Origin of the sequence: Pseudarthrobacter sp. lyk4-40-TYG-27 (genome assembly GCF_030209295.1) — a bacterium.
GTDB lineage: Bacteria > Actinomycetota > Actinomycetes > Actinomycetales > Micrococcaceae > Arthrobacter.
Genome location: NZ_JARVSH010000016.1, coordinates 1 through 54,679 on the forward strand (window position 1 = coordinate 1; position 54,679 = coordinate 54,679).

48 protein-coding genes are annotated in these 54,679 nt (G+C 61.3%); 29 read left to right on the top strand and 19 right to left on the bottom strand.

Features of this window, described 5'->3' with window-relative positions; translation table 11 throughout:
• Positions 1-110 precede the first annotated feature (110 nt).
• Positions 111-263: a hypothetical protein gene (locus QRM96_RS20015; RefSeq protein ID WP_285320714.1), complete on the bottom strand. Its 153-nt coding sequence runs from the start codon at positions 261-263 to the stop codon at positions 111-113.
• 201 nt (positions 264-464) lie between these two features.
• Positions 465-1,478, bottom strand: a complete 1,014-nt coding sequence (locus QRM96_RS20020; RefSeq protein WP_285320715.1) for a DUF4192 domain-containing protein — start codon at positions 1,476-1,478, stop codon at positions 465-467.
• 682 nt (positions 1,479-2,160) lie between these two features.
• Here QRM96_RS20020 and QRM96_RS20025 point away from each other — a divergent pair.
• From QRM96_RS20025 to QRM96_RS20040, 4 genes are read left to right on the top strand one after another with little or no spacing between them, the layout of a single operon-like run.
• A complete protein-coding gene (locus QRM96_RS20025) occupies positions 2,161-2,592 on the top strand; it encodes a LexA family protein (RefSeq protein ID WP_285320716.1) in 432 nt (143 codons plus the stop codon).
• Positions 2,593-2,601: 9 nt separating this feature from the next.
• A complete protein-coding gene (locus QRM96_RS20030) occupies positions 2,602-3,900 on the top strand; it encodes a Y-family DNA polymerase (protein ID WP_502934910.1) in 1,299 nt (432 codons plus the stop codon).
• A gap of 36 nt (positions 3,901-3,936) precedes the next feature.
• Entirely contained in the window at positions 3,937-4,263 is a 327-nt protein-coding gene (locus tag QRM96_RS20035) for a hypothetical protein (protein ID WP_285320717.1), read from the top strand.
• 34 nt (positions 4,264-4,297) lie between these two features.
• Positions 4,298-4,606, top strand: coding sequence for a DNA ligase-like domain-containing protein (locus QRM96_RS20040; protein ID WP_285320718.1), 309 nt, complete (start codon positions 4,298-4,300; stop codon positions 4,604-4,606).
• A 327-nt stretch (positions 4,607-4,933) separates the two neighbouring features.
• Here the strand turns inward: QRM96_RS20040 and QRM96_RS20045 are convergent, their stop codons facing one another.
• From QRM96_RS20045 to QRM96_RS20065, 6 genes are all read right to left on the bottom strand, one after another.
• Complete coding sequence (locus QRM96_RS20045) at positions 4,934-5,635, bottom strand: hypothetical protein (RefSeq protein ID WP_285320719.1); 702 nt, start codon at positions 5,633-5,635, stop codon at positions 4,934-4,936.
• A gap of 673 nt (positions 5,636-6,308) precedes the next feature.
• Positions 6,309-6,986 carry a hypothetical protein gene (locus QRM96_RS20050; RefSeq protein WP_285320720.1) on the bottom strand — a complete coding sequence of 226 codons (678 nt, stop codon included), beginning with the start codon at positions 6,984-6,986 and terminating at the stop codon, positions 6,309-6,311.
• A gap of 10 nt (positions 6,987-6,996) precedes the next feature.
• Positions 6,997-7,701 (bottom strand): 8-oxoguanine DNA glycosylase OGG fold protein, encoded by a 705-nt coding sequence (locus tag QRM96_RS20055; RefSeq protein WP_285320721.1) that lies wholly within the window; start codon positions 7,699-7,701, stop codon positions 6,997-6,999.
• Between the two features lie 226 nt (positions 7,702-7,927).
• Positions 7,928-9,274, bottom strand: a complete 1,347-nt coding sequence (locus QRM96_RS20060; RefSeq protein WP_285320722.1) for a competence protein CoiA — start codon at positions 9,272-9,274, stop codon at positions 7,928-7,930.
• A 452-nt stretch (positions 9,275-9,726) separates the two neighbouring features.
• Positions 9,727-9,879, bottom strand: coding sequence for a hypothetical protein (locus QRM96_RS21080; protein ID WP_502934911.1), 153 nt, complete (start codon positions 9,877-9,879; stop codon positions 9,727-9,729).
• Complete coding sequence (locus QRM96_RS20065) at positions 9,839-10,279, bottom strand: recombinase family protein (protein WP_502934912.1); 441 nt, start codon at positions 10,277-10,279, stop codon at positions 9,839-9,841. The genes QRM96_RS21080 and QRM96_RS20065 overlap by 41 nt, the downstream gene beginning before the upstream one ends.
• Positions 10,280-11,330: 1,051 nt before the next feature.
• Here QRM96_RS20065 and QRM96_RS20070 point away from each other — a divergent pair.
• Both QRM96_RS20070 and QRM96_RS20075 read left to right on the top strand, forming a co-directional pair.
• Positions 11,331-12,272, top strand: a complete 942-nt coding sequence (locus QRM96_RS20070; RefSeq protein ID WP_285320723.1) for a ParA family protein — start codon at positions 11,331-11,333, stop codon at positions 12,270-12,272.
• 134 nt (positions 12,273-12,406) lie between these two features.
• Positions 12,407-13,021, top strand: a complete 615-nt coding sequence (locus QRM96_RS20075; protein WP_285320724.1) for a hypothetical protein — start codon at positions 12,407-12,409, stop codon at positions 13,019-13,021.
• A gap of 177 nt (positions 13,022-13,198) precedes the next feature.
• Here QRM96_RS20075 and QRM96_RS20080 read toward each other — a convergent pair whose 3' ends face one another.
• Positions 13,199-15,040 (bottom strand): MarR family transcriptional regulator, encoded by a 1,842-nt coding sequence (locus tag QRM96_RS20080; protein WP_502934913.1) that lies wholly within the window; start codon positions 15,038-15,040, stop codon positions 13,199-13,201.
• Between the two features lie 202 nt (positions 15,041-15,242).
• Positions 15,243-15,479, bottom strand: a complete 237-nt coding sequence (locus tag QRM96_RS20085; protein WP_026264817.1) for a hypothetical protein — start codon at positions 15,477-15,479, stop codon at positions 15,243-15,245.
• Positions 15,480-16,083: 604 nt separating this feature from the next.
• Here QRM96_RS20085 and QRM96_RS20090 point away from each other — a divergent pair.
• From QRM96_RS20090 to QRM96_RS20100, 3 genes are read left to right on the top strand one after another with little or no spacing between them, the layout of a single operon-like run.
• Positions 16,084-16,536, top strand: a complete 453-nt coding sequence (locus QRM96_RS20090; RefSeq protein WP_018762619.1) for a hypothetical protein — start codon at positions 16,084-16,086, stop codon at positions 16,534-16,536.
• Positions 16,537-16,983, top strand: a complete 447-nt coding sequence (locus QRM96_RS20095) for a hypothetical protein (RefSeq protein WP_285244213.1) — start codon at positions 16,537-16,539, stop codon at positions 16,981-16,983.
• 3 nt (positions 16,984-16,986) lie between these two features.
• A complete protein-coding gene (locus QRM96_RS20100) occupies positions 16,987-17,898 on the top strand; it encodes a hypothetical protein (RefSeq protein WP_285320726.1) in 912 nt (303 codons plus the stop codon).
• A 5-nt stretch (positions 17,899-17,903) separates the two neighbouring features.
• Here QRM96_RS20100 and QRM96_RS20105 read toward each other — a convergent pair whose 3' ends face one another.
• Positions 17,904-19,046, bottom strand: coding sequence for an alpha/beta fold hydrolase (locus QRM96_RS20105; protein ID WP_285320727.1), 1,143 nt, complete (start codon positions 19,044-19,046; stop codon positions 17,904-17,906).
• Between the two features lie 175 nt (positions 19,047-19,221).
• Here QRM96_RS20105 and QRM96_RS20110 point away from each other — a divergent pair, with 175 nt between their 5' ends.
• Genes QRM96_RS20110 through QRM96_RS20160 form a run of 11 tightly spaced genes read left to right on the top strand, consistent with a single transcriptional unit; the run spans position 19,222 to position 30,557 of the window.
• Positions 19,222-20,301, top strand: coding sequence for a CHAP domain-containing protein (locus QRM96_RS20110; RefSeq protein ID WP_285320728.1), 1,080 nt, complete (start codon positions 19,222-19,224; stop codon positions 20,299-20,301).
• Positions 20,298-20,810 (top strand): hypothetical protein, encoded by a 513-nt coding sequence (locus tag QRM96_RS20115; RefSeq protein ID WP_285320729.1) that lies wholly within the window; start codon positions 20,298-20,300, stop codon positions 20,808-20,810. The genes QRM96_RS20110 and QRM96_RS20115 overlap by 4 nt, the downstream gene beginning before the upstream one ends.
• Positions 20,811-20,854: 44 nt before the next feature.
• Positions 20,855-22,315, top strand: a complete 1,461-nt coding sequence (locus tag QRM96_RS20120) for a chromosome partitioning protein ParA (protein ID WP_285320730.1) — start codon at positions 20,855-20,857, stop codon at positions 22,313-22,315.
• Positions 22,316-22,347: 32 nt separating this feature from the next.
• Positions 22,348-22,947, top strand: a complete 600-nt coding sequence (locus QRM96_RS20125) for a DUF6668 family protein (protein WP_285320731.1) — start codon at positions 22,348-22,350, stop codon at positions 22,945-22,947.
• 11 nt (positions 22,948-22,958) lie between these two features.
• Positions 22,959-23,228 carry a hypothetical protein gene (locus QRM96_RS20130; protein ID WP_214944378.1) on the top strand — a complete coding sequence of 90 codons (270 nt, stop codon included), beginning with the start codon at positions 22,959-22,961 and terminating at the stop codon, positions 23,226-23,228.
• Between the two features lie 27 nt (positions 23,229-23,255).
• A complete protein-coding gene (locus QRM96_RS20135; protein ID WP_285320732.1) occupies positions 23,256-24,002 on the top strand; it encodes a DUF8175 domain-containg protein in 747 nt (248 codons plus the stop codon).
• 1 nt (position 24,003) lies between these two features.
• On the top strand, positions 24,004-25,269 hold the full coding sequence (locus QRM96_RS20140) for a TrbL/VirB6 family protein (protein ID WP_285320733.1): 1,266 nt from the start codon (positions 24,004-24,006) through the stop codon (positions 25,267-25,269).
• Entirely contained in the window at positions 25,256-26,764 is a 1,509-nt protein-coding gene (locus QRM96_RS20145) for an SCO6880 family protein (RefSeq protein WP_285320734.1), read from the top strand. The genes QRM96_RS20140 and QRM96_RS20145 overlap by 14 nt, the downstream gene beginning before the upstream one ends.
• The gene (locus QRM96_RS20150; RefSeq protein WP_502934914.1) at positions 26,764-28,338 is read left to right on the top strand and encodes a helicase HerA domain-containing protein; all 1,575 of its coding nucleotides are present in this window, start codon (positions 26,764-26,766) and stop codon (positions 28,336-28,338) included. Before QRM96_RS20145 ends, QRM96_RS20150 begins: the two co-directional genes overlap by 1 nt.
• Positions 28,335-30,104, top strand: coding sequence for a type IV secretory system conjugative DNA transfer family protein (locus tag QRM96_RS20155; RefSeq protein ID WP_285320736.1), 1,770 nt, complete (start codon positions 28,335-28,337; stop codon positions 30,102-30,104). Before QRM96_RS20150 ends, QRM96_RS20155 begins: the two co-directional genes overlap by 4 nt.
• A gap of 12 nt (positions 30,105-30,116) precedes the next feature.
• Positions 30,117-30,557, top strand: coding sequence for a DUF4913 domain-containing protein (locus QRM96_RS20160; protein ID WP_285320737.1), 441 nt, complete (start codon positions 30,117-30,119; stop codon positions 30,555-30,557).
• Between the two features lie 87 nt (positions 30,558-30,644).
• Here the strand turns inward: QRM96_RS20160 and QRM96_RS20165 are convergent, their stop codons facing one another.
• The 5 genes from QRM96_RS20165 to QRM96_RS20185 form a co-directional block, all read right to left on the bottom strand.
• Entirely contained in the window at positions 30,645-30,974 is a 330-nt protein-coding gene (locus QRM96_RS20165; RefSeq protein ID WP_285320738.1) for a histone-like nucleoid-structuring protein Lsr2, read from the bottom strand.
• Between the two features lie 646 nt (positions 30,975-31,620).
• A complete protein-coding gene (locus tag QRM96_RS20170; RefSeq protein ID WP_285320739.1) occupies positions 31,621-32,154 on the bottom strand; it encodes a hypothetical protein in 534 nt (177 codons plus the stop codon).
• A 240-nt stretch (positions 32,155-32,394) separates the two neighbouring features.
• Positions 32,395-32,973 (bottom strand): hypothetical protein, encoded by a 579-nt coding sequence (locus tag QRM96_RS20175; protein ID WP_285320740.1) that lies wholly within the window; start codon positions 32,971-32,973, stop codon positions 32,395-32,397.
• Positions 32,973-33,629, bottom strand: a complete 657-nt coding sequence (locus QRM96_RS20180) for an RNA polymerase sigma factor (RefSeq protein ID WP_285320741.1) — start codon at positions 33,627-33,629, stop codon at positions 32,973-32,975. Before QRM96_RS20180 ends, QRM96_RS20175 begins: the two co-directional genes overlap by 1 nt.
• Positions 33,630-33,678: 49 nt before the next feature.
• A complete protein-coding gene (locus QRM96_RS20185; protein ID WP_285320742.1) occupies positions 33,679-37,044 on the bottom strand; it encodes a CHAT domain-containing protein in 3,366 nt (1,121 codons plus the stop codon).
• A gap of 275 nt (positions 37,045-37,319) precedes the next feature.
• On the opposite strand from QRM96_RS20185, the gene QRM96_RS20190 reads away from it, so the two are divergent.
• Positions 37,320-37,574, top strand: coding sequence for a hypothetical protein (locus QRM96_RS20190; protein WP_285320743.1), 255 nt, complete (start codon positions 37,320-37,322; stop codon positions 37,572-37,574).
• A 1,296-nt stretch (positions 37,575-38,870) separates the two neighbouring features.
• Here QRM96_RS20190 and katG read toward each other — a convergent pair.
• The 3 genes from katG to QRM96_RS20205 all read right to left on the bottom strand — a co-directional run bounded on the left by katG (position 38,871) and on the right by QRM96_RS20205 (position 44,220).
• Positions 38,871-41,165 (bottom strand): catalase/peroxidase HPI, encoded by a 2,295-nt coding sequence (katG, locus tag QRM96_RS20195; protein ID WP_285320744.1) that lies wholly within the window; start codon positions 41,163-41,165, stop codon positions 38,871-38,873.
• 222 nt (positions 41,166-41,387) lie between these two features.
• Positions 41,388-42,014, bottom strand: coding sequence for a hypothetical protein (locus tag QRM96_RS20200; protein WP_285320745.1), 627 nt, complete (start codon positions 42,012-42,014; stop codon positions 41,388-41,390).
• A 379-nt stretch (positions 42,015-42,393) separates the two neighbouring features.
• Positions 42,394-44,220 carry a sigma-54-dependent Fis family transcriptional regulator gene (locus QRM96_RS20205; RefSeq protein ID WP_285320746.1) on the bottom strand — a complete coding sequence of 609 codons (1,827 nt, stop codon included), beginning with the start codon at positions 44,218-44,220 and terminating at the stop codon, positions 42,394-42,396.
• Between the two features lie 538 nt (positions 44,221-44,758).
• Here QRM96_RS20205 and QRM96_RS20210 point away from each other — a divergent pair.
• The 8 genes from QRM96_RS20210 to groL all read left to right on the top strand — a co-directional run bounded on the left by QRM96_RS20210 (position 44,759) and on the right by groL (position 53,653).
• Positions 44,759-46,393, top strand: a complete 1,635-nt coding sequence (locus QRM96_RS20210) for a ferritin family protein (protein ID WP_285320747.1) — start codon at positions 44,759-44,761, stop codon at positions 46,391-46,393.
• 83 nt (positions 46,394-46,476) lie between these two features.
• Positions 46,477-47,523 (top strand): FAD-binding oxidoreductase, encoded by a 1,047-nt coding sequence (locus QRM96_RS20215; RefSeq protein WP_285320748.1) that lies wholly within the window; start codon positions 46,477-46,479, stop codon positions 47,521-47,523.
• An 81-nt stretch (positions 47,524-47,604) separates the two neighbouring features.
• Positions 47,605-48,717 carry an aromatic/alkene monooxygenase hydroxylase subunit beta gene (locus tag QRM96_RS20220; RefSeq protein WP_285320749.1) on the top strand — a complete coding sequence of 371 codons (1,113 nt, stop codon included), beginning with the start codon at positions 47,605-47,607 and terminating at the stop codon, positions 48,715-48,717.
• Positions 48,718-48,719: 2 nt separating this feature from the next.
• A complete protein-coding gene (mimD, locus tag QRM96_RS20225; protein WP_285320755.1) occupies positions 48,720-49,058 on the top strand; it encodes a propane 2-monooxygenase effector subunit MimD in 339 nt (112 codons plus the stop codon).
• A 92-nt stretch (positions 49,059-49,150) separates the two neighbouring features.
• On the top strand, positions 49,151-50,197 hold the full coding sequence (locus QRM96_RS20230; protein WP_285320750.1) for an amidohydrolase family protein: 1,047 nt from the start codon (positions 49,151-49,153) through the stop codon (positions 50,195-50,197).
• Positions 50,194-50,943 (top strand): iron-sulfur cluster assembly protein, encoded by a 750-nt coding sequence (locus QRM96_RS20235; RefSeq protein WP_285320751.1) that lies wholly within the window; start codon positions 50,194-50,196, stop codon positions 50,941-50,943. The genes QRM96_RS20230 and QRM96_RS20235 overlap by 4 nt, the downstream gene beginning before the upstream one ends.
• Positions 50,940-51,965 (top strand): NAD(P)-dependent alcohol dehydrogenase, encoded by a 1,026-nt coding sequence (locus QRM96_RS20240; RefSeq protein WP_285320752.1) that lies wholly within the window; start codon positions 50,940-50,942, stop codon positions 51,963-51,965. Before QRM96_RS20235 ends, QRM96_RS20240 begins: the two co-directional genes overlap by 4 nt.
• A 38-nt stretch (positions 51,966-52,003) precedes the next feature.
• A complete protein-coding gene (gene groL, locus QRM96_RS20245) occupies positions 52,004-53,653 on the top strand; it encodes a chaperonin GroEL (RefSeq protein WP_285320753.1) in 1,650 nt (549 codons plus the stop codon).
• The last annotated feature ends 1,026 nt before the right edge of the window (positions 53,654-54,679 follow it).

The following is a 54,679-nucleotide window of genomic DNA, read 5'->3' on the forward strand; positions in this document are numbered from 1 at the left end:
GGCAACACCCGGCGTGTCAGGCCAACCATGGATCCACCGTTATTCAGACAGTCCCTGGTTTTTCCTCGGCAAAAGGAAATTTATGGGTGCAGCGTCGGTGCTGCTTGCGGTTAGAGCTCGTAGTGTCTTTGGTCTTTCCTGGGCCGGTCCACGGGGCCGGTGGCCGGGCCCGCTGTGAGTAGGCTCAGTTCCAGGATGTCCTCGACGGGGCTCGCGTCGGGGGAAACGGTATCGTCCTCGGTCATGCGGAATTGATCTGCCATGCTCGGGACTCCTTGGCTGTGTGGGGATGAGGCTCCCTTTCACAGTATCGGCAGTTCCTGCGCGTGGGCTGGAAGTCGCGGCGCCCGCGTAGCGTTACGCGGCCGGCGGAGCGAAGCGGGGGAGGCCGCCGCGCACCTGGGGAACGAACCACGATGAGGGCCGGACCCCTCTTTGCAGTGGAGTCCGGCCCGGTGTCGAGGCTAGCGCTTCAGGCGGCGGTCATAGGCCTTTTTCGGGTCCCGGCAGCAGTCTGCCAGCAGGCCACGGTTGACCAGTTCGCCCAACAGTTCCGCCAGCCGGTATCCGGCCACGTCCTCCAGCGCGAGCTTGAAGTACCGGGCGGCGAAACTGGACTGTCCTTTGAGCCATTCCAGCCAGCCGATCAGGCACAGCATGGGGGCGCGCTGGCCTTCCGGGGTGGCTTTCATCAGCTCGAAAGCGACTTCCTGGGCGGTGTCCACGCGGCCCCAGTCCGGGCGGCTCAGGAACACGCCGAGCATCACGGAAGTGAACTGCTCCGGGGCGTGAGGGACGATGTCACTCATCATGTAGTCCCGGATGGTGGGGTGCTGCAGGGCTCCTGCCAGCTGGTGCGCGGTCTCGGTCGTCAGGCTCTTGGGGTCCTTCAGCACCTCGGCCCACGCGGCGCGGCTTGCTTCGAGGTCTTCGGGCCAGCCGTCGTGCTTGTGCCCTGCGATGGCCTCGCGGGCCGTCTCGTCTCCCGTGAACGGCGCCGGGGTAATGAAGCCGGTCACGGCGCTCCCCCGGTAGATCAGGGCGGCGTTGCCGTTGCTGGTGGTGATGGCATCCAGTGACTCATCGGGGCAGCAGCTGGTGTCCGTGCAGTGGTAGTTTCGCCACAGTTCGGAGGTCACCAGCCATGCGTCCTGCAGGGGCATCCCCGCAGTTTCCAGTTCGGTGCGCAGCGCTTCGACGTGGTCCGAGTAGGGTTGCGGTTTTCCGGCGGTGTTCTCGTCGGTGTAGATGATCAGCAGGCTGCCGGTGGCCGCTTCGTCGGCGGTCAGGTAGCTGACGGTGGTCTGGGCGAAGTTGGCCGGTTCCAGCCCGAACGGGGCGTCGACGCGAAGCGTGGCGCCGATCTTGTTTCCCTGCATGGTGATCGCGACGAAGGATTCCTGCGGGGCAAAGCCGAGCGTGTGCGGGATGAAGGCCAGGACGTCGGCCGGGCCGGTGAATTTGATGAAGTCGTTCATGGTGTTGCTCCTTCTTGCCGAGAAGTTGGGTGGGTGGGGCGACCAATGGTGACCGGCCAGCTCCCCTCTCCCCCCGTTGTTTTTTGGCTGCTGGCGAAGCTTGCGGAGCTGTGCCCGACGGAGGCCCGTCTACCCGCAGGGCAAGGCACGGAAAATCTTCGGAGGAAATCAGCGACGAAGGAGCGCCGGAGAAGAATTTCCGGGCAGCAGGCCCCGACGAAGGAGGGGCTAGAGGGGCCGGAGCGGGCACGTACAATCCGAAGGACAGCAGCCAAAAAACGTCGTAGACACACCAGGTTCAGGGGGTCCGGAGCTCTGCGACGGCACGCCCTGGACCCAACAGCCGGCCGCGAAGCGGACGCCCACCAACTGGTTGAAGCGCAGCGGAAACCAGGTGTTTGCCTCCCGAACTGGCGGCCCGCTGACATTCCCTTGGTCCTGTCCATGGTTGGGGGCAATTCGGGTTATCCACGGCTGGCTTTTTTGGGAGCCACGGGGAAGCTCCCGTCGGTAGTCGTAGCGGTGGATAAGCCAGAAAAGGAATTGTCCCCGGCTGTGGGCAGCGGCCCCGCCGCCAACATTAGGCACCCTTGGGACCGGTGCAACAAGATGGCGGAGACGCATTGTCTGTCCCTGCGCGTACACTGATTAACTCGAACATATATTCGAATAAAGGTGTGTCGTGGGCGTAATTGGTGGTTCCCGTGTGATAGATGCGGGCGTTTCGTTGTTGTCGGTGCTGGTCTCTTCGGTGCGGGTTGCAGCAGGGTTCCCGTCGCCGGCGCAGGACTACTTCGATGGCCGGCTCGACCTGAACACGCACCTGATCAAGGACGTCACCAGCACTTACGTCGTGCGGGTTTCCGGGGAGTCCATTGAGGGCGCCGGGATCAGCGACGGGGATGAGCTGATCGTGAACCGGGCACTGGAGCCACATGTCGGGTGTGTGGTCGTCGCGGTCCTGGACGGGGAGCTGACGATCAAGTGGATGCGTATCACCCCGACAGGGATAGTGCTGCAGGCGGAGAACCCTGCCTACCCGGACATTGAAGTGCCGGCCCTGTCCGACCTGACTATTTGGGGCGTCGCAACCCGATGCCTCCACCACGTTTAGGGCCGGGCAATGTCTAAGCCGGCGCTGATGCGGCACATGCCGCAGATCGCGCACGTGGACGTGAACTGTTTCTACGCCTCCGCGGAGCGGGCGTTCGACCCCTCCTTGGAGGGGAAGCCGGTGATCGTGCTGTCCAACAACGACGGTTGCGCTGTCACCCGTTCCCCTGAGGCCAAAGCCTTGGGCATCGGCATGGGTGAGCCCTGGTTCAAGCTCGCTCCGCGGGCGAAGGAATGGGGCCTGGTCGCGCTGTCCAGCAACTACGAGCTGTACGGGGACATCAGTGGCCGGGTGATGGAGTTGCTGGGCCGGTACTCGGCCTGGCTGGAGGTCTACAGCATCGACGAGGCCTTCCTCGGCGTCAAAGGCTCCCCGGCAGAGCTGCTGGCGATGGGTCGGTCGATGAAGGCGGCCGTCCGGCGGAACGTGGGAGTACCGGTATGCGTCGGGATCGCGCCGACGAAGACGCTGGCGAAGCTGGCCAACAAGTGGGCGAAGAACAACAAGGCCTTTGCCGGGGTATGTCATTGGGATTCCGTACCCGCAGCGGAGCGGGAGGCGTTGTTGGGCCGGCTGTCCGTTGAGGAGGTGTGGGGCATCGCCGGCAGGCTGACGACACGGCTGAACGTGATGGGTATCTTCACGATCGCTGATCTGGTCCGGGCCGATCCGGTGGCCATCCGGGACAAGTTCAACGTCGTGGTGATGCGTACCGTCCTGGAGCTGCAGGGCACGCCCTGCATCCCTATGGAGGAGGAACGGATCGGGCGGGACCAGCTGATCTTCTCCCGATCCTTCGCCAAGCCCATCACCACCGCGGCGGGCATCCGGCAGGTGATGAGTGTGTACGGGCAGCAGGCCTCGGCGCGGCTGGCCAAACACGGGCTGCAGGCGAAGGTCCTGACCGCGTTCGCCGGTACCTCGCACTTCAACCCCAAAGACACCTCGTACCCGTCGGTGTGTGTGCCGTTACCGATGCCGACCGCCGACCCGGTGATCCTGACCAAGGCCGGGCACGCCCTCCTGCCCAGGATTGTTGAGGGCGTCCGGTACGCCAGGGCAGGGATCATGGTCACCGACCTGCGCCCCAGCGGCAACCAGGCACCCCTGTCCCTGTTCGAAAACCCCCACGAGGAACGGCACATCGGGACCCTGCTGGAGGACGTCACCCGTCGCTACGGACGCGGGTCCATCGGCCTGGGGCATGGCGGGATCCGGGGCGGCCCGGATTGGACGATGAAACGGGACATGCTCTCCCCGAGATACACCACCCACTGGGGCGAACTGCCCCTCGTCAAAGCCGCCTGACCAGCCCTCTGCACCATCCAGGAAGACAACAAGCTCATGACCATCACCCCAGAAGCTCCTACCCTCAATGCCCCGGTGGACGTTCGCTTCACCAAGGCCGGCACTCCCCTGGCCGTCCGGTACGACGGACGTATCTGGGCCGTAACCGAAGAACCTGTCCACTGGTTCACCAGGGACTCATGGTGGGAGACCCGCCGAAGCGTTCCCGTAGGCGTCGGGAACGTCGTTGACATCGAACACTGGCGGGTTCAGGTTCGCCTGACCTCTACCTCGGCGCTACGAACATTCGAGCTGCGCCGCGACCCCCTGTCGGAGCAATGGCTGCTCGCGGCCATCACGGACGCAGGGGCTGCGGCCGCCTGACCCCCCCATGGCTGGCGGCGGTAGCGTGGCTGTCATGACTGAGGACGTGCTGGCAACGCTGCGGCCGCCCGTGCCCCTGGCTCTGGCGAAAGCGGTTGAATCCGTCCCTGCAGAAGCGGCGCTGCCCGGCGGCAGCGTCTATGAGCCCAAGTGGGATGGCTACCTTCACTGCACAGTGTCAACCGCGGCTCGTCTTTGGGAAGAGAACGGACTTCTTGAGGAGAGATATAACGACATCTTGCGGCATCAAAAGTTTGGGTTACCTGCCTTGGTCCGGGAACGCCCGGCCTCGTTTGTTGTCTTCGATCTGCTGGCCGTCGCCGGACACAAGGAAGCGCGCTAACCCCAACGCGCTACTGGCAGACGGTCAAAGGCTCATAGTCGTTCGCACGGATCACGTTTAGCTCTGAGAACACGCCAGATGGCTCCACTAGGCCTCTGACTAGGCATGCCACGACGTCGCTCATGATTCCCGGTTCCTTGTGACACGAGGCCGGAGGTCTGTTGCAATCTGCCTCATGCCACCGAACATGCGTAGGTTTTGTTTGAACCGCTAGAACAAATCCGATAGGCTCGTGGGGAAGCAAAGGCGTCGGCCCTCCGGTGAAATATCCTGACAGCTGACCTGGCTCCTGGTTTGATTGCTGCGGCACCCAGGAGCTGCTTCTTTTTAAGCATCCTTTTGCGGCTGCACCTGTCGGCCGGAGGGAACGTCAATGGTCCGGACCCTATTGGAGACGGCGTTATACATCTCGGGTTCGTTCTCAGCCATGTTTCGGTAGAGCGCGTAAGAAATAACATCCGGCAGCCAAAGAAGTTTTTCGTAGGATGGCGAAGCCTGAAACGCTGCGGTCGTTCGAGGGATCAAGTTCTGTTTCCGGGCCTGCGAAAAGATATATTCGTCTCGCTTACGCGATGCCTGATCGTGGCGTTCCTCGACCACGATCAGCTCCACCGGCTCATGAACCGCGCCGCTGGTGAGCTCGCAAGCAAGCGCGGTTATGCAATCCAGGCGGGCTTCCTCCAGATTGCTGTCCTTCTCATCAACCTCAGATTGCACAGCAATAACAATTGGTTCGACGCCATCGACTACGTAGTCGATCAAGGCCATAAATTTGGCCTTGCCCTCCTCCGACTGAAAGGCCTGCGTCGAATGCCAATATTCTGCCTCGGCCACTTCGATCAGCTGTTTGCGCATGATCTCGTGTTCCTCTGGGGCGATCACAACGGCGGTGGCGATGTAGAACGGTGCCGCGTTCCTCTGCTGTTCCTTTGACCGGTAACTTTCATCAACGAATGCAACCGGTTTGTCGCCGTTACGCACATATCTAGCTGCAAGAAGCTCAGCCTTGACCTTGTTGTTCGAGCCCATTGGTCCAATCCTCGTTGTGACAGGCAACGATGAGTTGTCCCAGCCCTCCAGCATACTGCGGAGGCCCAGCCATCATGGCTAGCCCGCTGGCGGTCAAACAAGTCCGCCGGAGGGCTCGGACGCGTCCTATTTCCTTGGACCGGGGACACCGCATGGCAGACATACTCCCCGAGATTCGAGTTCGCGAAGCGGCATTGCGAACTTGATAAAGGCCGGAAGCCGGGAATCGCCTAGGCATAGGTGCGTCATTTGCCGCCCGTCTGGATAGCCTTGCTAGAAGCCGCCGGGAACCGGTGAACGTGATCCCACGCTGTACGTGGCTTTATGAACCGGGGGAAACGGATGGGCAACGGCCAGGCATTAGTGGAAGACAGGCTGCGAGTCATTTTGGACACCAACATCCTGGTGGCCATTGAGGGTGACACCCTCACGTATCCCAGTAGCCATCGTCGTCATACGAAGGGGCGGGGGTCGAGAGTCGATACCCCTGCCCTTCTGTGTTCGCCGAAAGCCCAGCCAGTCACCAGGGGTAATGGACGTATGCGCAAAAAGGATCGTTTTTGGATGCTTGATCTGGTCCACATCCTCAAGTGTTTTGCGCCTATCCCCCGCTGGGCGATCGACGACATAAGGTCCACCGCTCACCCTCGGTAGGTTCTGAGGGTAACGGCATTCAGTGCCGTGAAATCTTGTCGTAGTGATCTGCGGTCCAGTGGCCTTCGTAGAAGCCCCTGTCGTTGCGCCGGTGCATACGTGTGTCAATCAGGGGTGAGTCGAGGATCGATTCACACAGCGGTGTCAGCGCGTCCACCACGATCGTGCCGAGGTGGGCGAGGATCTCGATTTGCCCAGTCGAATGCCCGAGGAGCACGGGAGCCATCTCGGACAGAACGTAGTCGACCTTCTCCTTGGGCACCCCGAAGTGAACGCCTCCTTCCACGTTGGCGTAGTACTTCACCACCTCGAGGACGGTCAGTGGCCGCCCTTGAACCTGGCCCACCCTTGCACCGATGAACTGCTGCAGCTTGGGCAGCGCCGGATGCTCGGGTCCGCCGACGAGCTCCGGTCCGCCAAGTCGGAGGAGATAGGACAGATCCGCGTCGTCGCGGCCGTCGCCAGGAGCACTCCACTGTCTGATGCGGAAGTCTGTCGGAATATCTGGGCGAGCGGCTCGAACAGTGTTGAGGAGGGGACGGGCGTCGATGAGGAGCTTGCGCAGAAGCGGCGCAATCCCGAGCATCTCGTAGCGGCTCCGCGCGCCTGGATCCTGGCTTCGTCGTCGCACATCAGCAACAGTCTCGACGAAGAGCCATTCGGCCAGCATCGTCTCCGGGCCTACCTTCGGTGCCATTGGATCTAATTCACCGGCCGTGACGTCTAAAGAGAGTTAGTTCTATCTCGTCCGGTCGGACTCGTCGTGCCGTTTCGAGCCGTTCGGTTGCTTGGTTCGCCCAACGGTCAAGCAGCCGGCTGTACCGTTCGTATGTCTCTGGCCACCAACCTGCCGTTGGCGCTTGTGGCCATGCGTCCTGGCGCAGGTTCTTGGCGACTACCTGATCCAGGATGACGTAGCGTGGTTGCGCAGCGCTGCCTTGGGCGAAGTATAGGAATTTAGTTGAGAACGCCGGCCCAAACCACGGGATTCGTCCAGCGCCTCGATTGCTGGTCAGGGTGCCGTATGCGTTGCGAGTAGGTGCTCCGTCCCTAACCAAGGCCCACGCGTCGAGGAGAAGCTGGCCCGCGTTTTCTTCCCGTCCCGCTAAGCTGTCCAGCCGCTGGTGGAGCCGTGGCGCACGCGTCCCCAAACCCCATGCCAGAGAGTAATAGAGCAACTGGAAGGCGTTCGCTACGGTCCGAGCCTGATCCCCAAGGTCGAACACTTCTTTGCGCGTCAGCGATATGGGCTGCCCGCTGCCGAGCTTCCCCTCGGCCGGTCGTAACTTACGAGCAGAAAGGGCGCGCTGCCATCGACCACTGTCCACGGAAACTGCGTGGCTCATTACAGCAGCAGCCCCGGGAAGTTTCGCGAAAATGTCATCGGGCAGGGGTGCATTTTCGTTGATCATGGGAAGACTCTACGTGGGCCGGCTGACACAGACAGGCGGCTTTCATCGTTACCGCCAGCCGAAGCGGCGGTTACCAGGGGTGATGCAACCTCTGTCAGCATGTATGCCCTCCTTGTCGTCCTCAAACTCTCCTCCGCAATCTGTGCACTCAAAGCGGAATCCGTTAGGGCTGACGCGGTACCGGGGGTCCGCTCTGAGCTGCTCCATCCGTTCGGCATGGGCCTTCTTAGCGGCCAATCGATACGGCAGTTCCTCGTTCCCCGTTTCGGTCACCCAGGACGGCTTGCGGCGTGGGCGGCTCCCGGTACAGCACATCGCGGGCCCCAACGGCGGCAGCGCTTGCTTCTGCAATAAGCGTCCACTTCTCTGGAGGTAGCGCGGACACCCACCGGCCCTGAACGACCTGTTTGCATTCGGGACACACGAATGTCCGTCGCATAGGCTGGCCCCTCACCTGATAAACCTTCGCCTTAGCTAAGCTGCTCCCGGCCGCAGCCAACCATGCATCGACGTGAGCACGGCCATTGTCGAAGTTCTCGCTCGGAGGGCGCCACATGGTGTCCGCGGGCGTCCGTGGGCTCGTTGGCTTCGTCGACCGCCAGATGATCATGGGATGGCCTCCCTCCATGCAAAGGACTTCACTGGCCCAGACGCCCTTGAGAGCGACAATCGGGCGCACATCAGTGGCGGCCGGTGCTGCGGCGGATGCGATGAACCTGGCTTCTACTTCCGCTGCCTTTAGCGCTGACTTCTCCTGCGCCAGGCGCCTCAACTCTGCAGCCTCCTCTTCCCGCGCCAGCTTCTCCGCTGCCTTTAGCGCCGCTTTCTCCTCCGCCAGGCGCCTCAACTCTGCAGCCTCCTCTTCCCGCGCCAGTTTCGCCGCCGCCGCTGCGGCCTTCATTCGCTCCAATTTGGCGATCACATCTAGCTGATGCTTTGGCGTTCCGTGAGGCCAGTAAAAGGTCGGGTGCAAGACCGCGTCCACTGCAGCCCCAACACGGTCTCTTTTGCCGAACAACGGCTGGTAGGAGGCGAGGTCCATCAGCGCCCCCGGCGCCTCGGGCAAGTCGCTGGACTTGCCGAAACCCGTAACGACCATCGGCAGCCGAACCCGGAACCAATCGAGGTCGTCAGGGACGACCCACACCGCCCCGATGCGATCGTCTGCATAACGCTGGGACCGGCGAATGTACTCGTCTTCGCTCTGCGGTGACAGCTGCACCTCGAACGCGAGTCGTTTGCCGCTGGCATGAGTAGCCAAAACGTCGGCAATCCAAACCCTGTCGGGGTGCGGGTGCTCCACCTCAGCACGCCACTCTGGCATCGCGTTGATTCTGTTTTTCAGCGCCTGCTTCATCGCCAGGTGTTGAGCTGACTCAGACTTGTGCTGGATGGGGCACTCAATGTCTGGGTAGTGCTTGAAAAACTGTCTGCCTTGTCGCGTTACCCGGCTGGCACGTAGGCCGCACTCAATCAGCGTCAGGCTTGGGTAGTCAGGGTGACTCGCCAAGGCCCGCCACGGTTCGTGCGCCATTTGTGTGGCATCGACGCGTTCACCCTTCAGGTACGCCACTAATTGCACAGAAGCTCCCCCATTTCTGCTGCTGATATCTCGGGATCAATGTATAGCCCCCGGCGTCCCCACAATCAGAGCACCTAATAAGCGCGTACCAGGCGCACTGCACGGTTCGAGGGTTAATGCAGGAGCATGAGCAAGGCCAGCAGGAGGTAAGGAGGGGCGTTGTCGAGCAAGGGACGAACATTCATGCCGGTTCCTTCGTTAGGTGGTGACCCCGGGTTCCGCAGCCGATGCAGGAACCTTCGCTAGGTTTCGGCGATCTCAACAAACGATCCTTTATCAGGACGGGACAACCAGCTGCCAGCGTCGTTAGCGGATCCGCTCAGTCAGCGGACTACCTTTTATCTCAACAACGTGTCTCACGTGGTTTTTCTCAACAGAAGAGAAACGCTCCTTTGATGAGGTCGCTAGGGTAACCCGATCTCCGGGCCAGCGTTCAGGGCCCGCTAGGCGGGCTCAGATCCGGCTTCTGGAATGTCGTTCCTGCTAAAAGCCCGGGTCAGAGATGAAACGCTTACGCTAAGCCGGTCCGCCGTTTCTTTCAAAGTCTTTCCCTCGTTACGCAACTGCCGGGCAGTTTCCAGCTTTCCCGGCGTCATCGACCGCGGGCGGCCCCCGAGCCGGCCGCGCGCTTTTTTCTGCAGCAAGCCCAGGCTTCGTTCTTTCCGACAGCCGTGACCGTTCGTATTCTGCAAGGGAAGCGAACATGTCAAAGATGAGCTTGCCGTGGGCACTAGTCGTATCCAGCCAAGGTTCAGCCAGGGAACGGAAGCCTATCCCGCGCTGACCCAGCACCGTAACAACGTCTGCAAGGTCGGAGGTACTCCGGCCTAGCCTGGTCAGGTCCGCAACCAACAGCACTTTGCCCGGCTGCAGATAATCCAAGCAGTCCTTCCACCGCGCTCTTGACTGGGTGGCACCGGACACGGACAGCTCCAGCCGCCACCAACGCGTCCACCTGCGAACCCAGCGATTGACCACGGGTACTGACCCTCGCATAGCCAACTATGTTCCTGGGCACGTCAAAACCCTCCCGTTACCCTTTTGACGGTTTTCTTTTTGGCAACCAGTTTTGACTAAGAGTAGGAGTACTTTCTCGACCGCTTTCGAAGGCTTACCGCCACGAGGTCAGAAACGGTCGCGGTGTCCTCCCCTGCACATGCGCACGCTCACGATCCACTTCGGCCCCTGGCTATCGGGCTGCAGGAGCCTCCGCGATCAATCCCGCAGAATGACGAGGTGACCACCAACTGAATCAGTCGCTTTGCCAACGGAGCCCTGTTCTGAAGACAAAAATTTGTCACTAGGGAAAGTACGCCGCTTACCGATTAAAGCGAAGCGGTCAGCTTACACGTTCGTGAGTGGAACTTCGACTAGCAAGTAATTGCCACTCAGGGCTACCGAATGTGGATGGTTGCGGCCTGCTTCGGCGGCTAAGCAGCCGGATTAGCACAAGCGGGTTAATTCGGCCTCCCCCCTGCCCGTCACGGCCTCTCTGCATATGTCACCAGCGGGGGGCTACGCAAGGCTTATCCGTATTCCTGTTGGTATCTCGTGCGAAGCTCGTCTCTCGACTAGCATCTTTCATGCCATAAGCTATGCCATACGTCCTATTGGACGCAGCAGGGTAACAACAGCTTGATCAACCGCACGTCATCTTGTGGGTGACATTGCATGTATATCTACACAAATACAGGCCTTGCCTATCGTATAGAACCACGCTTTTCACAATATGTGAGTTCCAATAGCTACTCACGTTGCTACAAACATTGATCCAACCACGATTCGGACTGCCTCAAGCGACACGATACGTCGAATTATGAATCGAACCTGAGTGACAATGTGGCCTCCTATAGGCTTTGTCACTGGAGCACAGGTAGACAGTCACGCCAGACATTCAGCCGCATGCATGACATGGCGTCCCATGGATGGACCCACACGAAAAATTGTGGTGTCTCATATGCGTGTCAATGCCATCATTCCCGGAGGAGTGCACATAGCGTGGAATGCAGACAATATGCCCCCCACCAAGTAGGAGAGTTACCGGTCGATGGCACGATCTCTGCAAACCCAGGTACCGCCGAAACCCCAGGCAACGCGCGCCATTGACCGTGTGGTCTCCCTGGCGAACGGCAAGGGTGGGGTGGGCAAGACCACAACAGCAGCCAACGTTGGCGGGTATGTGGCCCTGGCTGGCTCCCGCGTGCTACTGATCGACCTTGACCCCCAGGGCGACCTGGCTCGCGACCTCGGATATGAGCGCCAGACGGGCAGGGAATTTTTTCAGGCCCTCATCACGGGCACGACGCCGATGATCCTGCGTGACGTGCGGGACAACCTGGACGTCATTCCTGGTGGTCAGGATTTGGAAGACATCCAGGGCCTTATGGTGTCCCGCTCCAGCCGCTCCGACGCCGGCGACTTCGGTGACATGCTTTACGCCGTCCTGGCCCCGTTGGCAGACGATTACGACTTGATCCTGATCGATACCCCGCCGGGGGAGCGGATTCTCGTGGAGGGTGCCTTTGCCATCTCCAGCGCCGTCGTCATTCCTACCCGCTCCGATGATGCGAGTATCGACGGAGTCGAACGCATCGCCCGCCGCTTCATGGCGGTCCGCGACCGGAACCCATCGCTGCAATTGGCGGGGATCGTCCTCTTCGGCGTTGGACCGCGCTCCCTTCGCTTGGAACGCAGCGTGCGAGAAACTCTGGAAGAGATGCTCGGCACCGTCGCCCCGGTCTTCGAAACCCGCATCAGGAACCTAGAGAGCGCAAGCGCCGACGCCCGTCGCAAGGGCCTGCTCTTCCACGAACTCGAAGGTGCCGTTACCGACGCTCAGAAGAACCGTCTGAAGGCGCTCCGAGCGGGGGAGAAGCCAGCAGACGGCTTCTTTTCACGCAATGCCGGCGGACTGGCTGAAGAGTACGAGCAGTTGACCGGCGAGATCCTCGCCCGACTGAACGAGATCGAAAGCGGGAACCAGGCATGAGCGGCCGGCAGAGTCTTGCCGGGGCATTCGCACCTGTAGCGCCTGCCCGTGGCGCAGCACTGCAAGGGTTGCTGGCTCCAAAGCGGGGGAGGGGCACACCTACCCCGGAACCCACTCTCAAAGAGACCCCGGAGGTGCCGGCCCGGGAACTTGTACAGGCGCCGCCAGAAGCAGCACCCGAGCCCGCTGATACGCAGGCGCCTACTGAACAGCCAGGGCCAGATATTCCGCCCGCTGAACAGGCAACTGTTGAGGAGGCGCCCCTTGAGGGAACAGGGGAGCGCGAGGACTCCAAGCCCCCCTCAGTCAAGACGCCGAAGGCCACCAAACCGCAGCAGTCTGCTTCCAAGAAGGCGACTAGTGCGGCCAAGGCTTCTGAGCTGGTCCCCGGGGCTCTCCGCAACGTCGGCGTTTACCTGCCGCCGGCACTCCTGGCACAGGTCAAAGATGCCGTCTACCAGCAGCGGACCACATATGCGGACCTGTTGATTGATGCCTTCGAAGCCGTCGACGACAAACAAATCGCCGATGAGTTCACCCCAGTGACCACGCTAACCAACTCCGGCATGCCTAGGCGCGCACCACGGAAACGAGGAGAAGCCGGCATTCAGATCCAACTGCGCCTCGACGGACTTCAGGTTGCGTGGCTGGATGAGAAAGTCACTGAGTTTGACGCACCCTCGCGCAGCGCGCTGGTCTCGACCGTCTTCAAGCTTCATATCCAAGCGGGACAAAAAGTGGGGGAGTGATCCCGCCTTCAAACTAGGAAGTGCCTTCCCATAGTACTTATGGCATGCCTTATGGCATGACGTAAATAACCCACGGTTCGTCCCGAGGTACACGTACGACAGCTACTTCAGCTGCACGCCGTAAAGGACTGCATGCGGCCACCTGGACTTGCCACTGACCGACTTTGACTCTGGCCTTTACCCCGCTCTGTTGAAAGCCATGTCGGACAGCGACCATTCATCAGGGGGCCCCTCAAAGAGTTCCCAGGGATAGTCATCATCGGGGGAGAGCAGCTGCGGAACACAGTCGACGTTCTTTGCGAGCCATTCCCGCCAGATAATCCTGTCGTTGCGATACCGCTGCAACTGGAGGGCCACAGCGTCGAACACCCCGAACTGTTCGGCGAGCAGCCTTAGCGAGGTGCCAGTGACGATCGACCAGGCCCGGCTTGCACCTCGGGAGACCAAGTTCCAGGCGGCAAGAACCTCCAGGGCTTCATGCACGGCGGACCGGGACAACCGGGTGACGCGCACGATGTCGGCTGTCACCATGAAGGGAGAGTGTTCCAGGGCTTCGTAGACGAACGCGGCCGGCAGCCCCAGTTCCCGGAACACCGGGCGGAGGGCATGGATTTTCCCTTTCCGCCAGGAGGCGTCCTCGGCTGCTGTCTTCAGCTCTTCGGGAATTGTCAGCATGTATAGATCGCCCTTGGTTCCACGGGCTTCTTCAACAAGGGTAATCAGGGGATCCTTTTCGCCACGTAGTTCCCGCAGGTGCAGGCCGACTGTGGTGTGGTCGAGGCCTGTAGCGACCGCGATGGACCGGACGCCGAATTCGATAAACCGGGAAGCTGTCATGTGTGCTGCCTCCCCCAACGCCCTAAGCACCATCCGTCGTGCCATTCCTGTCCTGGATTCCTGATAGTTCACCTCCCTGATGCGCAGGGCATTTCGCCAGCTTCGGATGAACCGATGCTCTGCATCGGGGTTAGAAATTGGAGGAATCCCTTTTACCCCTGCCGCCTGTGTATCTGGCTGGCTTGTGGGGGATCTGCGGACACTGTCATTCGGGTCGGTTTTTGCGGGGTTTTTTCTCAAGTGGCTGAGGGCTTTCATCCAGTCCCGGCGCAGGGCCGGGAGCCTGTGACGGGCTGCGTACCGGGCGTAGAAGGATGCCAGTCCAGGCCAGGTTCCCTGGAGCAAGCGGCGCTCCACGTCAACGAGCTCGAGGCCGGCGGCTGCGGCGCCGACGATGACTGCCTGGCGAGCGTCCGAGTCTGAGGCGTACCGGCTGGTGTCGTACATGCCGGTCTGGGCGAGTACCTGCATGGCCCGGGACATGCGGCCCACGGGGTGGTCCACGACGGGTGCAGAGGAGGTTGCCGGGGTGAAGGTCTCTTCCTGGCGGAGTGCCCTGACGGCTTTGATCTCGGCGGAAAGATCCTGGGTCATAGCGGTCCAGACCGCTGCGCTGTTGGGCCGACGGGCGATGTCGTAGGCCATGGAAAGGCTCATCGCCAGTTCCTGGTGGCCGCCGCGCTTGTGCGGTGAGCCGGGGGTTCGCATGCAGCCGTGGAGCAGGTTCTGGTGCGGGGTCTTGTCCAGGGTCCGGTACCGGGTGCCCAGCGCCTCGACAAGATCACGCGCCTCGGAGAAGGTGACCCGCTGCGCCAGCGGGACGTAGACGTGGCGGCCGCCGTTGGGGGAGTAGTCCTCAATCCACCGGGCCCCGACCGAGTGCAGCCAGGTCTGGACCGCGCGGACGTCGGCCTGGACCCAGTCCGTACCTGCTACCGAGGAGTCGAAGTCGAGGAAGATCGCCGCGCAGGTGCCGTCCTTGCCAAAAATTCTCACGGCCGCGGGCAAAGAGGGGAGCGTTTCGGTTAGGTTCCGTTCGTGTCGTTGCGGGTAGGTCTTGCCCCCATCCCGCGACAACCGTACGCGCGGCTGACCGGCCAGCAGTGGTGTTAGTGCTGTCCAAAGGGTGGCTGGGTCATCCTGCTGTCCTGACACGCCAGAAGTGGGGTGTAATGGCAGCACGGAGACGTGCTGATGTACGATGTCAGTAATCCTTTCGGGGATTGAGGTACGAAAAAGGGCCGATCCTGCCAGATCGGTTTCATAGCAACACAAAGGATGGCCGTTTCAGGCCTTCCACGACTTACAATCTGATCCGCCGGCAAGCAATCCAGAGGGTAAGTCTCAAGCTTCGAAGGCCCGCCTAGTGCGGGCCTTCTTTTGGTTATGAGGCCATGCGGATGGGCAACTCCTGCTGATAGTCATCCCGGTCGAGTGCGGCCAGGTCTTCCTTGAGTTGTGGCTCGACAACGGACAGAAGATATTCCGTAACGGTCAGGCCCTTGTGCGCTGCCACTTTGGCGATACCGTCAGCGGTTGGTTCAGGTGAGCGGAAACCAATGAACTTGCGCAGCCCTTTGCTAGGACGCCCGCCGCCTCGATTTACTGCTACTGCCGTCATTTGCTGTGTCCTTTGATTTTGTAGCCGCCTAAGCCGCTACAGCTTCATCGTTGTGGTGCCCGCCCCGCAGAATCACAGGATGATCCTTCGCGACTGCTCCGAAACTATCACCGGCCTAGCAACCCTCATGGGATTTGTTTTCAGAAAACGGGAGCGTGTCGTCTTTGTGACCAGTCAGTGTCCCCTGTTGCATCCCATCAAGCTTGTTGGGCCGGCCTTCCGCGCGGTCTATCAGAGCGCCTACATACTCACCGAAAGACATGTTGTACCGCTGTCTCGCTTTCCAGGCAGCGAAATGCTGATCCGGTTGCACAAGGCAATTCAACGGCGCCTTCTTACCGAGCAGCTTGGGTGGACGGTATTCCTCCATGTCACTCACCCTCACTTCGGTTCAAGAGAACCTTTAGACGTACAAGTTCTGCCGTGGCGGCACGCGGTGCTTCTTCAAAAGACCATGCAAGCGCCAGACTACATACATGTTCCGCACATGCACAACTCACTGCCTGTACGCCCTGGTAGGCGTCGGGTAGCATTTTGTTAGCTGCCCGCCTGCTCTGTGTGGCGGCCTACACAAGAGGCTGAGCTTGGCTAAGGAGCTTTATTGATGGCAAATGGGGGCCGCAGCGTGTTCCTCACGCAACAGCAGAAGAAAGAGCGGCTGGCGGATCGCATGGGCATTCTGGTGGACATCTGGGAGTCCGATCACAACAGCGCGCTCACGTACCCTCACGTGGAGGAGGCACTCTCCGCCCACGGTATCCAGCTGTCACGGACACGGTGGTCCTACTTGATTAACGGCACCGGCAGCCTGGTGACCGATCAGGAACTGCTGAAAGGCATAGCAGAGTACGTTTTTGCCGTACCCGCCAGTTATCTCTGTGATCTCAACAGCGAGACTCCTCCTGAAGTAGAAGCGCGTATGGAATTCCTTGTGCAGATGCGCAAGCTCAAGGTGAAGAACTTTGCGGCGAGAAACTTGGGCGCCACCTCGCCCGAGATGCTGAAGACGATCACCAGGATTATCGATGGATCGATGAACGGCGAAGAGGAAGAATAAATGAGCCTCCCGCCTGTCGCCGAAAAGGTCCAGGAGCTATGTGGAGACGGTGCGACGTCGATGGAGGAAGTCGTCGACCGCTTGACCATAATCTGCGAGAAGCCGATCAACCTGGTCGAGTACAAGGAGTCCTGGGGCGCGCTGACGGCATTCAAAGCCGAATTTGAAGACCGCATTAACGTCTATTTCCCTCCGCAGAAGTCGCAGCAGTACAAACTTCATTGCATCTATCACGAGCTTGGCCATATCTACTTGGAGAGCCTTCGGACTTCTTTGGCTCTGCCGAACCTCTCGGAAGAGATGCTGCGGGAAACCGCCGATGCAATCAGCATCACCTGCCGGTCTGTCCCGAACCATCCCGTCGAACGCTGGGTAGAGGAGTTCGCTTTCGAAATGTCGAAAATGACCCGAGCACGGAGCTCGTTCGAGCCTGAGCCTTTCCTCTAAACCATGAAACTGCTGCTCGTGGCGCTGCTGACTGCCCTATGCCTCCTTCGGATCCCCTCAGTGGTCAAGGTGGCGGAAGCCCGGGCCTCCTGGGTGGCATCAGTGTTCGGCCTCGCGGCGCTCTACGTCCTGGGAACTGTTACACCGCTAGAGACCATCGACAGCTACCTCGGTGGTGTCAACGTGGCGAATCTACTTCAAGCCATCTTCGCGCTGCTGGCCATTTTCTTCTTCAACGACAGCGTGCGGAGGCTAGCGAATGTGGCGGTCCGGTGGCCTTACTATGCTCCGTTGCTGAGCATTCCCATCATGATTGCCAGTTTCGCCCTGGTTAAGGACAAAGCTCCAACGTCGGCGGACTTCATCGATTACCGTATGGACCAGCTCGCAACCGCTGTATACAGCGGCTCTTACATGCTCGCGCTGCTGTTCACCGTGCTGAGGATTATCTACATGCTCCGGCACAAGGCCAGGGGCCTGTACGCAACATTTTCAGCAGGCCTGCTCGTAGTTGCGGCAGCCGTCTCGTGCCACCTCACGTACGTGTTGCTCTTCCATTTCTCGCCTTGGCATACCTTCGCAGAGGCGATCGGATCATGGTTTGACCGTCTGTTCTACGCCGGCCTCTCGGTGACGGCAGCCGGGTGGCTGATTCTCTTCCTGTCGAAGCAAATCCCGAAGTTGCGGCTTTGGATGATTGACGCGCTCTGGCTGACTGGGCTGAGGATCCGGGTGCACGCAGACCACTCTCGAGTCAGCCCGGCATGGGACCTCTTCAATGAAACGCTGGAGAATGGGGTCTACAAAAGCCTCATCGTCCTGCACAACTACCAGCGAGGGAACCTGACAGCGTTCCCGGAGTCTGTTCAGGGCAGGATCAGCCAGATTGAGGCGAAGCTCGACGCCCAGGTCTAGGGGTGCTAGGTCAGGATCGTCCTGCTAATCCAACTCGTCAGTTCATTCGTGAAAGCACTGGGAGAGGCATTCCACTCCTGAGTGTGGTGCGCCTCCGGTAGAGGAATCAGGGTGACGGTGCCCGGATTCGCGCGTTGGAACGCCACGGAGATTTCCCAGGGAACCTCCTGATCCGCGTGGGAATGCAGAACCAACGTCGGGACTGCCACCCGGTTGGGTACATCGACCCATTCAAGGTCATCGAAGTTAATCGTTTCCTCCAGCCCGAGCATCCTCGCGAAGAGGGGAGCCTGCAGCAGGGACATCACAAGGTTGGCCCCTACCGGCGGCACTCCTGCCCGTGCCGCCCCCGCTGTAATGGTCTTACGCCAGCTCGTGACTGGCCCAACCAGGACTATCCCGACGATCCGGTCACGGTAGGCGCTGCGTTCTGCTGTCAGCAGGGCAATGGTGCCACCCATTGACCAGCCCGAGAGGATGATTCGTTTCGCTCCATGAGCCACGGCATAGGCAACAGCGCTTTCCACGTCACGCCATTCCGTTTGCCCAAGGTGGCTCGATTCGGCCTGTGGCGGGCTGACCTCCAAGTCACTGCGGAATGAAGGAACCAGAGACGTGAAGCCCAGGTGACTGAAAGCGTGGACGTCACGAAACATGATCGAGCGGTCAGTCCAGCTGCCATGAATATGGATCACCCATGTGCCCGCGTTCTTACCTTCGAATAACCAAGCCGGTGCCGCACCGTATTCGGTGGGGATGTGCACCTCTTCAAACCGCCCGGCCACCGCAGAAGGTTCGAAGAACACATCAGGGGTCCAATCGACCACCGGCCCCAGGGACGTCGGCCGGGAGTCCTGTGTATGAATTAGCCGCTCAACGAACTTTTGATCCTCGTCGATCAGCATGACCTCACCGACTCTTGTGTAGCGTTCTGTTGCAGGGTCAAACACGCCAAAGTCGCCTTGGGCTTTGGTGTAGTCATCCAAGTCGATTCGGAGCCTGCGGCCATCATCTTTCAGCTCGGCGCGACGATAGTCCTTCGGTCCCCGTCCAACGATCTTGCGCGCCATCAGAACCGCGAATCCAGACAGTGCAGCCACGGGTGCAAGGAACGCCAGGCAGGCTAGACCGCGCCGTGTCGTCAGCATCAGGTCCCACCCTCCAGCGCGGATTCAAGAAGTGTTACGAAGCCAACTCATCGTAACGTTCCCCCTAACCTTGTATATGTAGAATGCATGCCAACTACAGGCATTGCACATGTTCACTACAGGCCTGTATCGTTTGGGGGAGCTTGTTAACGCCTGCGGCTCAGGGGGGATTCACATGCAGCGGAAGTCACTTGGCCTCGTGGCGCTGATCGTGGTCCCCGGCCTCATCTTCGGGCTGGTCTTTTCCATACTCCTACTCCTTGCCCCGGCGAAGCCCGCCGCTGCCGACTGCGGCCCGACAGTCTCGGTGTCGATCAACGGCGATACCAAGGTCGATGGTTACTCCCAGGAGCAGTTGAAGAACGCTGCGGCGATCATGGTTGCCGGCAAGGCGCTGAATCTGCCCGTGAAGGGCCAGATGATCAGCGTCATGGTCGCCTTGGGGGAGTCAGGGCTCCGTGTTCTGGACCGTGGCGACGTCGCCGGGCCGGATTCACGGGGTTTGTTCCAGCAGCGTGGGAACGGTGCGTGGGGCTCGTACGCGGATCGGATGGACCCGACCATCAGTGCGACGAATTTCATCAAGGCGCTGCAGAAGGTGGATGGCTGGGAGCTGCTGGCGCCGACAATTGCTGGCAACAAGGTCCAGCGCAACGCGGACCCGTACCACTACCAGAAGTATTGGCCTGAGGCCGTAAAACTCGTCCAGGCCCTCTCGGACGGCACATTCTCGCTGGAGGGCAGCGGCTGCGCCATTCCAGGGCAGTCCGGGGCCGGGGATGACTACCCGTGGAAGAACTCACCGACCTGGGTGCAGGCCGGCACGGGCCCAGCGGTGGCGTCGCCGCTGGGCATGTTCTATCGGGAATGCGTGGACTTTGCGCTGTGGCGGGTGAACCAGCAGATGGGGTCCACCAGCGCACCGTTCAAATTCCTCAATGGCACCTTCCGTCCGGACGGTCAGAAGCTGGGTTCTGCGCTGACGTGGAAGGCCGGCTGGGATGCCAAGGGCTGGGCCACCGGCAACATTCCCCGGGTCGGCGCGGTCGTTTGGTACGCGCCCGGTGCCGGGGGAGCGGACCCGACCTTTGGCCACGTCGCGGTGGTGAAGGAAGTCAAGGACAACGGGACCTACGTCGAAGAGGGCTACAACGGCAACCCGCCGCCGGATGACCACAACTACTACACCCGGACGGTCAGCAACACGGTCCCGTCAGCCTTCCTGTACCTGCCCACTCAAGAGGAGAAGAAGTGAAGAAATCCCTGGCACTGACCGCGGTGGTCCTGCTGCGCACGGCCTGCGCACCGGCAGCGAGCACCACGCCGGTACCGGCGCCCAGCACGGCCGCCACGGCCTCGGCGCCGGTCTCCCTGAGCGCGGGCAGCGGCCCGCAGGCCCCCGATGGCACGGTGCCAGCCACCATCGGCATCAGCTGGGATCAGGCCGGCAAGGACGCCGCCGTAGACACCGCCCAGAAGGTCATGGCGGACTTTGCCCGCCCGGGCGTGGATGACAAGCAGTGGGCCAACGACCTCGCTCGTTGGCTCACGCCGCAGGCCACCGCCGATTACTCCGCCGTGGATCCGGCCAATGTCCCCGCCACTCGGGTGACCGGCCCTGCGACGCTGGCGGTGGATGAGGCCAACGGCTACGGCGTTATGGCAGCCGTGCCCACCGATGCCGGGACCTACACTCTGCAGCTGCTCCGCACCGGCAAGGAGGCCCCGTGGAAGGTCAACCGGTTCACCCCGCCCGCCTCGTAAACGCCCGCACTTCACCAACCCCGTCAACGTAAGGAATCAGGTTCATGAGCACCATACCGACAGAGGTCCTGGCCTTCCCGAACATCAAGGCCATCATCAGCGACAACGGCACCGCCGAGGTCGTCGTAGCAGGAAACTCCCGCGTCGTCCCGGCAGGGGAGACCCTGCAGGACCTGCGCGACAACGCCCTGGCCCTTGTCGTGGCCGAAGCCAAGACGCTGCAGCGCCCCGTCCGGGTCCGCATCGAGGATCCCGAAGGCCACGGCGAACTGATTGTCCACCCGGGCGGCAACGTCGAATCCGTCTCCTACGTGCCCCGGCCGGGCCGCCGCCGCACTGCCGCACCCGCCAGCACGCACCCTGCGTCCACCCCTGAAATTGTCGACGCCGCTTCAGCGCCAACGCCCGTGGTGAAGCCTGAAGCTGCCCAGCCGACCGGGGACCGCCAGCCGTGGCCGCCCCTGGACGGGGAGACGGCGGTGGCCGAGGACGTGGCTCCGGCCGACGATGAGGCACCGCAGCAGGCTGTTGCAGCCGATGCGCCAGTGACCCGACGCAGTTTGCAGGAGACCTCCTTCCTGGTCAGCGCCCCTGTGCTGGAGCCGGCCACACAGGGCTGGCGCGGCACGCTGACCCGCCTGGGCTTCCGGATGGACCCCTCTGCGGAGGAACGGTCCGAGCGTGAAGACATCCGCACCGTCAGCCAGCACTGGCCCGGCCCCCGGACCATCGCCGTGGTCAACCGCAAGGGCGGCGCCAACAAGACCCCTACTGTTGTGATGCTCTCGGCGATCCTTGCCCGCTACAGCGGAGCCGCAACGGTGGCCTGGGACAACAACGAATCCCAAGGCACCCTGGGATGGCGGACCGAGAAAGGCGCCCACGACCGCAGCGTCCTGGACCTGATCGATTCCTCCACCGAACTGCTGTCCCCGTCCACGAACGCGGCCGAGATCGCCAAGTTCGTCCACCACCAGACCGCCGATAAGTTCGACGTGCTGCGCTCGGACGAAAACGAAGAAGGCGACCACGAAGTCACCGCCGAGGAAGTGGACATCGCCCACCAGGTCCTCACCCGGTACTACCGGCTGGTCATCATGGACTCCGGCAACACCGCCCGGGCCGCCAACTGGCGGCGGATGATCGACCACACCAACCAGCTCGTCGTCCCCGTCACCGCCATCGAGGACCGCGCAGAAGCCGCCCGGCTGACCCTGCAGACCCTCGAATCCCGTGGGGGCCACGACTCCGGGCTGGCACGCAACGCCGTCGTGATCGTCTCCGAGTCCACCGACGCCAAACGCAGCATGACCGGCGATGCCCTGAAGCGCGCCAAAGCCGAGGCACAGCGCATCGCGGACGGCTTCGAACCGTTCGTGCGGGCCGTCGTCCGCATCCCGTACGACCCCGCCCTGGTCAACGGACCCATCAGCTACGAAGCGCTCCAGCCCGCCACCCAGCGGGCATGGCTCGCCGCGGCCGCCGCTGTGGCCAAAGGCTTCTAGCACTATCCCTGCGGAACCTGAGAGGAGGACCCATGCAACAGACCCTGAACCCCTGGGTTACCCGCCCCACGACGGATGAACCGGCTGAGGAAACCCGGGCTGCGGCTGCCCCGCCGGCGGCTGTCATCAGCACACCGCTGCGGGGCATGGTCGAGCCAGACGCGGCAGACAGGCTGGCGACCCGCAGCATGGCCGGCACAGCCCGTCTCTGGGTTGTTGGCACCCACGGGGGAGCGGGTGAAAGCCGGATCGCTGACCTCATCGAATCCGCCCGTCCGACGGACCATCGCTGGCCCGTTCTCCCCAGCGGCGCCAAGCCGCCGGTGCTGCTGGTCTGCCGCGCAGACATGCGCGGCCTGACCACTGCCAGGAACGCACTCACCCAATGGGTATCGGGCGCCGCCCCGCAGGTCGATCTCCTCGGCCTCGCCGTCCTTGCAGACGCCCCGGGAAAGACACCCAAAGCACTCCGGGACTTCACCACCCTCGTAGGCGGCGGAGCGCCACGATTCTGGGCTCTGCCCTGGGTGGACGCCTGGCGGCACACGGACACCACAGCACTGCCAGCCGTTCGCGAATACCAGCGCTTCATAACCGACGTGGCCGCCCTGGCCACCGCAACCAACCACTGAAAGGTCTCACCATGAACACGTTCACTGCACTCTCAACCAGCGTTATTCCCAACCCCACCCCCGTCGTCCCTGCGCAGGCCGGCGGTCTGTTGACCATCCTGAACTGGGCCTCCGGTATTGGCCTGGTCCTCGGCGTCCTGGGCGTCATCATCGTCGGCATCGGCATGGTCATCCAGCTCCAGCGCGGTGAAGGCGCGCAGGCGATCGGCAAGCTCGGCTGGGTCCTCATGGGCTGCATCATCATCACCGGTGCCGCAGGCATCGTCCGCGCCTTCGTCTAGACCAGCACCACCAACGGGAGGTTCCGTATGAGCCAGTCAACAGAGAGCACCACCGAAAGCAATCCGTTCACAAAACCCGGCTTCATCATCGCGGCCGCGCTGGTGGTCACGCTGGTTGCGGCAGGGATCGTCATCTTCCTGCTCCCCAAAGGGCAGAGCAATGCAGAGCCCGCACCGGCGACGAGTAGCACAGCCACCGCCAGCCCCATCGCTTCGAGCGACGGAGGAAAGAGCATTTGTGGGCTGCCGTCTTCCTCGGAGACATCACTTGGGGCAGCGCCCACCTCAAAGTGGGAGTTGGTAGGCAAGATGGCAACCCCGACGGATCCTGAAGTTGGGCCGGGCAAAACCGATACCAACGGCTTCCGCTCATGCTTCGCACATTCACCCACCGGGTCCCTCTACGCGGCTATGAACGTAGCTGCTCTTGGATCCTCGGGGGAACCCGAGATTCTCAAGCAGGTCGCCGACAAGCTTCTCGTCCCGGGAACCGGTAGAGACGCCGCGATGAAGGAGACGGCCAGCGGCACCTCATCCAGTGGCAGCAACACAACGATTCAGGTGAAGGGCTTCCTGATTAAGTCCTACACACCGTCGGAAGCTTCCATCGATCTCGCCTTCGCCACGGCAACGGGAGCCTTGGGCCGCACAACCTTCTCCATGCGCTGGCTGGACGGAGATTGGAAGGTCAAACCCTCGGACGACGGAGCCCCCTTCGGCCATATCTCCCAGGTCAGGGACCTGGGCGGCTTCATCCTCTGGTCCGGAGTCTGACATGGCTGAGTGCAGCTGGGGAGACCTCAAGTGCGGCTTGGGCAACGCACTCGAAGACATAGCCAACGACGCAATCGGGAACTTAGCGAAGTCGATCATGGAGGGCATGAGCCAGATGGTGACGACTCTGTCTACCTTCTGGGTGTCCATGCCGACTGTGAACCTCACCAGCGAGGAGGGGGCAAAGGCCAGTCCGGTGGTGTCCGCTGTGAATAGCGAGTTGATGCCGTGGACGCTGACGCTGGCAGTCCTCGCCGTGATCATTGGGGGCATTCGGATGATCTGGGAGCAGCGCGGAGCACCGCTGAAAGACCTCCTACGATCACTGGTCACACTGACTCTGGTCTCGGGTCTTGGCCTTGGCGTCATCTCAATTTTGGTCATTGCCGCTGACGCATTCGCCGCCGCCATCATCAAAAGATCAACGGACGGCAAAGGATTTGCCGACGCTTTCCAGAAAATCGCCGTTGTTCAGACAGGCGACGCGGTCTTCATCCTCATCGTCCTCGGCTTGATCGGACTGATTGCGTCCCTGGTCCAGATCGTCCTTATGGTCGTCCGCAGCGGCATGCTGGTGATCCTGGCCGGCATCCTGCCCACCACCGCCGCATTCACCAATACTGAGATGGGCAAGCAGTGGTTCCAGAAGGCAGTTGGCTGGACCATCGCCTTCATCCTCTACAAGCCCGCTGCCGCGATCGTGTACTCGGTCGCATTCCTGTTGATGAGCAAGACCAGCGGGAAGGATGCCCTGATCGGCTCCATCACAGGGTTCACGTTGATGATCGTTGCCCTGTTCGCCCTTCCCGCCCTGATGCGGTTCGTCACGCCGATGGTGGGAGCCGTTGCCGCTGGCAGTGGGGCAGCAGCCGGTGCCGCCGTGGGGGCCCTTGCCACGGGGGCTGTGTCCATGGGCCGGGTTGGCAGTGGCCGGGGCAACGCAGCGCCCACCCCAGCCAGCTCCAGCAGCACAACGAGCACGAACACAGGCAGTTCTCCCAAGGGTAGTTCTGGATCTTCAGGCCCCCGCGGTGGGGGAGGGCAGCCAACGCCTGGCTCTTCGGGTACCGGCGGGGCAGCCGGTAAGGCAGGCAAGGCGGGGGCGGCTGCACCGGCCGGAGGGGCTGGGGCTGCGACGGGAGCCACGGCCGCAGGCCCGGCCGGCATGGCTGTGGCAGCAGGCGTCCAGGTGGCGTCCAGGACAGCAGAGGCAATCAAGACGACCGCGCAGGATTCAACCGGGGAGGGCCCCAGTGGCAGCAATTAACACCGAATACAAGGAACCGTCCTACGGCAACTGGCGCGTTCCGCGCTCAGCCGGCCTGGGCAACCTCGGCGCTATCGGCAGCGGCATTGTCATGGTCGGACTCCTGCTGGGCATTGTCAGCTTCGCCATCTGGGGCCTGTTCGTCGGCCTGGGCGTCCTTGCCGGCGCCGGCGCCTGCGCGCTGCTGCTGACTGTGAAGGACAAGCACGGCCAGTCCGTAGTAGACCGTTTCGGTACCCGACTGGCTTTCAAGGTCGCGAAGTCCTCCGGCACCAACCTGTACCGTTCCGGCCCCCTTGGTGTGACCGGGTGGGGCATGTATCAGCTGCCCGGGTTGGCGGCGAAGTCCACGCTGTATGAGTTCACCGACTCCTACAAGCGCCCCTTCGCCATGCTGCACGTCCCAGCCACCAGTCACTTCACCGTGATCTTCTCCACCGAACCCGACGGTGCCTCCCTGGTTGACCCTGAGCAGGTCGATGCCTGGGTTGCCAACTGGGGCGGGTGGCTCGCCGGGCTGGCCGACGAGGCCGGCCTGGACGCCGCTGCCGTCACCGTTGAGACCGCCCCGGACTCCGGTTACCGGCTGCGGAATGAGGTCCTGATGAACATCGACCCTGACTCGCCGCAGTTCGCCAGGGACATGCTCCATGAGGTCGTCGACACCTACCCGGAAGGCTCGGCCACGGTCCGGGCCTGGGTGTCCCTGACCTTCAACGCCTCCCTCCGTGCGGGCTCAAAGAAGCGCACCCCGGAGGATGTCGCCCGCGAGCTGGCCTCCCGTATCCCCGGACTGTCGGCACGCCTGCAGTCCACCGGGGCCGGGATCGCCCGGCCCATGTCCGCACAGGAACTCTGCGAGGTCGTACGGATCGCCTACGACCCGCCCGCAGCGCTCATCATCGACGAAGCCCACGCCGCCGGCACCCCTGTATCCCTGACCTGGGCCGAGGTCGGTCCGACCGCGACCCAGGCAAGCTGGGACGCCTACCGCCACGACTCCGCCTTCTCAGCCTCCTGGACCATGACCGGAGCCCCCCGCGGTTCGGTGAACTCCTCCGTCCTCTCCCGCCTGCTCGCCCCACACGGTGACATTGACCGCAAGCGCGTCTCCCTGCTGTACCGCCCGATGGACTCAGCCCGCGCCGCCGCGGTCGTTGAGCGGGACCAGAACAACGCCAACGTCCGCATCACCTCCGGCAACCGCCCCACTGCCCGTGCCCTGGTCGATGCCCGCGCTACTGTCCGGGCGGCCGAGGAGGAAGCCCAGGGCGCCGGTCTGGTGAACTTCGGCATGGTCGTCACCGCCACGGTAACCCACAAGGAACGCCTTCCGGACGCCGTTGCCGCCATCGAGCAGACCTCCGGTACCGCCCGGGTGCTGCTGCGCCGCGCCTACGGCTCCCAGGACACCGCGTTCGCAGCGTCCCTGCCCTTGGGGCTGGTGCTGCCCAAGCACAGCATGGTGCCCACCGAGATAAAGGACGCCCTCTAATGGCCCGCATGAAACTTTTGACAGCAAAGAAGGCAAAAACAGTAAAGACAGCAAAAACCCCGGCAAAGGAAGCCGGGCCTGGCTCTCGGGGGTGGACCGGGCGGGGCGGCGGCATGGCCCAGCTCCTCCCGTCCGTCCGGGAGTACCGGGGAACAACCGTCCAGGTCTGCGGACTGTGGCCGTTCTCCTCCGGTGCCTCGTCACCCATGATCGGTGTCCCACTCGGCCGGCATGAGGAAACCCAGGCAACGGTCTGCTGTGACCCGATCAGCTGGTTCCAGCGCGCACGCCTGATTTCGAACCCGTCCGCGTTCATCCTCGGCAAACCCGGCCTCGGAAAGTCAACGGTGGTGCGCCGGATGTTCATCGGCCTCTCCGCGCAGGGCGTTCACCCGCTGATCCTTGGCGACCTCAAAGGCGAGCACGTCAAAGCCGTGAAAGCCCTCGGCGGCCAGGTCATCAAGCTCGGCCGCGGCGTTGGCTACCTGAACATCCTCGACCCCGGGCAGGCCGTCGAAGCGGCCCAGCTGCTGGAAGACAGCGGGCACAACGAAGACGCCGCCCGGGTCCGCGCCGACGCCCACGGCCGGCGCCTGACCATGGTCGTCTCCCTCATCACCATCAGCCGGAACAACCCGCCCACCGACCAGGAACAAACCATCCTGGACCGAGCCCTACGGGTCCTCGATGAACGATTCGACGGCGTCCCTGTCCTGAAAGACCTGCTCGACGTGATCGTCTCCGCCCCGGACGAGCTGCGCCAAGTCGCGCTGGACCGCGGCGACATGAACATCTACCTCCAGGAAACCCGGGCCCTGGAAGCAACCCTGCTGGGCCTGACCGGGGGCGGAAAGCTCGGCGAAATCTTCTCCCAGCAAACCACCAACCCCATGAAACGGGACCGCGCCGTCGTCTTCGACGTCTCCAGCATCGACGAGACCGAAACCGACCTGCAGGCCGCCGTCCTGCTGGCCTGCTGGTCCTACGGCTTCGGCACCGTGAACGTCGCCAACGCCCTCGCCGACGCAGGGCTGGAACCGCGCAGGAACTACTTCGTCGTCCTGGACGAACTGTGGCGGGCCCTCCGAGCCGGAAAGGGCATGGTCGACCGCGTGGACGCCCTCACCCGGCTCAACCGCTCCGTGGGCGTCGGGCAGATCATGATCTCCCACACCATGTCCGACCTGCTGGCCCTGCCCGCAGAAGAGGACCGGATGAAAGCCCGCGGCTTCGTCGAACGCTCCGGCATGGTCATCTGCGGCGGCCTTCCCGCCTGCGAGATGCCCCTGCTGACCTCCGCGATACCCCTGTCCCGGCAGGAACAGCAGAAGCTCATTTCCTGGCAGGACCCGCCCGCCTGGGACTCGCGCGGCTTCGACGTCGAACCGCCAGGGCGTGGAAAGTTCCTCATCAAGGTCGGCGGCCGTCCAGGAATCCCGGTCCAGGTCGGCCTGACCTCCGTCGAGCACGGACCCGACGGGGTCAACGACACCGACAACAAATGGCACGGATCCCCGGAACCGATCCTCAACCCGGCCGCACCCATCCTGCCAACTGAAGGAGGCTCCCTGTGAGCGCACCGAACCGCAAAGGCATGGGCCTGGGCGACGCCGTCATCGTCTGGCTGGCCATCGGCTTCATCGTCGTCTTCGGCGGCGGCACCTACGCCGCCGCACACATTGGCTCGTGGCTGGCGGGCATCGACGCGCCGCCGGCCCACCCCATCGACCTGATCGCCGGGCTCATCAAGGGCAAGGTGCCTTGGCCGACCCAGTCCACGATCGTCGTTTGCGTCATGGCGGGCCTGGTCCTGGCCCTGGCCGTCGTCGTCCTGGTGGCGTGGCGGCAGGGTGCGTCCAAGCGTGCCCGAGTCGATAAAGCCGCCCGCTACCTGGGCCGGGGCAAGTCCCTCTCCGCATTCTCCGACAAAGGAGCGCAGGCCAAAGCCGAACGGCTGGGCATCAAGGACAACCCCGGCATCGTCGTGGGCAAGGTCGTCTCCACCGGCCAGAAGTTCGTCCAGTCCTGGGAAGACCTCAGCCTCGACATCTGGGGACCCCGGACCGGTAAATCAACCTCCCGCGTGATGCCGGCAATCCTGGACGCTCCCGGCGCTGTCGTCTCCACGTCCAACAAGCGTGACGTCGTCGATGGCACCCGTGGCGTCCGCGAGGCAGCCGCGCCGGTGTGGGTGTTCGATCCCCAGAAGATCGCCCAGGAAGAACCGGACTGGTGGTGGAACCCCCTCTCCTACGTCACCGACGAAGAGAAGGCCTACAAGCTCACCCAGCACTTCGCGGTCGGGTCCCGGGTGCCCGGGTCCAAGCCGGACGCCTACTTCGAGCCCAAAGCCGAAGACATCCTTTCCTCGTACTTCATCGCGGCCGCACTGGGCGATCTGCCGATCACGCAGGTCTATCTGTGGGTGACGGAGCAGGTCAGCCAGGAACCCATCGAAATCCTCCGGGAACATGACTACGAGCTGCAGTACAAGGGCCTGGAGTCCACGCTGAAGCTTGCCGACAAGCAGCGGGACGGTATCTTCGGCACCGCCGAAAAGATGATCCAGTGCCTCAAGAGCCGCAACACCCTCCGCTGGGTCGCCCCAACCGGCGGCGCGACCGTAGCCGGCGATGGGCGCCGTCAGTTCAACCCGCACGCCTTCGCCGCGTCCCAGGAGACGATCTATATCCTCTCGAAGGAAGGTGCCGGCTCAGCCGCCCCGCTCACCACGGCACTGACCGTCGCGATCGCCGAGGCCATGGAGGAACGGGCCGAGCGCAGCGGCGGCCGACTGCCCAAGCCGGCGCTGTTCGCCCTGGACGAGCTGGCGAACGTTGTTCGCTGGGCCGGCCTCCCGGACCAGTTCAGCCACTACGGCTCCAAGGGCCTGATCGTGATGGGCATCCTGCAGTCCTGGTCCCAGGGCGTCGAGCTCTGGGGTGAGGCGAACATGCGGAAGATCTGGTCGGCCGCGAACGTCAAGGTCTATGGCGGCGGTGTGGCCGAGGAAGGCTTCCTCCGGGCCCTCTCGGACCTGGTCGGGGACTATAGCTACATCAACGTCTCCGTCTCGTCAGGGAAGTCCGGGTCCAGCCGCTCACGGCAGGAGTCCAAGGAGCGTATCTTCGACGTCTCCAACCTTGCCGAACTGGATCGCGGCCGCGCCGTCGTCCTTGCATCCGGCGCCCCCGCCACCCTGGTCCGGACCATGCCTTGGTACACGGGCCCGCACAAGGACGCCGTGGAAGCGTCCATCAAGAAGTACAGCCCGCAGCCGGAGAACGAACCAATACCGGTGGCCGCGGCAGCGGCCACAAATCCATGGGTGACCGGGTAGGGGAGCCGGGATATGACGATAAACATCGGGCGCTTCGGAGAAACTCCCAGCCCGGACGCACAGGAAGCTTGTGCTGATCTGAGCGAACAGCAGAAGCCCCCGCAGCTGGTCTACGGCTCTGCCGAGGAATTCCTGCACGAGCAGCTGTTGCCCACCTACGTCCGCGACGTGGACGGCCGTGCAGCGAAGTGGTGCATCGAATGGTATTTCCACCCGGAAGCTGTCTCCCGGGTGGAGGCACTGTGGCGTGCCTGGGAACACCTCAGACTCGACGGGGCCACCGGCATCAGCGTCTGGTTCAAAGACCACGCAGACCACCACATGAGCGTTCTCCTCGACCCGCGCGGCCCGTTTTACAAATGCGACATGCAAAAACACCGCGACCCCGAACACTTGGAGCCCAAAAAGGCCCCGGCCGGATGGTTCCCGGATGTGCGGACAATATCTGCATAAAAATCACCGCATGAATTGCGCTTTGCAAATGAAAAGTCAGGACTGGAACCATATATAGGTTCCAGCCCTGACTTTGTCTTTACTGCTCTAGTGAGCGGCCTCGTACCGCTTTACAACGTCCGCCTGAATACGCCCGCGGGTGTTCACCTGGATGCCATTCTCAGCTGCCCACAATCGGACAGCTTTGGCGCCCGGGCCGCCCTGCGATGAATTGGTCCGGGGCGCCCGACGACCACTTCCGCCAGATATCTGGCGGCCGGCGGTGGTGAAGCGGGAAAGGGTCTCGCGCAGTTCGCTTGCGTGACCGTCATTAAGGTCGATCTCGTATTCCCTGCCATCGAGGGAGAAGGATATTGTCTCGTTCGCTTCCGAGCCGTCAATATCATCTTCCAGCAGCACTACTATCTTTTTTGCCATGAATTAAGGCTAGCAGTTTTGTTATACGTGCGGATGTATGTGCTCAGCGTACGGAAGACGGTTGTGATAGCCCTCACGATGGTGCATTAGCCGACTTGCGTTATGAGGGGACAGACACTCGATGTCGACAAGGGAACGCGAACCGAGCAGTCTACGGTTGGGGGCAACCTGGGTATTCCGGTGCTGGAAAGGGCGAGCCATTGGGTAGCTCCCTCGGCAGCACCGGTGGATAATGCGTCAGGATTGGTATGCCCTGAGCGCTACAAAGCACCCAGAAGCCCTTTACCGGATAGAAGCAATTTGGTCGGTTGTGAGCATTTGGGGCTGGAGCCAGCTTTCGAGGTCAGCATCTGATGGCTGAACCACACAGGCCCACACATGCGCATCGTCATGGCCAAAGAAGGCCCTCTCAAAAAATGCGCTACGGCGGACAGAAGACCCCGGAGGCGGGTACCTTTGACTAGCTCTGCTGAATGGTCAACACGGAATAGGGCCGACGCCCAAGACTGCTACCACTCCCTTGTCCGGAGCCTACTGCGGGGCCGTTCTACGTCAGCGTGCATGTGAACCACTCCAGCCGCGAGTGCCCGTAACGCCAAAAAGTTGGGCCGGGCAGAACGCCCGGCCCAGCTTTTGAAGTCTTGAACTACCGGCAAAGCCTGTTAGTCCCTGAAGACCACGTTGTTTTGTAGCGGTAAATCCGCGTCCCGTTTGAGCTCGCGCCCACTGGCCCAATGTTTGCGCCGCTTCCGTACCCACCGGCAACATCGTTGTAGCTATCGACGGTGGTCCGGTAGTCCCCACAGCCTGCAGTAAGTTCACCGCGGATGCTGTTCCAGCCGTTGTTGTTGACCCAACCACCGCCCCGGTAGGACCACCCCCACCACTCGCGCTTTTCAATCTTCATGTAGCTCCAGCACCCGTAGGTTCCGGAGCAATCGCGGCTAAGATTTGCCCAGCCTTCGGCCGTTGTCGAGTTGACCTTGTTGGGCGCGTAGACAGAGTAAGTGAAGGCCGCCGCCTCAGCGGGGACGGCGGCTATCGCACCCCCGGTAGCGATCAGAGCCATCAGGCTGACGATCGTGCCGATTCCCTTGATGAGCCTCGAAAGGCGAAATGCTTGGAACATTTTGGTCTCCTTGGTTTTGTAGCTCTCCCGGGTTTTGACGGGCTTACTCAAGAAGACGAGGTTCAGAGTAGACGGTTGGAGAATTCAGCGGAACTTTGTGCTGACTCATCATTCAGGAGCGCTGACCGCGTGTGGGCAGAACGGTACGCGGGAGCTGCAGAAGTCCCGCGGGAGGGCAGAGTCAACAGATTGCAGCTTCTGTACCTCCCCACCGGCCCCAAATAGGATGTCCAGCACTCCGCAACGTGGTCAAAGACGTCGGCTATGACTCGTCCAACTGAGCGCCCGGGACTATCGGCGTAATTCGAATCTCAGGCTGTCACCAGGGGAGGGTTCGATCGCCAGCCCGGAGAAGCGCGCCAAACCCCGTGAGGAAACACGTGTGGTGTGTACTGTGCCGTTCGGTTCAAGGAGTGCGAGCGTAAGTGGGGGACCAGCCAAATCGGTGGCAGAGATCTTTATTGCCAGATCTGTGATGCGCCCGTGCTCGTCAAGGTCGCATTCGAACTGCACAACCTCGTCATGGCCCTCTGCAATGAGCTCTGGGACAGAGACCTTGACAGTTTCAGCAACGGACCCGACGTCACGCGCCAGCGCCAACGCAGGTGCGGATGCATCGATACGCCAGTTCTCCAAGTCAACCATGAAGGCAGCCATCAGGGCGCTAACATTTCCGGTCGGCGGGACGACGCCCAGACGCGAGAATACGTTTATCTGCGCCTCCGCCAGTTCGTCCTCGTCAAGCTCGTCGAGGTTGCCGACAAGGTCAGCACCGTCTTCCGCTTCCTCCAACTCAATCTCCGCTTCAAGCACACGCCGCCATAGATCGACGGCCTCAGGGCCCTTCCGGAAAATTTCGTTAGCGTTCATTACTGCTCCTCCTTCCAGTCTGCGAGGCAGATGGCTAGTTTCTTCTTAATTTCATGTATGCGGCTCTTAACAGTCTTTATTGGTAGTCCCAAGCGCTCGGAAATCTCAGAATGGCTAAGGCGGCTGAAATCCCCCGAATCGATGTCCAATGCGAGCTCCGCGACTGCGCGGTGCCCTGGTGGAAGGGTCTCGACTGCAGTGAGGATGCGGGTACGTAATTCCCTCATCTGCGCGTGGTGCGGCGGCATTGGACGAGGATCTTCAACGTGAATCTCGTTGTCTAGTGCGAGCACCGCAGCTCCACCGCCGCGCTTTGCTGCCACCTCCTGTTTCCAGTTATCAATGATCACGCTAAGCACGATCCGGGCGAAATAGGCGGCGGCACGTTCAGCTCCCGGATGTTGAGGCAGAGCAGGCTGACGTCGGGCCACCGAGATGAGCCGTACGAATGCTTCCTGTACTGTGTCCTCCCTGTCTTCTCTCTTTTGAAGCTTCCTGGCCGACACTGAATAGCCGACACGCATGAGGTGCTCCAGTGTCGTGCCGGTGAAGGCTTCAATTTCTGCGCGCGGATCGGCCGCGCAGTCAGGGACTGATTCAGCTCCATCAACGTCGTAGTCGTCATCGCCTTCAGTATCGAGAGTCTCGATTGTCATGTCATGTCCTTTCTTAGGCGGGCACGGGCCGTTTGCGAACACGCTACTGCTATTCAAACGAGGTTTGAACGTCGAGGTTGGAATGTTTCTCCCGTCGATGACGGGGGAGTCTTCTCGACGTCAAGAAGCGGTGGCCGCGCCCAAAATGCGCGTAGGGCGCCCAGACGTGTGGCGGCATCCCCTCCTCAATGCAGGACAAGACGGTTTCGCAGTACGCGGCAAGCGAATCGCCGCGTCGTGCATTCTCATAAAACAGGCGGGCGAACGAATGCGCCTGTTGAGGTGGGATGTACCCGGTCGCGGCAATCAAGGACGTTGCACCCCGTAGGCGGATAGCCAACGGGAAGCCGTTTAAGTCCCCGCTCCGGGGGTGAACTCGGCCAAGGCCGCACACATTAAAGAACACAAACTCTGCGCGCGGCCCGTGGACGAGCCATTCTGAAGCGGTCATAGTGACGCTCTTGGATAGAGCGAGTTGGGAGCTAAACGACTGTGGCCAGGCGATAGAACGGCCATGACCCGAAACGTGCAGCCCAGCAAGTCTGCCGCTGCCGAACAGCTTTTCCAGTCCGGCTTCGGCGTTTTCCGGCCAATCAACGGAAAGCTCCTGCCGACGAAGGGCACGGGCGACTTCCCGGGATTCGCGTTCCGCGTGCGCTGATACATCCCAGCCGCACACTAGCCAAGGGGCCTTGTCACCGTTGCCTTCATGGACGCGGAGTCGTTCTTCCGGAAAGTAGGCAACGGCCTTGTGCTCCAAAAGGTAGCCCTGGGGCCCTCGAGCGGCGTGGATCGGCAGCGATGACATCACGCCCTGCGGAACGAACAGCAGCACCCGGGCATCGGCCGTGAAAGGCAGGATCGGCTCAACTATAACCCGGTGCAGCTCTTCCAGAGAGGCCGCTGGCTGTTCCATCCGAGAAGGGCGCAACTCGAACCAGATATCCTCCGACAAGTCAAGGATTTCAGCGGAACCCGTTTTCAGCGACACCGCCCTATGATGCTCTCCTCCGTTACCTATATAGGTAATAAGCGCCCAAGATTCTACGGCCCCGGGAACCAGCCGGACGAGGGCCTCGTCTTGTAGCGGTCGCGTCCGACGGGGACGGGTCTCGATACGGGGTTCTGATGAAGGGGGCTGTGCAGCAAGTATGCGGTCACGGATTCGGGCGAAGAGCTCTGCCTGGTCCTCTGCTCTCCGATAGTAGAACGACGACTCCATCAGCTGCAGTTCCATGGCATATTCGGGCCGGAGCGCCACGGCGGATTGGACCCATCCAACGCTCGCATCAAAGAGGCGCGCTGCCTCACTAATAAATCCCGCCTCTATTAGTGATCCGGTGAGCTTTTGAATCCGGTGCCCTGCCCAAGAAGCCGTATCTATAAGGTCACTGCCGATCGTGGAAGAAAACACTGTGTCCTCGACTGCCGCGATTAGAGCCTCCACCTGCTCTGTCACCAATGGCCCCTCCTGCAATTTCAACGCATACCCCACGGCGTCGAACAACGCTCGCAATATCATGTTGGGACGCTTTTGATTCGACGCATATTGCTTACTGATCCGGGCGTGGATCAGTTTGGCGTCCGGATCAGTGAGGGGTGATCGAGCAACCGCCAAATGGATTTCCGGCAGCAACTGTGGCGTGAAGATTGCGGCCAACTCGGCAGCCGACAATAGCATCCACAATTGCGCGTGTTTTTTATCGTCCGGACCGGAGGGTGTTGGCTTGTCCACGAGCGGGACCCTGGGCACAGCCCAACCATCGATTGCTTCCACGGCCGCACAGATCCCTGTCAGGTCGATTCGAGTGTGCTGCGAGGAGATGGACCGGCCAGCATTCAGTAGCGCAATAATGAGGGCTTGCGGTATTCCGCGGGCTAATGCCTTGCGCAACACGGTGGCCGTAACTTGGACGGTTACGGGGGCGGGTACCGCGTTGTCCGGAGGTTGGATCTTTAAATGTGCTGGCGAACCTTCTGGAGTCACGCTCGCTACTGTGGATGTGCCAATCCTTCCCTGTTCCCTTGACCGATCTGGGCGTGAGGTCAGGGAACTCTGCTTTAACTCCGACGACTTAGCTTCCCATTCTTTCGACATGGAAGCCCAGAAGGCTCCAGAGGTACGGAGCTTTTCACTATGAAGAGATTGCCCTAGGCGGCGGGCGGCTGCTGCTGATCGTCGGAACATACGAGAGCGGACGTAGGCGCTGCCGCCCGAAAAGCCCTGGGAGATACGAAGTACACGTTCCATCTGCCGCTGGCGTTCAAGAAGGTCGGGGTGCATAAGCGCTACCGATATCGCTTGCTCCCACGTATTCAATTCGCCGACATCTAGTCGTTGAAGTCGGTCCAGCGCGTACCGGCTCACGCACAAATCTCCAAGACTTCCACTGACTTGAGCGAGATGCTCCATGAGCCTGGCGACTTCAACTGCGCCGAGCAGGGGCGGCAACATCGGAGTATCAACTTCAAGCGCCGGCATAACTGGCATGAGATCTCTATATCTGTTGAAAGCCTTAAGCAGGGCATCGCGACGAGCATGGAGACCGTCAAGGTACGGCATCAGTTGCCACCTACTCATGAACAACAACAGGTTATTTCGCGCTAAACCAATCTGTAGGTGTTCTACCGCGAGGAATGATCCTTCGCTATCAAATTGGGAAATTGACTCGTACGCTTCTTCAAGTCGCTCTAGGGCCGCAGCGATCCTGTCGCCGGCCTCCTCGTCGTGAATGTAGGCAGCAATTTGCGCGTTTACCGACGCAGTGTGAAAAATCGCCTTCGCACTTTTCGGGTTGGATGGAAGATTTTCGCGGAATTCCCAGGCTTTCGTTGCCAGTCTTGCCGCCTGCAGATGAGCGCCAACCTTGTATTCCTCCTCGGCAGCCTTTGTGAAGTCATAGAACCACGCGGCGGACGTGCTGGTCCGGGCGGCCACGGTCGGTGTTGTGAAATAAACATCGACCAAGGCGAGGTAGAGGTCTCGTGCCACGCCACCTCGGTCTTTGCGATGCCGGCCAAGGGAGTCCGCAATGCTTCGGAGCCGACTGGACTCCTTAAAGCTCAGACCAGGATGTTGGCGTGAGAGAGTACCGAGCATCAACCAGCGCATCGATTCCTTGCGCATTGCGAAGAGGGGATCGGTGGGTTGGGCACGCCATATCTCCTCGATAACTACCCAAAGCCAGCCGTACGCCCGGCCATCCCCTAACAGTCGCTCGGGGCTCTGGGCTGTGGGCAGCCACTCTGAAAGGTAAAAGGCAGCGGCTTTAGGATCGAGTTCTGAAAGCGCACGCCCGAAGGTTCGCGAGTCGGGAGCGTATTCCTCCACCCAACCGCGAATCGCCTCTAGGGTTTGGGAATACTCACCCGCCCGTGCACGATCAGGACTCCTTCGACGGCGGCTCGGACTCATTTTCTGATGCTATAACCAGCCGTGGCCGCATTCCCACATCCTTACGGGTCAATGGCTCTTTTTGTCATGCCCCGGATCAACCCGATCAGCCAAGTTGACATCGCAAACATTAAATTCGCCAGCATCCAACCTCGTTCGTTCAACTACGTCTTCATAAGTAACCCGGGAATACCGGAACACCCCAGGGGTCGGCAGAACTGCCACTCCTCAACCGAAGGAGCAACAAAATGGCACATGGAATTCTCTGCACCTGCAAGCGGTGCAACCCTTCATTCATGGACCTCGTCTTCGGCAAGCCGTCGAAGGGGCCGTTCACAAATCCTAAGAACACGGGTAGCAAGTCCTACAACAGCCCCCGCTACGGAAGCAACCAGCAGGCATATGGCGGCAAGGGCAAAGCGGATGGACCCGGGCACGGCCACTACAACCCCAGCAACGGCTTCAATCGCCCACCGGTGTCCGATTTCCTTGGAAATAAGGCGTTAAAGGGCAGCTATGGGAAGAAGTGGCCGAACAACTACCCCCGCTAACTAATAGCCATGACACAGGGCCCCGATGGAAGGGGACCCTGTGTCATGGACCAAGCCAACGTCTCATCAAATGGGGCCCGGCCGCGGATTGGGGCTGAACTCCAATCTGTCAGGTTAGGTTCTACAGCCTTTGATTCGTCCTGTCCGGTAAGACGCGTTGGGTCTTACTCTGACGCACAAAACGCGACCAGCTGACGTCAGGTTGGGGTGTACCCATGCTTGGCCGCCTCGTCAGCAGCCCCCAAGGCGAAGGGCATGTAGAACGACATGTTGGGTACCCGCTGGGGCACATACAAGGGCGACGGCGTCGGTTGAACGTTCGCGCAGCTGACGGGTGGCGCGATTCTGAACGTAGCCGATTTCCTCAGCCGCTGCCATGACCTTGGCCTGGTTTCCTCGGCGACCCGGCCGGACCCGGGTTCTGTACGAAAGCAGAACGAGCATCCCCAGGCTGGAGATCTACAGCGACTGCCAGCCGGACGGCAGTCGCCGGAGCCACCGGTGGCGGGGCGTAAGACCGGTGTGGGCGCCGGAAACTGGCTCTACCCGGAATTGCCGGTTCACTACTGAGCCCCCGGCCGTTCGCCATCCCCAGCGCTCGGCTGTCCGCCGAGGAATTGTACGGCGGCTAATACACCTAGACATCACTGGGAGCCCCACACCTAACGGCACCGCGCCGGCTCACCCGGGTCACACCTCGCAGAGTACCGGTAATAATCAGGTGTAAGCACTCTGGCACTCGACCTTCAGTCCAAACTTTCTCGGTTTGGAGACCGGCCGAAGCCGACATGCCATGAGTTCCAGTCCACTCGCCGTCTGCGCATGTCCTCAGGTAGGGAGCCTGGCCCTGGGGTTCTATGACTCCGAGCTCAGCTATGGCGTTTGAGGAACGTACGTAAGCGCCTCCGCCCCGGACGTCGATCTATTCGACCCTGGATGCCTTGCTGTTCGATCCCCTCGTGAAATTACCTTCCTCGACCCACCGGAAATGCGTTATGTTTTCATGGCTGTTAAGGCCAGAAAGACGAACGTCCGGGACTCGTATAGCCAATATTTCTCCTGCCTAGTGCCTTCATCCCTTGCATGCCGAGTATTGCAAATCTTTCTCATTGCACCTGAAGGAAGCATCAAGGATCTTAAGAATCGAAGGGTGGACTACTCAGGTTCTCCGCAGGGACCGGCCGATGTTGGATGTATTGCTTGACCCCCGGACAAAGGGATATAGCATGTGGTGAAAAGCGTTCGGGGCCGGCTGCAGTGGCAGCCGGCCCCGTCCCTGTGCAGTTCGTAGCTGGGTCATTCCAGGTCGAAGCGGTCCAGTTCCATGACCTTGGCCCAGGCGGCCACGAAGTCGTTCACGAAATTCTCCTTGGCGTCATCGCTGGCGTAGACCTCGGCCAGTGCCCGCAGCTGGGAGTTGGAACCGAAGACCAGGTCCACCGGGGTGGCCGCCCACTTGAGTTCGCCGGTTGTGACGTCGGTGATCTCGTAGGAGTTCTCCTCCGACTCCGACGCCTTCCATTTGGTGCCGGGCGAGAGCAGGTTGACGAAGAAGTCGTTCGTCAGGACCTGCGGCTTGTCCGTCAGTACACCGTGGCTGGAGCCGGCCACGTTGGTGCCCAGGGCACGCATGCCGCCCACCAGTGCCGTCATCTCGGGCGCGGAGAGGTCCAGCATGTACGCCTTGTCCAGCAGGAGGGTCTCCGGCTGGACCTTCGCACCGGGGCGCAGATAGTTGCGGAAGCCGTCGGCCCGCGGCTCCAGGTACTGGAAGGATTCGACGTCGGTCTGTTCCTGCGTGGCGTCCGTGCGGCCCGGACGGAACGGCACCGTGACGGGGAACCCGGCGTCGGCTGCTGCCTTTTCCACGGCAGCAGCGCCGCCCAGGACGATAAGGTCCGCGAGTGAGACCTTCTTGCCGCCGGACTGTGCCGAGTTGAACTCCTCCTGCACGCGCTCAAGTACGGGAAGCACGGCAGCCAGCTGCTCCGGTTCGTGGGCCTCCCAGCTGCGCTGCGGCTCCAGCCTGATCCGGGCGCCGTTGGCCCCGCCGCGGCGGTCCGTCTTTCGGTAGGTTGCAGCCGACGCCCAGGCTGTGCTGGCCAGCTGCGGGATGGTCAGTCCGGAGTCAAGGAGCTTGGCCTTGAGCTGGGCAATGTCCTGCTCGCCGATCAGTTCGTGGTCGACGGCGGGGACCGGATCCTGCCACAGCTGTGCCTCCGGAACCCAGGGCCCCAGCATGTGGGGTCCCACCGGGCCCATGTCGCGGTGCAGCAGCTTGTACCAGGCCTTGGCGAAGGCCAGGGCGAACTGGTCCGGGTTGGCCAGGAACCGGCGGCCGATCTTTTCGTACGCCGGGTCGAACCGCAGCGACAGGTCGGTGGTGAGCATGGTGGGCCGGTGCTTCTTGTTGGGGTCGTGCGCGTCCGGGATGATCTCGGGGGCGTCCTTGGCGACCCACTGGTGGGCGCCGCCGGGGCTCTTGACCAGTTCCCATTCGTATTCGAAGAGGATCTCCAGGAAGCGGTTGCTCCATTGCGTGGGCTTGTCCGTCCACGTGACCTCCAGCCCGGAGGTGATGGTGTCGCCGCCCTTGCCGCTGCCGTAGGTGCTGAGCCAGCCCAGGCCCTGCGCCTCAAGGTCTGCGCCCTCCGGTTCGGGGCCGACGTGGTCATCGGCGGTGCCGGCGCCGTGGGTCTTGCCGAACGTGTGGCCGCCGGCGATCAGCGCGAATGTCTCCTCATCGTTCATGGCCATCCGCTTGAAGGTTTCGCGGATGAACGCGGCCGCGGCCACCGGGTCCGGGTTGCCGCGGGGGCCTTCGGGGTTGACGTAGATCAGGCCCATCTCGGTGGAGCCCACGTCCTCGGCCATGGTGCCGTCCCCGGTGTACCGTTCGTCGCCGAGCCAGGTGTCCTCCGGTCCCCAGAAGATCTGCTCGGGCTCCCAGACGTCCTCGCGGCCAAAGGCGAAGCCGAACGTCTCGAAACCCATGGACTCAAGGGCCACGTTGCCGGCGAGGACCAACAGGTCCGCCCAGGAAAGCTTCTGGCCGTACTTCTGCTTCACCGGCCACAGCAGGCGCCGGGCCTTGTCCAGGTTGGCGTTGTCCGGCCAGCTGTTCAGCGGCGCGAACCTCTGGCCGCCGTCGCCCGCTCCGCCGCGGCCGTCGTGGACGCGGTAGGTGCCGGCGGCGTGCCAGCTCATCCGGATCATCAGGCCGCCGTAGTGGCCGAAGTCCGCCGGCCACCAGTCCTGGGAAGTGGTCAGCACCTGGCTGATGTCCTGCTTGAGGGCTTCGACGTCGAGCTTCTGGAATTCCTCGCGGTAGCTGAAGGACGGGCCAAGCGGGTTGCTCGCCTGGCCGTGCGTGTGCAGCACGGAGAGGTCCAGCTGGTTGGGCCACCAGTCCTGGTTGGTCCGCGGCCGGTGCCCCTTGGGCGTCGGCGAATCGATCGCAGGGTTTTCGCTTTCACTGCCCTGGGCGGTGGCACTGCCATGGGCCACCGGGCACCCGCCCTCAACCTTCTGGTCCAGGCCCTGTGCGCTCCCAGGAGTGGGGACTAAAGGGTGTTCCTGAGTTTCGGTCATGTGCTTCCTTCCATATAGCCGAGACCGTGATAGGTCTCCGGCAGCCGGTTTAAAACTTCCCTTTTTGAAGACAAGGGACCGCGCTGGGCGCGCAGGGAAGAGGCCCCGTCCATACCAGGCCGTATCCGGACCGCCATCGAATCACCAGTGTGGGCGCCGAACTCCATGCAGGGCACGGCCGCTGATAAGGCGACCATGACCGTTCATAACGCGGGTGATCGTCTACAGCAGGTCACGTTCAGGAGTATTGCTGACGTCGAATAGGGGCAGCTTGTCCAACTCAGATCTGGGTGTGTCTTTGTACTCGGCAAAGATATTGGGCTGCAAAGCCGTAATGCGGGCACTGACCATATCGCTGAGCGCCAGGGCAACAGCTCCCGTCTGGCGAACTGCAAGGTCTTCGACCAGTGGTTGACGTGCGCTGGTGATGGCGATTCCGTTCGCTGCACCGTCCTGACCCTGCGCCAACCCAATCGAAAACACCTCGCGGGGATTCGTGGTCCGGCTGGTGTAGTGGTCCTGCAACTTGAGCAAAACCTTGTGCCAGTTCGTTAGATCACCTTTCAGATTGGTAGCTGCTAAGTCAGTCTCGGTCAGAGTCGCGCCTGCGCGGCCGTATGAGAAGCATCGCCCGTAAGAAAGCAGTGCGGTCGTCCAGACCGCTTCGATCAGTAGGTCATCAGGCGGGTCTTCACCGGGCGTAAGCGCCGTCACTAGCCGCTCACAGCACCGCAGTACTGTCTGCAGATCCTCAAAGGTCGCGCTGAGATGGACTAGGGTGACAGCGCTGCTTGTGTCCAGTCGCCGCAAAGTGGCCGGCTGATCGGCTGGAGCAAAGTGGGGCATCATCGACTTCCTGAGGGTTGAGCAAGGCATGGACACGGAGTCGGACAATGGAAGTTACGTGCCTAAGTGAGACTTATGGCTTCGAAAACATCCGAAGGGAGCTGAGTAGTCCTTGGTATAATTGGCCGAGGACCGCCGTTCCCCAGAGATTAATCAGACCTTAAATAGTCATCACGGGCTGTCTCAATTTGAGATCTGATAGCGAGACAACTAGGTCAAGGGGTTGGGCTATTCGGAGTGCGTTTACGGTGGGGCCTTAGACGCGCCCTACTCCTTGGAGCGCCTGCCTACTTGGGTTTGAGACGCACCTCAGCATTCGCTTACGAGGAGTAAAAGGACAGATCGGGCGTCCACCGCCAGGAAGGTTTCTGCCGCGGCAATCTCAGGGTTGTGGCGCCTCGTTCGTTGGGGTGACGGAGATGCCATAACCGCGAATCTTGCGATAAATGGTTGCGCGGGACATACCCAGGTGTTCCGCCGCAACGTTCTTGTTGTCGCCGTGGGTCCGGAGAGCTTCGACGATGGCATCTCGCTCGAGGGATTCCAGATGAGTGAGTGATCGCCGCACGACTGACTGGCACTCAGGCGGCAGATCGCCGACGTCGATGACACCACTCCTCTTGGAGCGGACAATTTTGTTGACCACCGCCCGGAGTTGGACGAGATTCCGGTTCCAGGGCAGGCGGGCGAGCTGTCGTAGAGCCGCCTGTGTGAAGGAGATGTCTTCGCAGCGGGCTGAGGTGCGAAGAAAGAGGGTCGCAAGCGCGCCGATATCTTGAGAACGATGTCTAAGTGGTGGGATCCTGACTGTGCTGTCGAAACAAGGAACGATCATTGCCTCTACTGCGGTCGCCTCCGCGGTCGGGGTGCGGGTCGCGACCAGCCAGCGAACACCATCGACCTGAGAATCTTCGGAATGCCTAACGAGCAACTCCGACAAGGGGCCGACCGTTGTGTCCGGCAGCTGCTCGAGATGTTGGAGCATGAGTGTCCCGGAGGCCTCCTTGAGTTCCTTGCTGACCTCGTCCAGCCACTCTTCCGGATCGATAACTGCTCCACAGTCGATGACTCGAAGGTGCTCTCCATTGCCATTGGCATAGTGTGCAGCTTTTAGCACGGCAAGTTTACCGACCCCGGTCTCACCTTCGATAACGACCGACCGGCCTTGGGCACGGTCCTCCTGCACCTGCGAGCAAGCCCGGAGCCAATCCGGTGATGTCCCGATTAGACCGGGCAACCTGCCCATGGGAAGCCGTGATGCCGGGGCCCGGCTCACACTGCTGTCGTGTTTGCCGACCTGCACCCGGAAGACGCCGCCGACAATGGAGTCGCCATACGTCGTCGGTCTATAGTGCATGCGGGCGGTGGTGCCGCTAGGCAGGTCGGCAACGACTGTCCGGGAGCTTACTTCATTCACAGAGTCAGCGGTGTGGGCAAGCAGAGCGGCCCGGTCATCAGGGGCGAGGAGTGCCTGTGCGTGGCGGTTCATCATAACCACTTCGCTGTTAAGCGCTAGGACGGGACCTGAGCTGCGCCGGCACGCGGCCATGTAGTCGCGCAGCAACGCCAGTTCCCGGGCTCCGACGTGCTCGGTGAGTGCATCCTGAATTTGTGCAGCGATGCTTTTAGCTGTGGCCAGCAACAGTGGGTTAGCTATCGAGGCGTTGCAGGTGATGTCGACCACGCCGAGGAGTGCGCCGCTTGCAGGGTGGTGCACTGGTGCACCAGCGCATGCGAAGGAGAACAGCTTTTCGTTGAAGTGCTCATCCCCGACCACGAGGGTGGGTTTCGACCCCTCGATTGTCGTGCCGATTCCGTTTGTGCCAACATCAGACTCGCCGTATGCGTACCCGGGGGTAAGGAAAACGGATTCGAGCTTCTTGCGAAGCTGAAAGTCGGAGCAGTACCGGTCAACAATGTCCCCCGACGGCGCGGCAAAGATGATACTGACGGGCTCATCGGCAAGGATACCGGCCGTGTGCTGAAGGACGGTGGTGATGCCTTGAAAGATCTCATTTTCCTGCAGTACTTCGCCACCCGATGCCGTGCTCAGGTCCACGGGGTCGACACCCAGGTGGGCGCTGCGGGACCAAGAATCCCGGATGGGAGAGCGCACATCCGGGGTCAGCATGCCCGAAATCAAAAACTGCTCGCGTGCAGCTCGCAGCGAGGAGAGCTGCTTGTCGACCGGTCGCTCAAGAGATGCCATGGGAAGGTTCGAACATTTCTGCTCTCGCGGCGTGCCTCATCGCCAACCGCTGGGTCTGTGGGGTACCCCGAGTCATGCAGGCGGTGACGTATTGGGCGGTAGACATCACCGTCATGCACATCCCTCCGTGAGGTACGGGCCGATCTTACGAGGGACAAATCGTAGCCGTCAATAGTGCTACGAGGCTCACTGGGGCGCAGCTCAAACCAGCTACATTGCGACTGGCAGCCACGAATCCGATCACCCCGCAGCCCCGTCGAATGGACGGGCAAGGATTGGCCCTCCCTGAGTCTTCAAGGAGGTGACAGGAAGTGGGCGCTAGTCGGGCCAATGCGACTGCCCCTTTTTGCTCGAAGTTGCCTTAGCGTCGTGTAGGCGCGTACTTGTTCTTCCCTGGAAATTCTCAGTAGAAGAAATTCTCAAAGTGAGACAGCTGATACCGCTGTGGTGCTGTGAAGTTGAGCACACGGGCAAAACGCCCTCGCCCGCCTGGCCGGGCCACCGATGTTCCTGCCGTTTCACAGGAGGCACTACACGTATGAGCAGACAGAGCCTGACTAAGGCACACGAAAAGATTTCTGAACTTACATGGGAACCGACATTCGCGACGCCCGCGACCCGGTTCGGCACTGACTACACCTTCGAGAAGGCACCGAAGAAGGATCCGCTGAAGCAGATCATGCGTTCCTACTTTCCCATGGAGGAGGAGAAGGACAACCGTGTTTTCGGCGCCATGGACGGAGCAATCCGCGGCAATATGTTCCGCCAGGTCCAGCAGCGCTGGCTGGAGTGGCAGAAGCTCTTCCTGTCGATCATTCCGTTCCCGGAAATCTCGGCAGCCCGTGCCATGCCGATGGCGATTGACGCGGTACCCAATCCTGAGATCCACAACGGTCTCGCGGTGCAGATGATTGACGAGGTTCGGCACTCGACGATTCAGATGAACCTCAAGAAGCTGTATATGAATAACTACATCGACCCGGCTGGCTTTGACATGACGGAGAAGGCCTTCGCGAACAACTACGCTGGCACCATCGGTCGGCAGTTCGGTGAAGGGTTCATTACCGGTGACGCGATCACGGCTGCCAATATTTACCTCACGGTCGTTGCGGAAACCGCGTTTACCAACACGCTGTTCGTCGCAATGCCTGATGAAGCGGCCGCGAACGGTGACTATCTGCTGCCGACGGTCTTCCACTCAGTACAGTCGGACGAGTCGCGGCACATCAGTAACGGATACTCGATCCTTTTGATGGCTCTTGCGGACGAGCGGAACCGTCCGCTCCTGGAACGTGACCTGCGTTATGCGTGGTGGAACAACCACTGTGTTGTCGACGCTGCTATCGGGACGTTCATCGAGTATGGCACTAAGGACCGCCGCAAGGACCGTGAGTCCTACGCGGAGATGTGGCGTCGTTGGATCTACGATGACTACTACCGCAGCTATCTGCTCCCGCTTGAGAAGTACGGGTTGGTCATCCCGCACGACCTGGTCGAGGAGGCGTGGAACCGCATCACGAATAAGTTCTACGTCCACGAGACCGCGCGCTTCTTCGCGACCGGTTGGCCGGTGAACTACTGGCGCATCGACGCGATGACGGATACCGACTTTGAGTGGTTCGAGGACAAGTACCCCGGCTGGTACTCCCGGTTCGGCAAGTGGTGGGAAAACTACAACAGGATGGCCTACCCGGGCCGGAACAAGCCGATCGCGTTTGAAGAGGTCGGGTACGAGTACCCGCACCGCTGCTGGACCTGCATGGTCCCCGCGCTCATCCGCGAGGACATTGTGGTCGACAAGGTCGACGGACAGTGGCGGACGTACTGCTCGGAGACCTGCGCTTGGACCGACAAGGTGGCGTTCCGCCCCGAATACGAAGGCCGGGACACCCCGAATATGGGCCGGCTCACAGGACACAGGGAGTGGGAGACGCTTCACCACAATAAGGACTTGGCCGACATCATTCAGGACCTCGGCTACGTCCGCGATGACGGCAAGACCCTCGTTGGTCAACCGCACCTTGAGCTGGATGATCCCAAGAAACTGTGGACGCTCGATGACATGCGCGGCATCCAGTTCATGAGCCCCAATGTTCTCCTGAACGAGATGTCCGACCAGGAACGCGATGCGTGGGCCGCGGCCTACCGAGCGAATGACAACGTCAGCGTCTAGCTGCCGCGATCGGTGGTGGTGCCGGGGTTGATTCCCGGCATCACCACCCCGCAAACCGCAACCACACAGAATTGGAGGACGCCATGGCGGACGCCCATCGAATCAGCTTCGAACCCGTGAACATCGAAATGGAGGTGGAGGAGGATGAGAAGATCCTGGATGCGGCCTTCCGTCAGGGAATTCACCTGATGCACGGATGTCGCGAGGGCCGTTGCTCTGCGTGCAAGTCCTTTGTTATGGAGGGCGATATCCAGATGGAGGATTACTCGACGTTCGCGTGCAACGATGCAGAGGTCGATGAGGGTTACGTCCTGCTCTGCAAGGCGCATGCCTTCAGCGACTGCACCATCGAGCTTCTCAATTTCGACGAGGATGAGCTTCTGAACTCGATCCCGCTGCAGGATGTTCGAACTGAAGTGCTTGATATCATCCCGCATACGCGGGACATCGTCGGCCTGAAGCTACGGCCCGTGGAGCCGGCAGTGTTCAACTACAAGGCCGGTCAGTATGCTGATTTGACGATTCCTGGGACAACTGCTTACCGGTCGTTCTCCATGGCCAGCACCCCTACGACGACCGACCATGTCGAGTTCCTTATCAAGAAGTACCCCGGCGGCAAGTTCTCCGCCCTGCTTGATGACGGCATCCGGGTCGGCGACATGATCGACCTGCAGGGTCCTTACGGCAACTTCACCCTCAAGAACGGGCACGTCATGCCGATCGTGCTCATCGGCGGCGGCGCCGGCATGGCTCCGGTGCTTTCGTTGCTGAGGCGGCTGAGTGAGACCGGGGACCAGCGGAAGGTGCGCTTCTATTACGGTGCCCGCACAACGCGGGATCTGTTCTACCTCGACGAGATTCGCGCCATAGGGGAGCAGTTGGCTGACTTTGAGTTCATCGTCTGTCTCTCTGAGTCCACCGAGGGCATTGACGGATTGGGGGTGCTCGGCTTCCCGGGCAATGTCACTGAAGTCGTCGGGGCGCATGAGACGGAGCTGAACAAGACCGAGGTGTATCTCTGCGGACCTCCGCCGATGGTGGACGCAGCCATGGTCCTGGTCGAGCAGCATGGCGTGCCGGGTGACCAAATCTTCTACGACAAGTTTGAAAGCCCGCAGCGCGAGGAGTAAGGGCAGAAACAACGCAACGATCGTGCAAGTGACAGACAAACAGACAAAAGCAGTTTCACCAACTGATGGAGTTGAAAGTACATGGCTGAACGTCCACCGGTTGCGACGAAGACTCGCAGCTTTCCCCGAGTAGAGTTTACAGACTCTGAAGCCGGAGCCCTGGAGTTCCCGAGTTCCAGGAGCCGGACCTACAACTATTTCAAACCCGCCAAGCTCCGGGCCACGGTGTACGAGGACGTCACGGTCGACGTCCAGCCCGACCCGGACCGTCACCTCACCCAAGGATGGATCTACGGTTTCGGCAACGGTCCGGGTGGATACCCGAAAGAATGGACGACCGCAAAGTCGTCGAACTGGCATGCCTTCCTTGACCCGAACGAGGAGTGGGAGCAGACGATTTACCGGAATAACTCCGCGGTCGTCCGGCAGGTTTCGCTGTGTTTGGAAAACGCTAAGCGGGCGAACGCCTACGATCACTGGAACGGGCCCTGGAGCCGGTTCATCTCCCGGAATTTGGGAGCCTGGATGCACGCGGAGAACGGCATCGCGCTGCACGTTTTCACCTCGATCCAGCGGTCGTGCCCGACCAACATGATCAACAACGCCGTTGCCATCAACGCTGCGCATAAGATGCGTTTCGCCCAGGATTTGGCCCTGTTCAACCTTGACCTCTCGGAGTCACATCTGGAGTTCGACGGAGCAGCCCACAAGGAGGTTTGGCAGAGCGCCCCTGAGTGGCAGCCCGTGCGCAAGGTCGTTGAGGAGTTGACCGCCACAGGTGACTGGGCGGAGTTGCTCTTCGCGACGAACGTGGTCTTTGAGCAGCTGGTGGGACAGCTTTTCCGAAGCGAACTCGTTATGCAGATCGCTGCGAAGAACGGTGACTACATCACCCCAACGATCGTCGGCACGGGTGAGAACGACTATAACCGCGATCTCTCCTACACCCGTGCGCTGTTCCAAATGCTTGTCCGCGATGAGGAGTTCAGCGGAGAGAACAAAACACTCTTCAATTCCTGGCTGACCATTTGGGTGCCCAGGTGCCTCGAGGCCGCCCTCGCACTGCAGCCGATCTGGTCCCAACCCGCGGACAAAGTCCGCACCTTTGCCGAATCTTTCGCCTCCGCAAAGGAGAAATTCAGCCAGCTACTCGAGGAAATAGGCCTCGATGTTCCGAAGGAGTTGAACCCGTGACTATGCAATTTGGTTCCGACGCATCGTTTTCGAACATGTGCGGCGTGACACTGATGAACACCCCCATCGGTCGCGTCGTCGCAGACGTCATGGGTGCCAAGGAGGGCGTCGACCTCGTGGAATATCCGTCCATGATTCGAGTGGATGCTGTCCGGCTGCTTGATTTCGACTACGCCGAACTCAGCGATGCGCTTGGCGAGGAGTTCGACGGCTCGATCTTCGAAGAGATTAGCTCGACCCACTACGGGCGCATGGTCCACCTGGACGACCGGACGATGCTCTTCGCAAGCCCGGAGGATGCCGCGCAGTACATCGGCTTCGACCTGACCGCCTCGCCCTGACCTTGCGGCCGCCGGGGGATGCCTCCTGATGGACATCCCCCGGCATTCGCATCCCACGCTATTGAATCAACGAGAAGGTAAGTGAAGACGCCATGTATGAAAAAGCTGGAGAGAAGTACTTCATTGTCGATGGACATGTGCACATCTGGGACGGCCGCGAGTCGAACCTGAAAAACATTCACGGCAAGCAGTTCATCGACTGCTTCTATGACTACCACAAGAACCTCAGCCCCGAGAGCGAGGTGTGGGACTACGACACCTACACCTACTACGGCGGCGACAGGTTCATGAAAGACCTGTTCCAAGACGGCTACGTCGATCACGCCATTGCCCAGACCACCGTTCTCCGGGAGTTCTACAATGACGGCTTCGCACGGCTGGACGAAACCTGGGACCTAACCCAGAGAAATCCCAACCTGCTGACAATGAACCTGGCGTACGACCCGCGCGACGAGCAGGCAGGGCTTGACCGGTTCAAGAAAGCCGCCCAGAGGTACCGGCCAAAAGGCGTCAAGCTCTACACAGCCGAGTGGCACGGCGACTCGCGCGGCTACAAGCTGGACGACAAGTGGTCCCGGACCTACCTGGAGACCTGCCTTGAGCTCGGCATCAAGAACATCCACGTGCACAAAGGCCCGACCATCAGGCCGCTCGACCGGGACGCGTTCGATGTTGCAGACATCGACGCGGTCGCAACGGACTACGTGGATCTCAACTTCATCGTCGAGCACTGCGGTCTGCCCCGTCTGGAGGACTTCTGCTGGATCGCAACGCAGGAAAGCAATGTTTACGGCGGTCTCGCAGTAGCCATCCCGTTCATGCACACTCGTCCCCGCTACTTTGCTCAGGTCATCGGGGAGCTCCTGTACTGGATCGGTGAGGACAAAATTCTCTTCGGCAGCGACTACGCGCTCTGGACACCAAAATGGCTGATCGAGACGTTCGTGGACTTCCAGATCCCGGAAGATATGAGCGATTACTCGCCAATCACGACGAATCAGAAGAAGAAGATCCTCGGGCTCAACACCGCAGCCCTTTACGACATCGACGTTCCTGGCGAGCTGCGTCTGCCCACCGACGCAGGCCAGGCCGAGGCGGAACCGGCCATCGGTGCCAAGGAAGGTGCGGGCCTGTCATGACAGCAGAAGTCATCTCTCTAGAGGCCGAAGTGATGACGGCACTTGACTCCGTACTTGACCCCGAGCTTGACCAACCCATCACCGCCCTTGGGTTTGTCCGCTCGGTGGCGATCAACGCTGAAGGGGTGGAAGTGCATCTGCGTCTGCCCACGTCATTCTGCTCACCAAACTTCGCGTACTTGATGGTCTCAGATGCATACGATGCCCTGTCGATGGTGTCCGGCATAGGGCGTGTCACGGTGGAACTGGACGACCATCACGACTCCGAGAAGATCAACGCAGGAATAGCCGCAGGCGCGGGCTACCGCGATACCTTCGGGGGGGAGGCCGAGGACAGCCTGGAAGGGTTGCGGTCGACGTTCCAGCGCAAGGCGCACCTCGCATCGACAGAACGTGTCTGCATGGACATGCTACGGCGGGGAACATGGACCGTCGAGGAGCTGCCGATGCTCGAACTGTTCGACCTGCCCGAAAACAGCCACAAGCATGCGCTCCAGCGACGACGAGAAGCAATAGGGCTGCCGAATCTCCCTCACTCCCGAGTGCTGGTCAACGAACGTGGAGAGTCACTTTCCATTGAAGAAGTGCCTATGCGGCTGCGCTTCGCGAGGACTACCCGCATCGCGATCGAGGGAAACGCTCATTTCTGCCGCGGCTTGCTCGCAACCCGCTATGCCGACACCGGTGAAGCAGGACCCGACGGCACCTTCGCCACAGTCATCACCAACACCAGGAGAGCATCATGAAAGCCGTTCGGCTGAATGCATACGATGAGACACCCGAGCTCGTGGAGGTGCCGGACCCCAAAGTGGAGGGCCCGTTGGACATTGTCGTCAAGATTGGCGGCGCGGGCGTGTGCCGGACCGACCTGCACATCATCGAAGGACAGTGGGAGGAGAAGTCCGGAGTCGCATTGCCCTACACTATTGGCCACGAGAATGCCGGCTGGGTCGAAGCCGTCGGCTCCGCGGTGACCAACGTCAAGCCGGGCGACCCGGTGATTCTGCATCCGTTGGTGACCTGCGGACTGTGCAGGGCCTGTCGCTTCGGTGATGACGTGCATTGCGAAAACTCCCGCTTTCCCGGTATCGATTCCGATGGTGGCTACGCCGAATATCTGCGGACAAGTGCGCGTTCTGCCGTGAAGCTGGACCCCTCCCTGGAACCGGCCGACGTGGCGGCGCTTGCTGATGCGGGGCTCACCGCGTACCACGCTGCTTCAAAAGCCGCACAACATCTGCGGCCCGGTGACAAGGTGGTCGTGATCGGCGCAGGAGGGCTGGGACACATCGGGATCCAAGTGCTCGCCGCCCTGACACCAGCGGAGATGATCGTCGTCGATGCCAATGACGAAGCGCTCGAGCTCGCTGCCGAGTTGGGAGCAACCCACACGGTGAGGGCGGGTGAGGGCGCTGTGGAGCGCGTGCAAGAGCTCACGGGGGGCCACGGCGCCGAGGCCGTGATCGACTTCGTCGGTGAAGGCGGTGCCGTCGAAGCCGGGGTGAAAATGCTTCGCCGGGCCGGCAACTACTACGTTGTCGGTTACGGAGGTTCACTCAATATTCCGACGATCGATGTCATTTCGACCGAAATCAACTTCATCGGCAACCTCGTCGGAAGCTACAACGACCTGGTGGAACTTATGGTGCTCGCGGCTCAGGGAAAGGTCAGGCTCCACACGTTCAAGTACGCGCTCGGCGACCACACTAGGGCTCTCGAGGACCTCCACCACGGCAACGTGCGTGGCCGGGCCATTCTCATTCCCTAACCCAAAACCACTGTAAACACTAAGGAAAGTAGGACGCCATGGCCAAGGAACTTCGATTCAGTAAGGACGCCCGCAGGCAGCTCGAGCATGGAGTGAACGCGCTGGCTGACGCCGTCAAAGTTACTCTCGGACCTAGGGGCCGCAACGCGGTCCTCGAAAAGCTCACTGGACCTCCGACAATCACCAACGATGGTGTCACCATTGCCAGGGAAATCCAGCTACGGGAGCCCTTCGCCAACATGGGGGCGCAGTTGGTCAAAGAAGTTGCGATGAAGACCAACGGGGTGGTCGGCGATGGGACAACAACCGCCACAGTGCTGGCTCAAGCGATGGTTCGTGAGGGCCTGCGAAGCGTCGACGCTGGTGCCAACCCGATGCACGTGCGCCGGGGCATTGAGACGACCGTCGACGCGGTAGTTGAGACACTGCGCACATGGGCATCCCCAGTAACGGAGCGTGAGGAGCTGGAAAGGGTCGCAACCCTCGCCGCAAACGATGACGAGCGAATTGGACGTGTGATCGCGGATGCGTTGGGCGCTGTGGGCCCGGACGGCGTCGTGGAGGTCGAGGAGTCCGACGAGCCCGGAATGAGCGTGGACGTCGTGGACGGAATCGAGATCGACCACGGGTTCATCTCTCCCTATATGGTTACCGACCGAGAGAGAATGGAGGCCAGCCTCGATGACCCGCTCGTGCTGCTGACCAACCGCAAGATCTCCCAGGTACAGGACCTCATGCCGACCGTGGAAACCGCCCGCCGCGCCAACCGCCCGCTTCTCATCCTGGCCGAGAACGTTGATGGACCGGCCCTGCAGATGCTCGTGAGCGGAAATGTCCACGGCACCTTCAGGTCGGTGGTGGTTCGTGCTCCGGGCTTCGGTCACCGCCGGGTCGCCGAGCTGGAGGACCTTGCCGCGGCCCTCCGCGGCAAGGTGGTGAGCGAGGAATCAGGGGTCCTCCTATCCGAGGTCACTCAGGAGGACCTCGGCAAATGCGGGCATGTCACCGTTACCGAAAGCACGACAACGATCACGGGGGGCGCCGGAGACTCAGGACTGGTCGGGGCACGGATCCGTCAACTGGAGAAACAGCTCGAGCGCGCGCGGATCGAGCACGACCAGGACAGCCTTCGTCTGAGAATTGCCCGGCTGTCCGGGACCATCGCCATCGTCAAAGTCGGTGGAAGGACGAGCGTCGAACTCAAAGAACGCATGCTCCGCGTGGAGGACTCACTGGCCGCCGCCAAAGCGGCCATCGAGGAAGGCGTCGTCGCAGGCGGAGGCACCGCACTTGCCCAGGCCGGCGCGGTCTTAGATAAGATCGAGCTGACCGGAGACGCTGCGGTGGGACGCGACATCGTACGGCGGGCCCTAGCAGAGCCGCTGCGGTGGATCGCAATCAATGCTGGCTTCGACGGCGACGAAGTTATACAGGACGTCATCGCCGGGCCAGCCGGTCACGGATTCGACGCTTTATCGGGCCGGTTCGGTCAAATGACAGAGCTTGGGGTCATGGATGCAGTAAAGGTGACCCGGACAGCCCTGCAGAGCGCGGCGTCAATCGCAGCACTTTTGATTACAACCGAGACCGCCATCGTCGAGGAAATCATCGGCAACCCCGGAGCCATCATCGATCCGGAGTTCGGCGATCTCGCAGAAGGTTTGGTGCGCCCCTCAAACATCTACTAGTCTCCCCACCGGTAGAGCAAGGTGATCGATGCATCCCGTCCGACCCACTGTGCAACGGCGCAGCGTGGGCCGGACGGGATGGACGTCACCACCTGGCCCAGATCACCGCGGACGAAGAGGTCCAAACAGTTCCTCTTTGACCTGCCTGTGGTGCAATGACATGTCCCATGCACCCTAGCTGCCTGCCCTAAACGCGGATCGTGTTGCTTAGTTCCGGCACGCTCCGCCGCCGGGGCCAAAGGCTCATTGGCCGCACCAGCACATAGGTGCACTGCGCATCCCCAAGTCCCCTGCACCTGCCCAAAGACCGGCGTCTGCTATGGGCGGGTGCAGGCCAAAATTCCGGAACTGCCGGATTCCAAGACGCAACTCTAATCAGGACCGAACAGCCACACGGAAGTTTTTTTGAACCTGGGCGACGAACTCCAGCCTCCCAACTGAGCTCACCGCACCCACCCACGGCCGCGGCCCGCTTCACCAAACGGCGTCCGGGACATCCTGGGCGCATTTACCGAGGAGAGATCATGCTCACACGCCGCCGCGTTCGTGCCGCAACCCATTCCCAGATGACATGGCCTGGGGAAGTACCGGAAACAGCTCTCCGAACCGAGGAGGCACCCGCACCCCAACCGACCACCAATATTGACGAACTCACCGCGTCCCCTTGGATTGGCCTTCACTACCGCCATGAATTCCTTCTGCACCACCGGCACGAGCTATTGGTACAGCAACTCGACGTCTGACCCCGCTCCCTGCATAATTCACAGCTGCACCCTTACGGCAAGCTGTGGTCTGGCGGTGTCTTCGCCAGAGGCCTTACCCGTGAAGGCCTGGTCAAGAACCTGCACCCGATCCGGTGTCCGCCACCGTAACCTCCAACCCGAGTGCCTGTGAGGTTGAGTTCTAGGCCATCCTACAAATAAGTCAAGACCTGACTGTGGTGTTGTCAGGTTGGGGTGTGGCGCACCCTGGGGACTGTCTGAATAACGGTGGATCCATGGTTGGCCTGACACGCCGGGTGTTGCC

Bases quoted from the DNA above. Each gene is read 5' to 3' on its own strand.
- QRM96_RS20015 (WP_285320714.1), bottom strand. From the start codon at position 263: ATGGCAGATCAATTCCGCATGACCGAGGACGATACCGTTTCCCCCGAC.
- QRM96_RS20020 (WP_285320715.1), bottom strand. From the start codon at position 1,478: ATGAACGACTTCATCAAATTCACCGGCCCGGCCGACGTCCTGGCCTTC.
- QRM96_RS20030 (WP_502934910.1), top strand. From the start codon at position 2,602: ATGTCTAAGCCGGCGCTGATGCGGCACATGCCGCAGATCGCGCACGTG.
- QRM96_RS20035 (WP_285320717.1), top strand. From the start codon at position 3,937: ATGACCATCACCCCAGAAGCTCCTACCCTCAATGCCCCGGTGGACGTT.
- QRM96_RS20040 (WP_285320718.1), top strand. From the start codon at position 4,298: ATGACTGAGGACGTGCTGGCAACGCTGCGGCCGCCCGTGCCCCTGGCT.
- QRM96_RS20045 (WP_285320719.1), bottom strand. From the start codon at position 5,635: ATGGGCTCGAACAACAAGGTCAAGGCTGAGCTTCTTGCAGCTAGATAT.
- QRM96_RS20050 (WP_285320720.1), bottom strand. From the start codon at position 6,986: ATGGCACCGAAGGTAGGCCCGGAGACGATGCTGGCCGAATGGCTCTTC.
- QRM96_RS20055 (WP_285320721.1), bottom strand. From the start codon at position 7,701: ATGATCAACGAAAATGCACCCCTGCCCGATGACATTTTCGCGAAACTT.
- QRM96_RS21080 (WP_502934911.1), bottom strand. From the start codon at position 9,879: ATGACGCCGGGAAAGCTGGAAACTGCCCGGCAGTTGCGTAACGAGGGA.
- QRM96_RS20065 (WP_502934912.1), bottom strand. From the start codon at position 10,279: ATGCGAGGGTCAGTACCCGTGGTCAATCGCTGGGTTCGCAGGTGGACG.
- QRM96_RS20070 (WP_285320723.1), top strand. From the start codon at position 11,331: ATGGCACGATCTCTGCAAACCCAGGTACCGCCGAAACCCCAGGCAACG.
- QRM96_RS20085 (WP_026264817.1), bottom strand. From the start codon at position 15,479: ATGACGGCAGTAGCAGTAAATCGAGGCGGCGGGCGTCCTAGCAAAGGG.
- QRM96_RS20090 (WP_018762619.1), top strand. From the start codon at position 16,084: ATGGCAAATGGGGGCCGCAGCGTGTTCCTCACGCAACAGCAGAAGAAA.
- QRM96_RS20095 (WP_285244213.1), top strand. From the start codon at position 16,537: ATGAGCCTCCCGCCTGTCGCCGAAAAGGTCCAGGAGCTATGTGGAGAC.
- QRM96_RS20100 (WP_285320726.1), top strand. From the start codon at position 16,987: ATGAAACTGCTGCTCGTGGCGCTGCTGACTGCCCTATGCCTCCTTCGG.
- QRM96_RS20105 (WP_285320727.1), bottom strand. From the start codon at position 19,046: ATGCTGACGACACGGCGCGGTCTAGCCTGCCTGGCGTTCCTTGCACCC.
- QRM96_RS20110 (WP_285320728.1), top strand. From the start codon at position 19,222: ATGCAGCGGAAGTCACTTGGCCTCGTGGCGCTGATCGTGGTCCCCGGC.
- QRM96_RS20120 (WP_285320730.1), top strand. From the start codon at position 20,855: ATGAGCACCATACCGACAGAGGTCCTGGCCTTCCCGAACATCAAGGCC.
- QRM96_RS20125 (WP_285320731.1), top strand. From the start codon at position 22,348: ATGCAACAGACCCTGAACCCCTGGGTTACCCGCCCCACGACGGATGAA.
- QRM96_RS20130 (WP_214944378.1), top strand. From the start codon at position 22,959: ATGAACACGTTCACTGCACTCTCAACCAGCGTTATTCCCAACCCCACC.
- QRM96_RS20135 (WP_285320732.1), top strand. From the start codon at position 23,256: ATGAGCCAGTCAACAGAGAGCACCACCGAAAGCAATCCGTTCACAAAA.
- QRM96_RS20140 (WP_285320733.1), top strand. From the start codon at position 24,004: ATGGCTGAGTGCAGCTGGGGAGACCTCAAGTGCGGCTTGGGCAACGCA.
- QRM96_RS20150 (WP_502934914.1), top strand. From the start codon at position 26,764: ATGGCCCGCATGAAACTTTTGACAGCAAAGAAGGCAAAAACAGTAAAG.
- QRM96_RS20160 (WP_285320737.1), top strand. From the start codon at position 30,117: ATGACGATAAACATCGGGCGCTTCGGAGAAACTCCCAGCCCGGACGCA.
- QRM96_RS20165 (WP_285320738.1), bottom strand. From the start codon at position 30,974: ATGGCAAAAAAGATAGTAGTGCTGCTGGAAGATGATATTGACGGCTCG.
- QRM96_RS20175 (WP_285320740.1), bottom strand. From the start codon at position 32,973: ATGAACGCTAACGAAATTTTCCGGAAGGGCCCTGAGGCCGTCGATCTA.
- QRM96_RS20180 (WP_285320741.1), bottom strand. From the start codon at position 33,629: ATGACAATCGAGACTCTCGATACTGAAGGCGATGACGACTACGACGTT.
- QRM96_RS20185 (WP_285320742.1), bottom strand. From the start codon at position 37,044: ATGAGTCCGAGCCGCCGTCGAAGGAGTCCTGATCGTGCACGGGCGGGT.
- QRM96_RS20190 (WP_285320743.1), top strand. From the start codon at position 37,320: ATGGACCTCGTCTTCGGCAAGCCGTCGAAGGGGCCGTTCACAAATCCT.
- katG (WP_285320744.1), bottom strand. From the start codon at position 41,165: ATGACCGAAACTCAGGAACACCCTTTAGTCCCCACTCCTGGGAGCGCA.
- QRM96_RS20200 (WP_285320745.1), bottom strand. From the start codon at position 42,014: ATGATGCCCCACTTTGCTCCAGCCGATCAGCCGGCCACTTTGCGGCGA.
- QRM96_RS20205 (WP_285320746.1), bottom strand. From the start codon at position 44,220: ATGGCATCTCTTGAGCGACCGGTCGACAAGCAGCTCTCCTCGCTGCGA.
- QRM96_RS20210 (WP_285320747.1), top strand. From the start codon at position 44,759: ATGAGCAGACAGAGCCTGACTAAGGCACACGAAAAGATTTCTGAACTT.
- QRM96_RS20215 (WP_285320748.1), top strand. From the start codon at position 46,477: ATGGCGGACGCCCATCGAATCAGCTTCGAACCCGTGAACATCGAAATG.
- QRM96_RS20220 (WP_285320749.1), top strand. From the start codon at position 47,605: ATGGCTGAACGTCCACCGGTTGCGACGAAGACTCGCAGCTTTCCCCGA.
- mimD (WP_285320755.1), top strand. From the start codon at position 48,720: ATGCAATTTGGTTCCGACGCATCGTTTTCGAACATGTGCGGCGTGACA.
- QRM96_RS20230 (WP_285320750.1), top strand. From the start codon at position 49,151: ATGTATGAAAAAGCTGGAGAGAAGTACTTCATTGTCGATGGACATGTG.
- QRM96_RS20235 (WP_285320751.1), top strand. From the start codon at position 50,194: ATGACAGCAGAAGTCATCTCTCTAGAGGCCGAAGTGATGACGGCACTT.
- QRM96_RS20240 (WP_285320752.1), top strand. From the start codon at position 50,940: ATGAAAGCCGTTCGGCTGAATGCATACGATGAGACACCCGAGCTCGTG.
- groL (WP_285320753.1), top strand. From the start codon at position 52,004: ATGGCCAAGGAACTTCGATTCAGTAAGGACGCCCGCAGGCAGCTCGAG.